The following is a 52,796-nucleotide window of genomic DNA, read 5'->3' on the forward strand; positions in this document are numbered from 1 at the left end:
GAAGGCGTTGAAATGGTAATGCCAGGTGATAACATTCAGATGACTGTTACCCTGATCAAAACCATCGCGATGGAAGATGGTCTGCGTTTCGCTATCCGTGAAGGCGGTCGTACCGTCGGCGCTGGCGTCGTAGCCAAAATCATCGAGTAAGACTTTTAAAGTCAGCTTGATGGATTGAAAAAGCCCCCGCTCAGCGGGGGCTTTTTTATTGGGTTGACACCTATCGGGGGCGTCTATAGAATTGCGCCTCCTTTTAACGGGCGTATTGCGCCCGGTGGGAATAGCAGCCGGAGTCTGAAATCCAATGCAAAATCAGCAAATCCGTATCAGGTTGAAGGCTTTTGACCATCGCCTGATCGACCAATCAACCCAGGAAATCGTGGAAACCGCGAAACGTACTGGTGCTCAAGTGCGTGGTCCAATTCCACTGCCTACCCGTAAAGAGCGGTTCACCGTTCTGGTTTCCCCGCACGTCAACAAAGACGCGCGTGACCAGTACGAGATCCGCACTCATAAGCGTGTTCTGGACATCGTCCAGCCAACGGATAAAACCGTTGACGCGCTGATGAAGCTTGATCTTGCGGCCGGTGTGGAAGTGCAGATCAGCCTCGGCTAAGACTCGGTCTTGGTCGTGTAACGCTCTGAAATGGGCGGCCATAGCGGGTGAAAGCCCCGTACACTCATGAGGTTTACAACATGACTATTGGTGTAGTCGGTCGTAAATGCGGTATGACCCGTATTTTCACCGAAGAAGGTGTCTCCATTCCGGTCACGGTCATTGAGATCGAGCCGAATCGCGTCACCCAGTTCAAAACTGAAGAGACCGATGGCTATCGTGCAGTGCAAGTCACTGTCGGCGAGCGTCGCGCTTCGCGTGTAACAGCAGCTCAGGCTGGCCACTTCGCTAAAGCGAACGTTGCCGCTGGTCGCACCACCATGGAATTCCGCCTTGAAGAAGGCGAGTACCAGGCTGGCGATCTGATCAACGCTGAAATCTTCGCCGCTGGTCAACTGGTTGATGTAACCGGTCAGTCCAAGGGTAAAGGCTTCCAGGGTACGATCAAGCGTTGGAATTTCCGCGGGCAAGATAACACCCACGGTAACTCCGTATCCCACCGCGTCCCAGGCTCTATCGGCCAGTGCCAGACTCCTGGTCGTGTATTCAAGGGCAAAAAAATGTCCGGTCATATGGGCGCTGAGCGCGTGACCGTGCAGTCCCTGGAAGTAGTGCGCGTGGACGCTGAACGCAATCTGTTGTTGGTCAAGGGTGCTGTTCCTGGCGCTACTGGCGGCAACCTGGTTGTACGTCCAGCAGCCAAGGCTCGCGGTTAAGGGGAAGCTGACATGCAATTAAATGTAAATGACGCTCAAGCGATCGAAGTTTCCGAACTGACATTTGGCGGCGAATTCAACGAGACGCTGGTTCACCAAGCAGTCGTGGCCTACATGGCCGGCGGCCGTCAAGGTAGCAAGCAGCAGAAGACCCGTTCCGACGTTCGTGGTGGCGGCAAGCGCCCATGGCGTCAGAAAGGTACTGGCCGTGCTCGTGCCGGTACTATCCGTAGCCCAATCTGGCGTGGCGGCGGTACCACTTTCGCAGCTCGTCCACAGGATCACTCCCAGAAGCTGAACAAGAAGATGTATCGCGCAGCAATGCGTTCCATCCTTGCTGAGCTGGTGCGTACTGATCGTCTGGTCGTGGTTCAGGATTTCGCTGTTGAAACTCCGAAAACCAAAGATCTGCTGGGCAAACTGAACAACATGAGCCTGACCGACGTTCTGATCGTGTCGGACGCTGTTGATCAGAACCTGTACCTGGCTGCTCGCAACCTGCCGCACGTAGATGTACGTGATGTGCAAGGTTCCGATCCAGTTAGTCTGATCGCATACGACAAGGTGTTGATCACCGTGTCGGCCGTGAAGAAATTCGAGGAGCTGCTGGGATGAACCAGGAACGCGTATTTAAAGTTCTGCTTGGCCCGCACGTTTCCGAGAAGGCTACGGTTCTGGCAGACAAGAAAGGCCAGTTCGTTTTCAAGGTTGCTACCGATGCAACCAAGCTGGAAATCAAGAAGGCCGTCGAAAGCCTGTTCAGCGTGAAAGTAGAGCGCGTCACTACCCTGAACGTTCTGGGTAAGAGCAAGCGCACTGCTCGCGGTCTGGGCAAGCGTAATGACTGGAAGAAGGCAGTTATCTCCCTTCAGCCAGGCCAAGATCTCGATTTCAGCAGCAGTGCTGAGTAAGGAAGGGGTGCATCATGGCAATCGTTAAATGCAAACCGACTTCCCCTGGCCGCCGTTTTGTGGTCAAGGTGGTCAACCAGGAGCTGCATAAAGGCGCTCCTCACGCACCGCTGCTCGAGAAAAAATCGAAGTCTGGTGGTCGTAACAACAATGGCCGTATTACCACTCGTCACATCGGTGGTGGTCATAAGCAGCATTACCGTATGGTCGATTTCCGTCGCAACGACAAAGATGGCATCGTCGCCACTGTCGAGCGTATCGAATACGATCCAAACCGTACTGCTCACATCGCACTGCTGTGCTACGCAGACGGCGAGCGCCGCTACATCATCGCCCCTAAAGGCGTGAGTGCTGGCGACCAGCTGATCGCAGGCGCTCTGGCTCCAATCAAGCCAGGCAACGCTCTGCAACTGCGCAACATTCCAGTCGGTTCTACCGTACACGGCATCGAATTGAAGCCAGGTAAAGGTGCACAGATCGCTCGTTCCGCTGGTGCTTCGGCTCAGCTGATCGCTCGTGAAGGTGTCTACGTGACCCTGCGTCTGCGTTCCGGTGAAATGCGTAAAGTCCTGGCTGAATGCCGTGCGACCCTGGGTGAAGTCTCGAACTCCGAGCACAGCCTGCGTTCGCTGGGTAAGGCTGGTGCCAAACGCTGGCGTGGCGTTCGCCCAACCGTTCGTGGTGTTGCCATGAACCCGGTTGACCACCCACATGGTGGTGGTGAAGGTCGTACCTCTGGTGGTCGTCATCCGGTATCGCCATGGGGCTTCCCGACTAAGGGCGCGAAGACTCGTGGTAATAAGCGTACCGACAAAATGATCGTCCGTCGTCGCAAGTAAATAGAGGGATACGACAGTGCCACGTTCTCTGAAAAAAGGTCCTTTTATTGATCTTCACCTACTGAAGAAGATCGAAGTGGCGGCGGAAAAGAACGATCGCAAACCAATTAAAACCTGGTCGCGTCGTTCGATGATCCTGCCACAAATGGTCGGTCTGACCATCGCAGTACACAACGGTCGTCAGCACGTCCCAGTTCTCGTTAACGAAGACATGGTCGGCCACAAACTGGGCGAGTTCGCCGGTACCCGCAACTATCGCGGGCACGTGGCTGACAAGAAAGCCAAGCGTTAAGGGGTAAGGAAATGGAAGTAGCCGCTAAGTTGTCGGGCGCTCGAATCTCCGCCCAGAAAGCCCGCTTGGTCGCCGACCAGATCCGCGGGAAGAAGGTGGGCGAAGCGCTCAACCTGTTGGCTTTCAGCAGTAAGAAAGCCGCCGAGATCATGAAGAAAGTGCTGGAGTCGGCCGTAGCCAACGCCGAGCATAACGAAGGCGCAGACGTTGATGACCTGAAGGTCAGCACCGTTTTCGTCAACGAAGGGCGTTCGCTGAAGCGCATCATGCCACGTGCCAAAGGCCGTGCTGATCGCATCGTCAAGCGGTCTTGCCATATCACTGTCAAGGTTGCTGACAAGTAACGGAGTCGAAGAGATGGGTCAGAAAGTACATCCCATTGGCATTCGCCTGGGAATCGTCAAGGAGCACACCTCCGTCTGGTACGCAGACGGTCGGACTTATGCGGACTACTTGTTCGCAGATCTGAAAGTGCGTGAGTATCTCCAAGACAAACTAAAAAGCGCGTCCGTAAGCCGTATCGATATCCATCGTCCGGCCCAAACTGCACGCATCACCATCCACACCGCTCGTCCAGGTATCGTTATCGGGAAGAAAGGTGAAGATGTTGAGAAACTGCGTCAGGACCTGACCAAGCAAATGGGTGTGCCTGTGCACATCAATATCGAAGAGATCCGCAAGCCGGAGCTCGACGGTATGCTGGTTGCGCAGAGCGTAGCTCAGCAGCTGGAGCGTCGTGTAATGTTCCGTCGCGCTATGAAGCGCGCTGTACAGAACGCCATGCGCATTGGTGCCAAAGGCATCAAAATCCAAGTGAGCGGTCGTCTCGGCGGTGCTGAAATCGCACGTACTGAATGGTATCGCGAAGGTCGTGTGCCACTGCACACCCTGCGTGCCGACATCGACTATGCCAACTACGAAGCTCACACCACTTACGGTGTGATCGGTGTAAAGGTTTGGATCTTCAAAGGCGAAGTTATTGGTGGTCGCCAAGAAGAACTGAAACCACAAGCACCAGCGCCTCGTAAAAAAGCTGCTAAGTAAGGGGTACGCCAAATGTTGCAACCAAAGCGTACGAAGTTCCGCAAGCAGATGACCGGCCACAACCGTGGTCTGGCACTGCGCGGTAGCAAAGTCAGCTTCGGCGAGTTCGCGCTGAAGTCTGTTGCTCGTGGTCGTCTCACCGCTCGTCAGATCGAGTCAGCGCGTCGTGCTCTGACCCGTCACGTAAAACGTGGCGGCAAGATCTGGATCCGTGTATTCCCGGACAAGCCGATCTCCAAGAAACCTCTCGAGGTTCGTATGGGTAAAGGTAAGGGTAACGTGGAGTACTGGGTTGCCCAGATTCAGCCAGGCAAAGTCCTGTATGAAATCGAGGGTGTTTCTGAAGAGCTGGCGCGTGAGGCTTTCGCCCTGGCTGCTGCAAAGCTGCCGCTCGCCACCTCCTTTGTTAAACGGACGGTGATGTGATGAAAGCGAATGAACTTCGTGAAAAATCCGCACAGCAGCTGAACGAGCAACTGCTCGGCTTGCTGCGCGACCAGTTCAATCTGCGCATGCAGAAAGCAACTGGCCAGTTGGGGCAGTCTCATCTGCTCTCGCAAGTTAAGCGTGACATCGCTCGCGTGAAGACTGTGCTCAACCAGCAGGCAGGTAAGTGATCATGGCTGAAGCCGAAAAAACTGTCCGTACGCTGACTGGCCGTGTTGTCAGCGACAAGATGGACAAAACCATCACCGTTCTGATCGAGCGTCGCGTAAAGCACCCGATCTACGGTAAATACGTTAAGCGTTCGACTAAGCTGCACGCGCACGACGAAACCAATCAGTGCCACATCGGCGACAAAGTCACTATTCGTGAAACTCGTCCGATGGCCAAGACCAAGTCTTGGGCGCTGGTTGATGTTCTCGAACGCGCTGTGGAAGTCTAAGGGCTAGGGGTCGGAGAAATTATATGATTCAGACTCAATCCATGCTCGATGTGGCCGATAACAGCGGCGCTCGCCGTGTTATGTGCATCAAGGTGCTGGGTGGCTCCCATCGTCGTTACGCTGGTATCGGTGACATCATCAAAGTTACCGTGAAGGAAGCAATTCCTCGCGGTAAGGTGAAAAAAGGCCAAGTGATGACTGCTGTTGTAGTCCGCACTCGTCACGGCGTACGTCGTGCTGATGGCTCCATTATCCGCTTTGATGGCAACGCTGCTGTTCTTCTGAACAACAAGCAAGAGCCGATCGGCACCCGTATCTTTGGGCCAGTGACCCGTGAACTTCGTACTGAGAAGTTCATGAAGATCGTCTCGCTCGCCCCAGAAGTGCTGTAAGGAGATCCGACATGCAAAAGATTCGTCGTGACGACGAGATCATCGTGATCGCCGGCAAAGACAAAGGTAAGCGCGGTAAGGTGCTGAAGGTTCTTGCTGACAACCGTCTGGTTGTTGGTGGTCTGAACCTGGTCAAGCGTCATACCAAGCCTAACCCGATGTCGGGCGTACAGGGCGGTATCGTCGAGAAAGAAGCGCCACTGCACGCTTCCAACGTCGCCATCTTCAACGGCGAAACCAACAAGGCTGACCGCGTTGGTTTCAAAGTAGAAGACGGTAAGAAAATTCGTGTCTTCAAGTCGACCCAAAAAGCGGTTGATGCTTGAACACTGCTAGGTAGAAGACCATGGCACGACTAAAAGAGATTTACCGGAAGGAAATCGCTCCGAAACTTAAGGAAGAACTTAAGCTTTCGAACGTGATGGAAGTTCCGCGCGTTACCAAAATCACCCTGAACATGGGTCTGGGCGAAGCGATCGGCGACAAAAAAGTCATCGAGCACGCTGTTGCTGACCTGGAAAAGATCACCGGCCAGAAAGTCGTTGTGACCTACGCTCGTAAATCCATCGCTGGCTTCAAAGTCCGCGAAGGATGGCCGATCGGCGTCAAAGTGACCCTGCGCCGTGAGCGTATGTACGAGTTCCTGGATCGTCTGCTGTCGATCTCCCTGCCTCGGGTTCGCGACTTCCGCGGCCTGAATGCCAAGTCCTTCGATGGTCGTGGCAACTACAGCATGGGCGTGAAAGAGCAGATCATCTTCCCGGAAATCGACTACGACAAGATCGATGCTCTCCGCGGTCTGGACATTACCCTGACCACCACTGCCAAGAACGATGATGAAGGCCGCGCTCTGCTGCGTGCTTTCAAATTCCCGTTCCGCAACTGATTGGAGTAGGAAAATGGCCAAGAAGAGCATGAAAAACCGTGAGCTGAAGCGTCAGCTCACCGTTGCCAAGTACGCCACCAAGCGTGCAGCGCTGAAAGCTATCATCGTCGATCTGAACGCAAGTCCAGAAGCGCGTTGGGAAGCTACCGTAGCTCTGCAGAAGCAACCACGTGACGCAAGCGCTTCGCGCATGCGTAACCGTTGCCGCCTGACTGGTCGTCCGCACGGCGTGTACCGCAAGTTCGGCCTCGGCCGTAACATGCTGCGTCAAGCTGCAATGCGTGGTGACGTACCAGGTCTGGTTAAAGCCAGCTGGTAACAGTAGTCAAAGTCTCGATGTTCGGGTTCGCAAGAACCTGACCATCGGTGGCCTTGAATCTGAATCAAGCCCCTTTTGGGGCTTGATTCATTTCTGGGGTGTGTCTAGAATGACCGGCTCGCCTGAGCCCGTGTTTTTCTGCCCGGAAGTTCTCGGCGACAAGTAGTAGCCGCAAGGCTAATTTTTTTGTATTAGGAGCGTCTAGCCCATGAGTATGCAGGACCCGTTAGCGGACATGCTAACTCGAATCCGTAATGCCCAGATGGCTGAAAAGTCTGTCGTAAGCATGCCGTCTTCCACGTTGAAGGCTGCTGTAGCAAAAGTCCTGAAGGACGAAGGTTACATCGCGGATTTTCAGATCACCACCGACGCCAAGCCGTCGCTGTCCATCTCGCTGAAGTACTTCGAAGGCCGTCCGGTTATCGAAGAAGTGAAGCGCGTTAGTCGTCCAGGCCTGCGTCAGTACAAGTCCGTTGAAGATCTGCCGAAAGTTCGTGGCGGTCTTGGCGTGTCTATCGTCTCCACCAACAAAGGTGTGATGACGGATCGTGCTGCGCGCGCTGCCGGTGTCGGCGGCGAAGTTCTTTGCACTGTGTTCTAAGGGGGGATAAGCATGTCTCGCGTCGCTAAGAACCCCGTTAAGCTGCCAGCTGGTGTCGAAGTCAAATTCGCAGGCCAACAGCTTTCGGTGAAGGGTGCCAAGGGTACTCTTGAACTGAACATCCATTCGTCCGTTGAGATCGTTGAAGAAGCTGGTGAGCTGCGTTTCGCTGCTCGCAATGGCGATCAACAAACTCGCGCAATGGCCGGTACCACGCGTGCGTTGGTAAACAACATGGTCCAGGGCGTAAGCCAAGGCTTCGAGCGCAAGCTCCAGCTGGTCGGTGTTGGTTACAAAGCGCAAGCAAAAGGTCAGGTTCTGAACCTGGCTCTTGGCTTCTCGCACCCAGTGGATTACGAACTGCCGGAAGGCATCACCGCTGAGACTCCTAGCCAGACCGATATCCTGATCAAGGGCATCGACAAGCAGCTGGTAGGTCAAGTGGCCGCCGAGATCCGCGACTTCCGTCCACCAGAGCCGTACAAAGGCAAAGGTGTGCGCTACGCGGACGAAGTCGTCCGTCGTAAAGAAGCCAAGAAGAAGTAGGGCATAGCAAATGACCGACAAAAAAGTTACTCGACTGCGTCGCGCTCGCAAAGCACGCCTGAAAATGCACGAACTCGAAGTCGTGCGTCTCTGCGTGTTCCGCTCGTCGCAGCACATCTACGCCCAGGTCATCTCGGCCGACGGCAACAAAGTCCTGGCAAGTGCCTCGACTTTGGATAAAGAACTGCGTGATGGTGCCACTGGCAACATCGACGCGGCCACAAAGGTTGGCCAGCTGGTCGCTACGCGTGCTAAGGCCGCTGGCGTATCGCAAGTGGCTTTCGACCGCTCTGGCTTCAAGTACCACGGCCGCGTTAAAGCGCTGGCTGATGCTGCTCGTGAAGCTGGGCTGGAGTTCTAAGTTATGTCAAATAACGACCAAAAGCGCGACGAAGGCTACATCGAGAAGCTGGTTCAAGTTAACCGCGTAGCCAAAACCGTTAAAGGCGGCCGTATCTTCACTTTCACCGCGTTGACCGTGGTTGGTGATGGTAAAGGGCGTGTTGGCTTCGGCCGTGGCAAGTCGCGTGAAGTGCCTGCTGCGATCCAGAAGGCAATGGAAGCTGCTCGCCGCAACATGATTCAAGTTGACCTGAACGGCACCACTCTGCAGTACGCAATGAAGTCCGCTCACGGCGCTTCGAAGGTGTACATGCAGCCTGCTTCTGAAGGTACCGGTATCATCGCTGGCGGCGCTATGCGTGCTGTCCTCGAAGTTGCTGGCGTTCAGAACGTTCTGGCCAAGTGCTACGGCTCGACTAACCCGGTAAACGTGGTTCACGCCACTTTCAAGGGTCTGAAGGCTATGCAGTCTCCTGAGTCCATCGCTGCCAAGCGTGGCCTGCGTGTTGAGGAGATCAAGTAATCATGGCTACCGTTAAAGTTACGCTGATCAAAAGCATGACCGGCCGCATCCCTAACCACAAACTGTGCGTTAAGGGTCTGGGTCTGCGTCGCATCGGTCACACTGTAGAAGTCCAGGATACTCCCGAGAATCGCGGGATGATCAACAAGGCTTACTACATGCTGCGTGTCGAGGGTTAATCGATGAAACTCAATGATCTGAGTCCAGCGCCGGGTTCCCGTCGCGAAAAGCATCGTCCGGGCCGTGGTATCGGTAGTGGTTTGGGCAAGACTGGTGGCCGTGGTCACAAAGGTCAGACCTCCCGCTCCGGTGGCACCATCGCTCCAGGCTTTGAAGGCGGTCAACAGCCGCTGCATCGTCGCCTGCCTAAGTTCGGTTTCGTTTCCCTGAAAGCCATGGATCGCGCAGAAGTGCGTTTGTCCGAGCTGGCCAAAGTGGAAGGCGACATCGTTACTGTGCAGTCCCTGAAAGATGCCAACGTGATCAACGTCAACGTACAGCGTGTGAAAATCATGCTGTCCGGTGAAGTGACTCGCGCTGTCACTATCGGCAAGGGAATCGGCGCCACCAAAGGTGCGCGTGCGGCTATCGAAGCAGCTGGCGGCAAGTTCGAGGAATAAATGGCTAAGCAAGGTGCTCTCTCTGCGCTCGGCAAAGGCGGTATGTCTGAACTCTGGGCTCGTCTGCGTTTTCTGTTCCTGGCGATTATCGTCTACCGAATAGGCGCACACATCCCGGTTCCAGGTATCAACCCGGACCGACTCGCAGACCTGTTTCGACAGAATGAGGGGACCATTCTTAGCTTGTTCAACATGTTCTCCGGCGGCGCGCTGGAACGGATGAGCATCTTTGCACTGGGGATCATGCCGTACATTTCGGCATCGATCATCATGCAACTGATGACCGCCGTCAGCCCGCAGCTGGAGCAGTTGAAGAAGGAAGGTGAAGCTGGCCGTCGCAAGATTAGCCAGTACACCCGCTACCTCACCGTCGCTCTCGCTCTGGTCCAGGCTATTGGCATGTCCATTGGTCTGGCGGGGCAGGGCGTCGCGTTCACTGGTGACTTTGGCTTCCATTTCGTCGCGGTAACCACATTTGTGGCTGGTGCGATGTTCATGATGTGGCTGGGTGAGCAGATTACTGAGCGTGGTGTTGGCAACGGTATCTCGATGTTGATTTTTTCGGGTATCGTCGCCGGTCTTCCGAGAGCAATCGGGCAGTCTTTCGAGTCTGCGCGTCAGGGTGATATCAACATCTTCGCCCTGGTTGCCATCGGTTTGCTGGCAGTAGCGATTATCGGTTTCGTGGTGTTCATTGAGCGTGGTCAGCGTCGTATTGCTGTTCACTACGCCAAGCGTCAGCAGGGCCGCAAGGTTTTTGCTGCGCAGACAAGCCACTTGCCGCTGAAGGTGAACATGGCCGGTGTTATTCCGGCTATTTTCGCGAGCAGCATCTTGCTGTTTCCGGCTTCGTTGGGTGCCTGGTTCGGTCAGTCTGAAGGTATGGGCTGGTTGCAGGACATCTCGCAGTCGATCGCTCCTGGTCAGCCGTTGAATATTCTGCTGTTTAGTGCAGGGATTATTTTCTTCTGCTTCTTCTATACGGCGTTGATGTTCAATCCGAAAGACGTAGCGGAAAACCTGAAGAAGTCCGGTGCCTTTATTCCGGGCATCCGTCCAGGTGAGCAGTCTGCGCGCTATATTGATGGCGTTCTGACCCGCTTGACCCTGTTCGGTGCTCTTTACATGACGGCCGTGTGCCTGTTGCCCCAATTCCTGGTGGTTGCAGCAAACGTTCCGTTCTACCTTGGCGGGACCTCGTTGCTGATCGTGGTCGTGGTTGTGATGGACTTCATGTCCCAAGTACAATCGCACCTCGTTTCGCACCAGTACGAATCCCTGATGAAGAAAGCCAACCTGAAGGGTTACGGCAGCGGCATGTTGCGCTGAGTACCCATAAGGTTCGAGGAGTTGGTGATGAAAGTTCGTGCATCGGTGAAAAAGCTGTGCCGTAACTGCAAGATTATTCGCCGCGAAGGTGTTGTTCGAGTAATTTGCAGCGCGGAACCGCGTCACAAACAGCGCCAAGGCTGAGTGTGATTGTGCTTCAAGCCCGGTAGCTAGTGCGCTACCGGGTTGATTATTTGTTATTACAGCGATATTATCTCGCGCCCTATTTCTTGGCTTCCGGGGCGTAGGTAGCTGTCAATTGGAGTCCCACTGAATGGCCCGTATTGCAGGCGTTAACATTCCAGATAACAAGCATACTGTTATCTCGCTGACCTACATCTATGGTGTTGGTCGCACTACTGCGCAGAAGATCTGTGCAGTGACTGGGGTAAACCCAGCAGCAAAGATCAAAGATCTGAGCGACGAGCAAATTGAACAGCTGCGTGGCGAAGTGGCGAAGTTCACCACTGAAGGTGACCTGCGTCGCGAAATCAACATGAAAATCAAGCGCTTGATGGACCTCGGTTGCTATCGCGGTCTGCGTCATCGTCGTGGTCTGCCAGTACGCGGTCAGCGTACCAAGACCAACGCGCGTACCCGTAAAGGTCCGCGTAAGCCGATCCGCAAGTAATCGCCCCAGCGAATCGACAGGAATTTAATCATGGCAAAACCTGCTGCTCGTCCTCGTAAAAAAGTTAAAAAGACAGTGGTTGATGGCATCGCCCACATCCATGCATCTTTTAACAACACCATCGTGACCATTACCGACCGTCAAGGTAACGCTCTTTCCTGGGCTACCTCCGGTGGTTCGGGTTTCCGCGGTTCCCGCAAGTCCACCCCGTTCGCTGCTCAAGTAGCTGCTGAGCGTGCTGGTCAAGCTGCGCTGGAATACGGCCTGAAAAACCTCGACGTAAACGTCAAGGGTCCAGGTCCAGGTCGTGAATCCGCAGTCCGCGCTTTGAACGGCTGTGGCTACAAGATCGCCAGCATCACCGACGTGACGCCAATCCCGCACAACGGGTGCCGTCCGCCGAAGAAGCGCCGCGTGTAATCCAGGAGATTGTAAAGAATGGCTCGTTACATTGGTCCAAAATGCAAACTCGCTCGTCGCGAAGGCACCGATCTCTTCCTGAAGAGCGGCGTGCGCGCGATCGAATCGAAGTGCAACATTGAAGCAGCACCTGGTATCCACGGCCAACGCCGCGGTCGCCAGTCCGACTACGGCACCCAACTGCGTGAAAAGCAGAAGGTCCGTCGTATCTACGGCGTTCTCGAGCGTCAGTTCAGCGGCTACTACAAAGAAGCTGCTGGCAAGAAAGGTGCAACCGGTGAAAACCTGCTGCAACTGCTCGAATGCCGTCTGGACAACGTTGTATACCGTATGGGCTTTGGTTCGACTCGTGCCGAATCCCGCCAGCTGGTATCGCACAAGTCGATCAGCGTAAACGGTCAGACCGTAAACGTTCCGTCGTATCAGGTTCGTGCTGGTGACGTGGTTGCAGTTCGCGAGAAAGCAAAAAACCAACTTCGCATTGTCCAAGCTCTCGATCTGTGTGCCCAACGTGGCCGCGTAGAATGGGTAGAAGTAGACACTGAGAAGAAGTCGGGCGTTTTCAAGAACGTTCCTGCTCGCAGTGATCTGTCCGCCGACATCAACGAAAGCCTGATTGTCGAGCTCTACTCCAAGTAAGGGCTAGAAAATAGGTGCATCCATGCAGATTTCGGTAAATGAGTTCCTGACACCCCGCCACATTGATGTGCAGGTTGTCAGTCCAACCCGCGCCAAGATCACTCTCGAGCCTCTCGAGCGTGGTTTTGGCCACACCCTGGGCAACGCGCTGCGCCGCATCCTGTTGTCCTCAATGCCCGGCTGCGCAGTAGTCGAGGCCGAGATTGACGGTGTGCTCCACGAGTACAGCGCCATCGAAGGTGTACAGGAAGACGTAATTGAAATCCTGTTGAACCTTAAAGGTCTGGCCATCAAGCTGCACGGTCGTGACGAAGTTACGCTGACCTTGTCGAAGAAGGGTTCGGGGGTGGTTACCGCTGCCGATATTCAGCTGGATCATGATGTCGAGATCGTTAATCCCGATCACGTAATCGCTAACCTGGCGTCTAACGGCGCCCTGAACATGAAGCTCACCGTAGCTCGTGGTCGTGGTTATGAACCAGCCGACTCGCGTCAGAGCGATGAAGACGAAAGCCGCAGCATCGGTCGCTTGCAGCTCGACTCTTCGTTCAGCCCGGTTCGCCGTATCGCTTACGTGGTGGAAAACGCCCGTGTCGAACAGCGTACCAACCTGGACAAGCTGGTTATTGATCTGGAAACCAACGGTACCCTGGATCCTGAAGAGGCTATCCGTCGCGCTGCAACCATCCTGCAACAGCAGCTGGCTGCGTTCGTCGACCTCAAAGGTGAAAGTGAGCCGCTGGTTGTCGAGCAGGAAGACGAGATCGATCCGATCCTGCTTCGCCCGGTTGACGATCTGGAACTGACTGTACGTTCGGCTAACTGCCTTAAGGCGGAAAACATCTACTACATCGGCGACCTGATTCAGCGTACCGAAGTAGAGCTGTTGAAGACTCCGAACCTGGGCAAGAAATCCTTGACTGAAATCAAGGACGTTCTGGCCTCCCGCGGTCTGTCCCTCGGCATGCGCCTCGACAACTGGCCGCCTGCAAGTCTTAAGAAGGACGACAAGGCGACTGCCTGATCGTCGTAATCACCGAACGTAGTGTTTGGTAAGGAATGAACCATGCGTCATCGTAAAAGTGGTCGTCACCTGAGCCGCACCAGCTCGCACCGCAAGGCCATGTTCCAAAACATGGCGGTGTCGCTGTTCGAGCACGAGCTGATCAAAACTACTCTGCCAAAAGCCAAAGAACTGCGCCGCGTTGCCGAGCCGCTGATCACTCTGGCCAAGACAGACAGCCTGGCTAACCGCCGTCTGGCTTTCGACCGTACTCGTTCGAAAGCTATCGTTGGTAAGCTCTTCAACGACCTGGGCAAGCGTTACGCTACCCGTGAGGGTGGCTACCTGCGCATCCTCAAGTGCGGTTTCCGCGCTGGCGACAACGCGCCTATGGCGTACGTCGAGTTGGTTGATCGTGCTACTGCTGGCGAAGCTGTATCCGCCGAGTAAGACGTCAGTCTGAAACAAAGAACCGGGCCTAGTGCCCGGTTTTTTGTGCCTGTAAGAAATGCGCCGTCCGTACAAGTTTCTGACATGGTTGAACTGCCACTATGTGCCGGGAAAACATAATTAGTAATTATCTATCGATGCCTGCAAGTTAATGAATTTGTAGCTGTAACGTCGATGATCAATACTTCCCGCCAAGCCCATTAGCCGGCAGTTCAAGACTGACAGAGGAAGAAGACCGCATGAGCCAGACCAAGACGCTTACAACCGCCAGTGGCGCGCCAGTCGCTGACAACCAGAATTCCCGTTCCGCCGGCCCACGCGGTCCGCTGCTTCTCGACGATTTCCATCTGATCGAAAAGCTCGCGCACTTCAACCGTGAAAACATTCCAGAACGCCGTGTCCACGCTAAGGGCTCGGGCGCTTACGGTACGTTCACCGTCACCCGTGACATCACCGAATACACCAGTGCAAAGTTGTTCGAATCGGTAGGCAAACAAACGCCAACCTTTCTGCGCTTTTCCACCGTAGGTGGCGAGCGTGGTTCGGCCGACACTGAGCGCGATCCGCGCGGCTTCGCCTTGAAGTTCTACACCGAGGAAGGCAACTGGGACATCGTTGGCAACAACACGCCAGTGTTCTTCATCCGCGATCCGCTGAAGTTTCCGGACTTTATCCATACGCAAAAACGTCTGCCGCAAAGCAACCTGAAAAGCGCGCAGATGATGTGGGATTTCTGGTCGCATTCGCCTGAAGCGCTGCACCAGGTCACCATCCTGTTTTCTGATCGTGGCATCCCTGACGGCTATCGCCACATGCACGGCTTCGGTAGCCACACCTACAGCCTGATCAACGCCAAAGGCGAGCGTCACTGGGTGAAGTGGCACTACAAGACCCAGCAGGGCATCAAGAACCTGGCGCCGGCCGACGCCGCCCGTTTGGCCGGTACCGACCCGGACTATGCGCAGCGTGACCTGTTCGAGGCCATCGAGCGCGGTGAATTCCCGAAATGGCGCGTGTGCATTCAGATCATGACCGAAGCGCAAGCGGCGGCTCATTACGAGAATCCGTTCGACGTGACCAAGACCTGGTCGCAGAAGGAGTTCCCGCTGATCGAAGTCGGTGAGCTGGAGTTGAATCGCAACCCGCTGAACTACTTCGCGGAAGTTGAACAGGCTGCGTTTGGCCCGAGCAACATGGTGCCAGGTGTCGGTCTGTCGCCAGACCGCATGCTGCAAGGCCGTGTATTCGCCTACGCTGACGCGCACCGTTACCGTGTGGGCACCAATCACCAGCAATTGCCGGTGAACGCTCCGCGCAGCCCGGTGAATACTTATCAGCGTGACGGCTCCATGGCTTTCGGCAGCAATGGCGGCGCGGCGCCGAACTATGAACCGAACAGCTACGTTGAGTCGCCGAAACAAGCGCCACATTACGCTGAGCCAGCGCTGGCCTTGAGCGGTGCCGCCGATCGTTATGATCACCGCGAAGACACCGACTACTACAGCCATGCCGGTGCCTTGTTCCGCTTGATGAGCGACGAGCAGAAAGCATTGCTGGTCAGCAACATTGCCGGCGCAATGGCGGGTGTTTCCAGCGACGTCGTGGATCGTCAGCTGCAGCATTTCTACAAAGCCGATCCGGCGTATGGAGAAGCAATCGCAAAGCTGCTCAACTGACAGCTTAACGTAGTCTAAACGAGAAGCAGAACCGCCCTCATTTGGGCGGTTTTTGCGTTATTTGGCCTGCTTTTCTCAGAATATCTTCGCTTTTATTGCGCGAAGCGAGTGACCTTCCGGTCAGGTTGGTTCAAACTACAGACTTTCAGGAAGGGAGATGTAGGGCGATGCAAGGCCACCCAGATGTAATCGATTACCTCAATACGTTGCTGACCGGCGAACTGGCCGCGCGTGACCAATATTTCGTTCATTCGCGGATGTATGAGGACTGGGGGTTCACCAAGCTCTACGAGCGCATCAACCACGAGATGGAAGAAGAAGCCGGCCACGCCGATGCATTGATGCGGCGGATTCTGATGCTCGAAGGCACGCCGCGCATGCGTCCGGATGATCTGGATGTCGGCACCACCGTGCCTACGATGCTCGAAGCTGATTTGCGCCTCGAATACAAAGTCCGCGCTGCGCTGTGCAAAGGCATCGAACTTTGCGAGCAACACAAAGACTACGTCAGCCGCGAAATACTGCGGGTTCAGCTTAACGACACCGAAGAAGATCACACCTACTGGCTGGAAAAGCAGCTGGGCCTGATCAAGCTGATCGGTCTCGAGAACTACCTGCAATCCCACGCGTCCTGATTGCAACAGCTACAAAAAAGCCCCTGGCACCTCAACGGTGACAGGGGCTTTTTCATGCCTGGCAGTTAAGCCCGATCGCGGATCAGCAGCGGCTTGAGGTAATGGCCGGTGTGAGACTGCTTCATCTCGGCAACTTCCTCCGGCGTACCGGTGGCAATGATCTGCCCGCCTTTGGAACCGCCTTCAGGACCGAGGTCCACCAGCCAGTCAGCGGTCTTGATCACATCGAGGTTATGCTCGATCACCACCACGGTGTTGCCGTGATCGCGCAGACGATGCAGAACATCGAGTAACTGCTGGATATCGGCGAAGTGCAGGCCGGTGGTTGGCTCGTCGAGGATGTACAGGGTCTTGCCGGTATCGCGCTTGGACAGTTCGCGCGACAACTTGACCCGCTGTGCTTCACCGCCGGACAGGGTCGTCGCCGACTGCCCCAGCTTGATGTAGGACAGGCCGACATCCATCAGCGTTTGCAGCTTGCGCGCCAATGCCGGCACCGCATTGAAGAACTCCCGTGCTTCCTCGATGGTCATTTCGAGGGTTTCATGGATGCTCTTGCCCTTGTATTTGATCTCAAGGGTTTCGCGGTTGTAGCGCTTGCTCTTGCACACATCGCAGGGCACATAGATGTCCGGCAGGAAGTGCATTTCCACCTTGATCAGGCCATCGCCCTGGCACGCTTCGCAGCGACCGCCCTTGACGTTGAACGAGAAACGCCCCGGGCCGTAACCCCGGGAGCGCGACTCGGGCACGCCGGCAAACAGTTCGCGGATCGGCGTGAACAGCCCGGTGTAGGTCGCGGGGTTGGAGCGCGGCGTACGGCCGATCGGGCTCTGGTCGATATCGACGACTTTGTCGAGATGTTCCAGACCTTTGATGCTGTCATGTGCAGCCGCTTCAAGCGTGGTCGCGCCATTCAGTGCCGTGGCGCTGAGCGGGAACAGCGTGTTGTTGATCAGTGTCGATTTACCCGAACCGGATACGCCAGTCACGCAAGTCAGCAGGCCGATCGGGATGTCCAGATCGACGTTGCGCAGGTTGTTGCCACGCGCACCTTTGAGCGACAGGTTGAGCTTCTTGTTGCGCGGCGTGCGTTTGGCCGGCACTTCGATCTTCACCCGGCCGGACAGGTATTTGCCGGTCAGCGAATCCGGGTGCGCCATGACTTCATCCGGCGTGCCCTCGGCAACGATCTGCCCGCCGTGCACACCGGCGCCCGGGCCGATATCGACGACATAGTCAGCCAAACGAATCGCGTCTTCATCATGCTCGACCACGATCACCGTGTTGCCGATATCGCGCAAATGCTTGAGCGTACCGAGCAGCCGGTCGTTGTCGCGCTGATGCAGGCCAATGGATGGTTCATCGAGGATATACAGAACGCCGACCAGACCGGCGCCAATCTGGCTGGCCAGACGAATCCGCTGCGCCTCGCCACCGGAGAGCGTGTCCGCGCTGCGATCCAGCGACAGATAGTCGAGGCCGACGTTGACCAGAAATTGCAGACGCTCGCGGATTTCCTTGAGGATCTTGTCGGCGATTTCGCCACGCCGACCGGTCATCTTCAGCGCACCGAAGTATTCGCAGGCATCGCCAATCGGCAGATTGGTCACTGCCGGCAAGGTTTTTTCGCCGACCCAGACGTGCCGTGCTTCACGGCGCAGACGCGTGCCACGGCAATCCGGGCAGGCCTGATGGCTGAGGAACTTGGCCAGCTCTTCGCGCACGCTCGCCGATTCGGTTTCGCGATAGCGACGCTCAAGATTCGGCACGATGCCTTCGAACGGGTGCGAGCGTTTGACGATATCGCCACGGTCGTTGAGGTATTTGAAGTCTACGTTCTGCGAGCCGCTGCCATGCAGGATGAACTTCTGCTGCTCGGCGCTGAGGTCGTTGAAGGGCTTGTCCAGGCTGAACTTGTAGTGCGAGGCGAGTGAGCCGAGCATCTGGAAGTAATAGACGTTGCGCCGGTCCCAGCCGCGTATTGCACCTTCGGCCAGGGTCAGCTCGCCATTGACCAGACGCTTGATGTCGAAGAACTGCTTCACGCCCAAGCCATCACAGGTCGGGCAGGCGCCGGCCGGGTTGTTGAAGGAAAACAGCTTTGGTTCCAGCTCGCTGATCGCATGGCCGCAGATCGGGCAGGCGAAGCGTGCGGAGAAGATCATTTCTTCGCCCGGCTCGTCGTCCATCGGCGCGACCAGGGCAATGCCGTCGGCGAGTTTCAGCGCGGTCTCGAAAGACTCGGCCAGACGCTGCTGCAGATCGGCGCGGACCTTGAAGCGGTCGACGATCACATCGATCGAATGCTTCTTCTGTTTATCCAGCTTCGGCAGCTCGTCGAGCTCGCAAATGCGTCCGTTGACCCGGGCGCGGACGAAACCCTGCGCACGCAATTCTTCGAAGACCGACAGGTGTTCGCCTTTGCGTTCGCGGATCACCGGAGCCAGCAACATCAGTTTGCTGCCTTCCGGCTGCGCCAGCACCAGATCGACCATCTGGCTGACGGTCTGCGCTTCCAGTGGAATGTCGTGATCCGGGCAACGCGGCGTACCCACGCGGGCATAGAGCAAGCGCAAGTAGTCGTAGATTTCGGTGATGGTGCCGACCGTGGAACGCGGGTTGTGCGAGGTCGACTTCTGTTCGATGGAGATCGCCGGCGACAGGCCTTCGATGGTGTCGACGTCGGGTTTTTCCATCATCGACAGGAACTGCCGGGCATAGGCCGACAGCGATTCGACATAGCGGCGCTGACCTTCGGCATACAGCGTGTCGAACGCCAGGGACGACTTGCCGGATCCGGACAGGCCGGTGATGACGATCAGTTTGTCCCGTGGCAGGGTCAGGTCGATGTTCTTCAGGTTGTGGGTACGGGCCCCACGTATCAGGATCTTGTCCAAAGTGGCCTCGCTTGGCGGGCGTCGAAAACGTAGGAGTATACGGGCAAATACTGGATGGATGCACACTATCAAACGAAGGGCGTTTTGCCGTTCATGAAGAGAGTTTCATCTATACGCGTCATAGCGTCGCGATATACCCCGTCTTCCGATGGGACTGGTAGAATCGCCGCCGGTTCACACGAGGTTTTTCCATGCACGATCCCCACAGCGAACGCATGAGTGGCAGCGAGACCCGCGCGGCGAGCGGTCTGGCCCTGGTGTTCGCTTTCCGTATGCTTGGCATGTTCATGGTGTTGCCGGTGCTGGCGACCTATGGCATGGATCTGGCGGGAGCGACCCCGGCCCTGATCGGGCTGGCGATTGGCGCTTACGGTCTGACCCAGGCAATTTTCCAGATTCCGTTCGGGATCATTTCCGACCGCATCGGTCGCCGGCCGGTGATCTACCTCGGCCTGATCGTCTTCGCTCTCGGCAGTGTTCTGGCTTCCCAGGCCGATTCGATCTGGGGCGTGATCGCCGGGCGAATCCTGCAGGGCGCCGGGGCGATTTCTGCAGCGGTGATGGCGCTGCTTTCCGACCTGACCCGCGAGCAGCATCGGACCAAAGCCATGGCGATGATCGGCATGACCATCGGCCTGTCGTTTGCGGTGGCCATGGTGGTGGGGCCGTTACTGACCAGTGCGTTCGGGCTGTCCGGGCTGTTCCTCGCCACTGGCGCCATGGCGCTGGTCGGCATCCTGATCATCATGTTCATGGTGCCGCAATCCACCGGGCCGTTGCAGCACCGGGAATCCGGAGTGGCCCGGCAGGCGCTGATGCCGACGCTCAAGCACCCGGACTTGCTGCGCCTGGATCTGGGCATCTTTGTGTTACATGCCATGTTGATGTCGAGCTTCGTTGCCTTGCCCTTGGCACTGGTGACAAAAGCCGGTCTGCCCAAGGAACAGCACTGGTGGGTTTACCTCACCGCGCTGCTGATTTCGTTCTTCGCCATGATCCCGTTCATTATCTACGGCGAGAAGAAACGCAAAATGAAACGAGTTTTGCTCGGCGCCGTCCTGACATTGATGCTGACTGAACTATTCTTCTGGCAGTTCGGCGACAGCCTGCGTGCTCTGGTGATCGGTACGGTGGTGTTTTTCACCGCGTTCAATCTGCTCGAGGCATCGTTGCCGTCGCTGATCAGCAAGGTTTCACCGGCAGGCGGCAAGGGCACGGCCATGGGCGTGTACTCCACCAGCCAGTTCCTCGGTTCGGCACTCGGCGGGATACTCGGCGGCTGGTTGTTCCAGCATGGCGGTCTGTCGGTTGTGTTCCTCGGATGCGCCGCGCTGGCTGCACTTTGGCTGGCCTTTGCTGTTACCATGCGCGAACCTCCCTACGTGACGAGCCTGCGCTTGCCGTTGTCGCCCGAAGCGATCCGCGAAGCGGGTCTGGTCGAGCGCCTCAAGGCCCTGGTAGGGGTAACAGATGCAGTGATAGTCGCCGAAGAGGCGGCTGTTTACATCAAACTGGACAAAGAATTAGTGGATCGCAGCACCCTCGAACGCCTGGTCAACAACCCGGCCGGGGCTGCGTGCGACGCTTAGGAGAACGTTATGGCCCGTGGGGTTAACAAAGTCATATTGGTCGGCACTTGCGGCCAGGATCCCGAAGTTCGCTACCTGCCTAACGGTAATGCCGTGACCAACCTGAGTCTGGCCACCAGCGAACAATGGACCGACAAGCAGACCGGTCAGAAGGTCGAGAAGACCGAGTGGCACCGTGTGTCGATGTTCGGCAAGGTGGCCGAGATCGCCGGTGAATACCTGCGCAAGGGTTCGCAGGTGTACATCGAAGGCAAACTGCAGACCCGCGAGTGGGAAAAGGACGGTATCAAGCGTTACACCACTGAAATCGTGGTCGACATGCAAGGCACCATGCAACTGCTCGGCGGCCGCCCACAACAGGGCGATCAGCAAGGCGGCGGCAACAACTACCAGCAGCAGGCGCCACGTCAGCAGGCTCCACGCCCGCAGCAGTCGGCTCCACAGCAGCGTTCGGCTCCGGCACCTCAGCAGGCCGCACCGCAACCGGCTCCGGACTTCGACAGCTTCGATGACGATATTCCGTTCTGATTTGCCGCTGTAACCGCTTTGAATGACAAAGGCCCGTCGCTTAAACGACGGGCCTTTTTTGTTCAGGAAATTCCTGGCTACTCACAATCTCCTGTGGGAGCGAGCCTGCCCGCGAAGGCGTCAGATCAGTCGATGCACCTGTAACTGACAGGACGCTTTCGCGAGCAGGCTCGCTCCCACAAGGTAACTTCGTCTTAATCCAGGATCAGGTGCGGCAAAAATCGACTGGAATCCTTGGTGATCAGACTATTGTCCTCGCGCACACCAATCCCCGCCGCCTCATCACCAATCACCCACGAGCCAATCAGCGTGTAGCTGTCGCCAAACTTCGGCAGCGGCGCGAACTGCTGCAGGATGAACGGCGCATCGGTGTAAGGCCCGTCCTCTTTGACGATCAGACCTTCTGCCGTTTGCAGTTCGATGTTGGCACCTTCGCGGGAAAAGTACGGCTTGCGCACCCAGCCCTTCGGCACGGCACTCTGCGGATTCGGATCAAGGTGCGCAGCGAGCAGATTCGGATGTCCCTTGTGCAATTCCCACAGCAGCGGCAGCGCACCTTTGTTCGACAGAATCGCCTTCCACGCCGGTTCGAAAAACTGCGTGTCACACTCGGCGATCGCCGCGCCGAACGGTTCATGGAAGATGAATTCCCAGGCGTGCAGCTTGAACAGGTGCGGAATCCAGCGATCCTGCAGATCGACGAAACGGCCCTCAGCCGTCAGGCCGATGTCTTCGATGTCGATGTGGCGTGATTCGATGCCGACCTTTTCCGCGATCAGCCGCAGATAGTCGGTGGTGCCTTTGTCCTCGACCGAGTCCTTCATCGAGGCAAAGTAGAACGGCCGCTTCAACTGCAATGCGGCGAAGGCCTGATGCAGCTTGGTGTCGATGCTGTTGAACTGGTCGGCATGCCCGGGCAGCGTGCCGCGCTCAATGCATTGTTCCAGCCAGCCCCACTGAAACGCCGCCGCTTCATAGAGGCTGGTCGGTGTGTCGTAGTTGAGCTCCAGCAGTTTCGCCGGCCCGTTGCCGCTGTAGGAAAAGTCCATACGACCGTACAGATGCGGATGACCTTCACGCCAGGAGGTGCGGATCATGTCGTAATACGCCGCCGGGATGCTGAGGCGATCGAGCAACTCCTCGCTGTCGACCACGCGATCAACCAGATCCATGCACATCTCGTGCAGTTCGGTGGTCGGATCTTCGAGATCGTTTTCGATCTGCGCGAGGCTGAACTGGTAGTAGGCGCTTTCGTCCCAGTACGGTTCGTCGTCGATGGTGTGGAACAGGAAACCGAGGCTTTCGGCGGTGTGTTTCCAGTCGGGGCGCTCGGCGCAGTGGATCTTTTTCATGTCAGCTGCTCGAGCGTCCGGAACTGCTGCCCCAGCCACCCCAACCGCTGCGGGCGCTGGACTGGCTGCCGAAACCGCCGCGCGAAGTCGACGACGCAACGTTCACCGGTTTGCTCTTGCTGCTCTCGTAATCCGACTGGCTGCGCGAGGTTGTGTCAGCTCGGCGGTACTGCGTTGAGGTGTTGTACGGCTGGCGCGTTTCGCGATCACGGTAAACGGTGCGTTCGGCGTTGTTGCTCATTGCGTTGCCGATCAGCCAGCCGGTCAGCCAGCCATTGCCGCCGCCACCTGAGCCACCGGAATAGTGCGAGCCGCCGTGGCTGGCACTGCTGCTGGTGGTGGTGCCGCCCGCCGGCATTTGCGAATTGGCGATGGCATCGAGATCTTGCGGCGTCTCGGCATTGCCCGGCACTTTGAAGCCGCCGAGTTTCGGCACGAAACGGCCATCGGAAATTTTCTGACACCAGCCAGCGGCAAAGTCTGCGTCGCACTTGGCCTTGTCGGTGTAGGCCGGGGCGATGCGCCGGTGCTCGTTCAGGGCGGCGACGTAGGCGCTGGAGCAGAGATCGGCGGCCAATTCGGCGTCGACACACTGTTCAACGCTTTGGAAGTTGCGCGGCTGATCCAGCGCCGCTGCTTCACCGGAAATCGCCATCGCCACCGACGCGGCGAGGGACAATTGCACGTATTTGCTGCGTTTCATCAAGAGGCTTCCTGCCGGTCAGTGGGACGGGGTCATGCACGCGGCATTGAGCATGCCGACGCTGATCGCCACGGCAGCCACATAGATGCCGGCCGCGACTTCGCCGTTGGCGATGCGCTGGGAAGTGCCCTTGAGCACCAGCCCGGTCGCAACGAACGCCAACAGCTGCACGACGGCGGCGATGACCGCCCAGAGGACGAAGTCGAGCACGTTGACCGAGTAGGCGATCACGTTGCTCGCCGGAATCGCGAAACCGATAATTGCCCCGGATAGGGCAATGGCGGCGGCAGTGTTGCCGGCACGGATCAGTTCGAATTCCTTGTGCGCGGTAATGCGCGTGTAGACGAATTGAAACAGCATGAACAGCAACACGGCGCCGATCAGGTAGACGACAAAACCGACCAGCGCGGTTTTGTTCAGGGAAACGGCCAAGACTTCCAGCATGAAAAACTTCCTTTTTTAAATGGCGCTCAAATCAGTCGTGTACAGCGAGATGCCCAGCGAGGTGCTCAGGCTGACGGTGCCTTCTTCGTCCTGTTCGACGGAGAACAGCAGCAGTTCGCGGCGATCGGTCAGACCGGTGTCGCGGGCATACAGCATGGCGTGGTGCTTGATGGTGTAGGACTCGTCCGGGTTGACCACGTGTTCGGTCATTGGCACCAGTTCGGTCTGATGCAGTTCAGTGCCCCATTCGCGGGTGTATTCAACACCGTCGTGGTGGTAGGTCGGCAGACCGATCAGGCTGTTCGGGCCGGCCAGACGCTGAAGTTCGGCGTCACTGTTGACCGTTACATAGCTGAGGTAATTGAACAGGGTGACCGACTCGACCTGATCATCGCCGGTGACGTGGATCTGCACCCAGAAATCCTCGTCGTTCATGTAGTAGCGGTGCAGCTTGTTGGACTGGCCGAGATCGACCCAACCGGCGCTCCACACCGCTTGATCGAATGGCACCCGCACCGAAGTCGAGCCTTCCAGCAGCAATGCCAGGGTCGTGTCGAAGCGCACGCCTTTGCCTTGTGCCATGCCCAGTGGACCGCTGGCGCCGGTGCTCGTTGGCGCAGCGGTCTGCCAATTGCTGGTGCCGAGCAAGTCTTTAAACCATCCCATGGGTACGTTCCTTGAAGCGGGTGGAGGTGTTCGAGGGTGAAAAAGTGGCGGTAGTGTAACGGGCGAAGCGGTGAACGAGCAGGGGCAATTACGCCGCAAAACCATGTGGGAGCGAGCCTGCTCGCGAATGGGGTGTGTCAGTCACTCGATTCTTTGACTGTCACGACGCTTTCGCGAGCAGGCTCGCTCCCACAGGTTACCGATCAGTCATTACTGCGCGGACTTCTGCTTCAGCCGCTCAAGGATCGCATTGGCGCTGCCTTCGTTCGGCGTGATGCCGGCGTCGCGCAGTTTGCGTTCCAGATCGTTGCCGGTGGAGGCGTCGGCCAGTTCGTCCGCTGCGCTCAGTTCGGCAGCGCGTTGCTGCTGCTTGGCTTGCAGGCGGTTCAGGGTGCCGACTGCGGTTTCCAGTTTGCCGTTGGCGCCGCCGCTGGCAATCGAGGCGCTGACCTGGGCTTTCTGCACGCTGTCGCGGGCCTTGGCCATGTCCACCTGCTGGCGCAGGCTCTTGATCCGCGATTCGGCTTTGCTGATGTCTTTGCGCATGTTGTCGGCGTAGGCGCCGAATTCATCGCTGAGTTTCTTCTCGGCAGCGAGGTCGTTGGTCAGGGTCGAAATCGCTTCGGCCACTTCCAGCGCCAGGTCTTCGCGGCCGGCATTCAGTGCGGCAACAGCCTTGGCTTCGAGGTCCTTGATCTTGGCGTCGTATTCGCTGACGCGGTCGGCGGCCAGTTTGTGCTTGGCCATGATCGTCACCAGTTCGCGGCGAGCATTGGACAGCGCGGTGTCGGCGTCGCGGATTTCCTGATCGAGGATGCGCAGGGCCTGCTGGTCGGCGATGGCTTCGCCGACTTCATTGGCGCCGCCGCGCAGCGCGGTGAACAACTTGCTCCAGATGGACTGAGTCATTGGATATTCCCTGTTGATTACTTGAAGAAGTGTTCGAAGGCTTCGCTGGCGCGCTGCACGTTGTCGACCAGGGTTTTCACCTCGGTGACCACGTTGGTCAGGCTCGAATCAGCACTGAGGGCGCCGAACATGTTGTAGACGGTCTGGCCGTTCGGCATCGACTCGATCCCGATCGACGACAGCGGGAACATCTCGCGGCTGCGCAGCACGGCATCGTTGAACGCCTGGACATTGCTGATCGAATCGATGTCCACCAGCACGGTGTCGACGATGATCTGCTGGCCGGCCAGGGCAATGTGAATCGGCAGGCCGCCGAATTCGTTCATTTCCAGCTTGATGCTCGGCTCGGAGCTCTGGATCAGGGACAGCGAAATCTCTTGGGAAGCCACCTCGTCCAGCGCCTTGAGGGCATTGAAGAGGCTGTCGATGGTCCAGTTGTTGCCTGCGCTCATGTATTTCTCCGACATGAAAGAGCCAGCCAGAATCGGTTGGCGTAGCTGTTGCTCCATTTGCTTGAGCAAGCTTCGGTTTTCCGGAAGCACCCAAGTTTCGTGTTTCACATAACCGGCGGCGGCCAGGCCTGAGCGCATCTGCTTCATGTAGAAGCTCGACGGTTTTTTCGCTGACGTCTTGCCACGCTCGCCCTTGGGGCTGGCTGCGGCAGGCGTCGGAGTGCGGCTTGTCATGGCTGGAATCCGGTTATGAGCGTCTCACGCGTGGGCCACACTACAACCAATGCAAAGTGCCATCAATGACTCACGCGTGAGATTTTCATGACAAACGCAAAAAGGCCCGCAACATGGCGGGCCTGTAGGTTGAGCAGTTGTTGCTAGGCGTTGCTGTGCAGGAACTGCTCAGTGGATACCACGCTGGCATAGGCGAAACCCAGCGCCGCCATGAAGGCTGCGTGCACATGGGCGGCCGGCACCGTCAGGCCATTGAATTCCAGATCACGGCTGGCGCAGGCATCGTGAATCACGATCACGCTGTAACCCATGTCTGCCGCCGCGCGGGTGATGCCATCGACGCACATATGGCTCATGCTGCCGACCACCACCAGGTCGGTGATGCCGTGTTCGTCTAGTACTGCTTTCAGTTCGGTTTCACGGAACGAGTTGACGAAGTGCTTGAGCACCACCGGCTCGTCGGCGCGGTTGAGCACTTTCGGATGCAGTTTCGCCCCTTCGGAGCCGGGAGTGAAAAACTGCGCGTCTTCGGAGGTGAATTCATGCCGAATGTGCACCACCGGATCGCCCGCTGCGCGAAAGGCTGCGATCAGCTGTGCGGCGTTGTCTGCAGCGGCGTCGGCGCCGACCAGCGGCCACTTGCCTTGGGGGAAGTAGTCGTTCTGGATATCGACTACGATGAGCGCTTGCTTGGCCATGGGATTGTCCTCGAGGCAGTGATTGGGTGTGGTCTCAGTATTGGCGCTTGCCGAGGATTCGAGGATTGGCCGCACCGACAATAGACGGGGGAAAACTGACAATGGCTGCACAAAGAGCCGCCACCGCTGAACTGGGCGTGCTGATTTACCCCGGCGCGCAACTGGCGGCGGTGCACGGTCTGACCGACCTGTTCGCCGTGGCCAACCGCATCGCCGCCGAGTATCAGGCTGTGCAATTGCCCTTGCTGCGGGTCAGTCACTGGCAGGTCGAGGGCGAGCAGTTGCCGACGCGGGTTTATGACAGTCATCCGGGTGCCGAAGACGCTTTGCTCGCCGTGCTGATTCCGCCGTCCCTCGGCGGGTTCGATGCGGCGCAGATGACCGCGAGTCTTGCGCAATGGCTGCGCGATCAGCATGCGCGCGGCGCAACCCTTGGTGGTGTTTGTGTGGGCTCGTTGATGCTCGCTGAAAGCGGCTTGCTCGACGGTCGCAGCGCCACCACCCACTGGACCTCGGCCCAGGCGTTTGCCGAGCGTTACCCGAAGATCAAACTCAAGGCCGACACGCCGATTGTCGACGACGGTGACCTGATCACCACGGCGGGGCTGATGGCCTGGTCGGAACTGGGACTGCGCCTGGTCGATCGCTTGCTCGGCCCCAGCATCGCCACCGCGACCGCGCGTTTTCTGGTGATGGAACACAGCGACAGCGCCAGTGAATGCGGGAGCAATTTCGCGCCGATCCTTAGCCATGGCGACGCGGCGATTCTCAAGGTTCAGCACTGGCTGCAAAGCACCGGGGCGACGGATGTTTCGCTGAACGCGATGGCCGAGCGCGCGGGCCTTGAAGAACGCACTTTCCTGCGCCGATTCCGCGCCGCGACAGGCTTGAAACCGACCGAATATTGCCAGCACCTGCGGGTTGGCAAAGCGCGAGAAATGCTCGAGTTCACCAATGGCACGATCGACCACATTGCCTGGACTGTCGGCTATCAGGATCCGGGCGCGTTTCGCGCGATTTTCAAGAAGATTACCGGGTTAGGGCCGAGTGAGTACCGGGGGCGGTTTGGTGTGAACCCCGCTCCCAGAACGACCATGAACTAATGTGGGAGCGAGCCTGCTCGCGAAGGCGCTGGATCCACAGAATTGTAGTCGGCTGACACTACGCTTTCGCGAGCAGGCTCGCTCCCACAATGATCGCGGAGATGATGAGAGATCGTGCAATTTGCCGGAGTTTTGCGCGCTGTCGTGCAGTTTGAAACAGGCGTGATGCCAGCACAGTCACGGCAAGCTCCCGATTATCGGGCGGTTCGGGGGGATCGTTGATTGGCCTGATCTCTGCAATTTCCTTTGAGAACCCATCGACTGATAAAAGGGGAACGCATGACCCCGACACCCAGCAACAAAATCGTCGTTGCCCATTCGGTGCGTGCCGAGGCGCCGCAACATGAAGTCGAGACCAACAAGGCTCTGGCGCGCTGGTTGGCGCAGATTCTCGGTTGCAAGTTCGGCGGCAGTTACGACCCGGCCAAACATTCGGGCCGCGACCTGTATCTGCTGCCGACACAAACCATCGTCGGCGCGGCCCACGCGCAAGCACTCGGCATCAAAGGCCCCGATGACTTGTGGGGCGGTTACGTCGAATACGATTTCATCTGCACCAAAGCCATCAGCCACGGCTTGCGCAGCCATCTGGCGCACGCGCCGCAGGGCTGGTCGCCGCTGTTTTCGGAACGGGTGCGCAACGTTGTGCTCGACGGTCTCAGCGTATTTGCCCTGGAAGATGCACGGCCCGCCGCCGAACATTTGCTGTACGCCGGGCCGATTCGCTTGAAGCCGGTTCACGCTTGCGCCGGGCGCGGTCAGGAAGTAATCAAAAGCCTCGACGCGTTCGATGAGATCCTCGCGCGGCCCGAGGCGCAAAATCTGTTCAAGGACGGCGTAGTGCTGGAGCAGGACTTGAGCAACGTCGTCACCCACAGCGTCGGCCAGTCGTTCATTGGCGGCAAAGTGTTGAGCTATTGCGGTGATCAATACTTGACCGAGGACGGCCAGGGCGAAGAGGTCTACGGCGGTTCGAATCTGCTGGTGGTGCAGGGCGGCTATGACCAATTGCTCGCGCTGGATCTGCCTGACGATGTGCGTCTGGCCATCGAGCAGGCGCAGGTCTTCGACAGTGCCGCCAACGAAGCCTACCCACGCTTCTTCGCCTCGCGGCGCAATTACGATATCGCCCAAGGCCTCGACGCCAGCGGCAACCCGCGCAGCGGCGTGCTCGAACAATCCTGGCGCATGGGCGGTGCCAGCAGCGCTGAAGTGGCCGCGTTGCAGAGCTTCGTCAACGATCCACAGATGCGCGCGATTCGCGTGTCGTCGGTGGAAACCTATACCGATCAGGCGCTGCCGGCGGACGCCATCGAGGTCTATCGCGGCCCGGCGGAAAACAGCGCGTTTCTTCTCAAATATGTGACGGTCCAATCCTATGACGGCTAGAAGCGAAAGCATTCAAATCGACATTGATGACGAACAGATGAGCGGGACCTTTCTCAGTCCCAAATCGAAAGTCCCGGGGGTGTTGTTTGTGCACGGTTGGGGCGGCAGTCAGGAGCGTGATCTGGAGCGGGCCAAAGGCATCGCCGGCCTGGGTTGCGTATGCCTGACCTTCGACCTGCGCGGGCATACCGGCGGCACCGGAATCCCGCTGACCCGCGTGACCCGTGAAGACAATCTGCGAGATTTGCTGGCGGCCTACGATCGCCTGCTGGCGCACCCGGCCCTCGACACTTCGGCGATCGCCGTGGTCGGCACCAGTTATGGCGGCTATCTGGCCTCGATTCTGACCTCATTGCGCCCGGTGCGCTGGCTGGCGCTGCGCGTACCGGCGCTGTACCGCGACGAGCAATGGCACACGCCCAAACGCGATCTGGACAAGGCCGACCTGCGCGATTATCGCAATACGCTGGTGCGCGCCGACAGCAATCGCGCCCTGCATGCCTGTTCGCAATTCACGGGCGACGTGCTGTTGGTGGAATCGGAAACCGACGACTTCGTGCCCCACGCGACGATCATGAGTTACCGCGCCGCCTGTCAGCAGACTCACTCGTTGACCCATCGGATTATTGATGGCGCCGATCACGCGTTGAGTGATCCGGTTTCGCAGCAGGCCTACACCTCGATCTTGGTGGACTGGATTACCGAGATGGTGGTGGGGGAGCGGTTGAGCATTATCCAATCCAGATGATCTGTCGCGAGTACCGGCCCTTTCGCGAGCAGGCTCGCTCCCACGAACTGTGGGAGCGAGCCTGCTCGCGAAAGGGCCATCCGCTGCAATGCATGGTCAGGAAGGTTTCTTCTCGATCCGCAACGCCTTGGCCTTGGCCTCCACCACCAGATACATCACCACCGTAATCAACAGCGGCAGCAGAAAATAAATCGCCCGATACGCCAGCAATCCCGCGACCAGACTGCCGCGCGATGCCTCATGCTGCAGCAACGCCACAAACACAGCTTCCAGCACCCCCAGCCCCGCCGGAATGTGCGTGATGACCCCGGCAATCGCGCTGATCAACAGCACGCCGAGCACCAGCGGATAATCCAGTTTGCTTGGCAGCAGAGTGAAGATCACCGCCGCCATCAGCGACCAGTTCAACGCGCCCAAAAGCAACTGCAGCACCGCCATGCGCAGCGACGGCAGGTTGATTTCCACGCCGCGAATCGACCACTCGCGGCGCTTGGAAAACTGACACGCCGCCAGATAGCCGGCGCTGACCAGCAGCAATAACACGCCGACCAGTTGCAAGGCCGAACTGCTGAGCTTCCAGCCCGGCGGCATAGTCACCAGACCGCTGCTGAACACTACGCCGGCGATGGTCATGTAGCCGAACCAATTGGTCGCCAGGCTCAGGCCGAGAATCTTGGCGATGTTGCCTTTGCTTACGCCCAGCCGCGAATACAGGCGATAGCGCATGGCGATGCCGCCGACCCAGGCGCTGAGATTGAGGTTGAAGGCGTAACTGATGATGCCCACCGGCAGGATCTGCTTCCAGGTCAGGTCCTGACGAATGTAGGTGCGGCCGATCAGGTCGAAACTGGCGTACACCAGAAAGCTCAGCAGGGTCAGGCTGGCGGCGATGATCAGCGTGCGCACCTTGAAATCGGCAAGGGTCTCCAACACCTCGGCCCATTCGATGCGGGTGGCGAACATCGTCAGCAGGACGATCAGCGCGAGGAAAAACAGGATGGTCAGCGGACGTTTCCAGCGGCTCCATTTCGACGGCGCCGCTTGTGCCGAATGGCTATCGGAGTGCACTTCGGAATGACTCATGGACGCGCACCTCGGAAAGGCTTCAGACGCGGTTTATGCGCCGGCAGCCAACCGGCCATGGCCGGGAAGTGCCGCAGGAAGTGGAACACCAGAAAACCCACGGTCATGTGCCAGATGCGCCCGCGCGGCAACAGCTTGGCGTCCATGGCTTTGCAGTGGTTCTGGCTGAGGTCTTCGAGGCGTTCGTACAGGTGCTGATTGAATGCGCGGTCGCGGATCAGCACGTTGGCTTCCAGATTCAGCGACAGGCTCAGCGGGTCGAGATTGCTCGAGCCGACGGTGCTCCAGTCTTCGTCGACCAGCGCGACCTTGCCGTGCAGCGGGCGCTGGCAGTATTCGTGAATCTGCACACCGGCGCGCAGCAGATAATCGTAGGTCATGCGCGCTGCCAGTTTGGCTACGAGCATGTCCGGCTGGCCCTGCAGGATCAGCCGCACCTCGACGCCACGGCGGGCGGCGTTGCGGATTTCGCGCAGCAAACGATAGCCGGGAAAGAAGTAGGCGTTGGCGATGATCACCCGGCGCTTGGCCTTGCGCAGCACCTGCAAATACACGTCTTCGATATCGGTGTTGTGTTGATCGTTATCGCGGAACACCAGGCGCACCTGGCCGTCGTGGTCGGTGAAGGCCATTTCCTCCAGACGCTGGCGCCGGCGCTGCCACCAGAACCGCGCGCGTCCGGGACGACCGCTTTGCAACAGGGCGAAGTGATGGATATCGGCGACCACCGGGCCCTGGATCTCCACCGAATAATCCTGCTTGGCTTCAGGGCCGAAGTCGGCCAGGTGATCGCCGGAAAAGTTGATCCCGCCGATGAACGCGATCAAGCCGTCGACCACCACGATCTTGCGGTGCAAGCGGCGGAACCAGTTGGTGCGGATGCCCAGGTGCTTGGGCGCCGGATCGAAGATCTGCAAATGCACGCCAGCATCGCTCAAGGCCGACAGATAGCCAGTGCTCAGCTCGCCACAGCCGAAGCCGTCGAGGCTGACCGTGGTGCGCACGCCGCGCTGGGCGGCTTCGATGAGGATCTGCTGCAACTCGGCGCCGACCTTGTCTTCGAAAACGATGAAGGTCTCCAGCAGAATCTCGCTCTTGGCTGCGCGCATCGCTTCGAACACGCGGGGGAAATATTCCTCGCCGTTCTCCAGCAGCTCTACGCGGTTGTTGCTGTGCCATTGATACTCGACGTCAACGTGGCCGGGCTCGCGCACCGGCGGATTCAGCGGGACCGGGTCGACGGCAGATTTTTCCAGTGGCGCACTGTTCATAGTTCAATCTCCACCGATAACGGTGCGTGGTCGGAAAGGTGGGACCAGGGCCGGTTGGTCAATACTTTTGGCCGGCTGGCCTTGAGGTTGCGTACGTAGATGCGGTCGAGTCGTAGCGCTGGCAGCCGCGCGGGAAAACTGCGCGCCGGTTTGCCGTACTGCTCGGCGAACACTTCGCGCAGGCCACAGGGCTTGAGCTGCGCATCGGCGCGCTGGCGCCAGTCGTTGAAATCGCCAGCGACGATCACCGGGGCATCGGCGGGCAATTCGGCGAGACGTTGCATCAGCAGATCCAGTTGCGCGTTGCGGTGGCTCTCGCGCAGGCCCAGATGCACGCAGATCGCGTGCACTTCGGTGCCGTCGCCAGGCAGGCGCAGCACGCAATGCAACAGGCCGCGGTTTTCATGGCCGCTGATCGACACGTCGAGGTTGTCGTGGCGGATGATCTGGAATTTCGACAGCAGCGCATTGCCGTGATCGCCCGCCGGGTACACCGCGTTGCGCCCGTAGGCGAACTGCGGCCAGAGGCTGTCGGCGAGAAATTCGTATTGCGGCATCGTCGGCCAGTTGTCGTAGCGTTTCGGATGCTGCTCGTGCGTGCCGTGGACTTCCTGCAGAAACACCACGTCGGCGGCGACGCTGCGCACCGCTTCGCGCAGTTCCGGCAGAATGAAACGCCGGTTCAGCGCAGTGAAACCCTTGTGGGTGTTGACCGTCAGTACGGTAAATGTGCGCACCGAGGGCGCAACCACGGAGCCTTCGTCGGTAAAACCGACCGGTTCGGGAATGCTCATGACAGAACTCCTTCTGCGGCGACTTGCCCGGGAGTTGTGGCGAGGTCTTTGTCGAGGTCGAAGCGCTGCAACAGGTTGCGTGCGTCGTAGGGCGCGCGGACTTTGATGTCGTTGTCGAAGTAGCAGAATACTTCGCGGGATTTGCGCGCGCGGGGTTTCAGGCGTGGCGCTATCAGGTGGGCGTCCTCTGGCTGTTTACCGTGATGCCAGGCGTCGATGCGCTCGGCCCAGCGCTTGAGCGCTTGTTCGGAATAACCGCTGGCGTATAGCTCTTCAGCGCCGTGCAGGCGTAGATAGACAAAGTCGCTGGTGAGGTCTTCGCGGTACGGCCATTTGCCGGCGGTGTCGGCGACCACCAGCGCGGTGTTATGGCGCTTGAGCAGGCGTACGAACTCCGGGTCGATGAAACTTTCATGGCGGATTTCCACGGCATGGCGCAGTGGCTTCTTGCGCCAGGCTTTGATGCTGGCGTGGCCGGGCAGATGGGAATCGTGCTGGCGGGCGAGGGCGGCTGCGGCTTGGGTGTCGTGGGGCAGTTGCGCGAGAAACTGGTCGAAGCGCTCGGCGTCGAATTTGAAGTTTGGCGGAAACTGCCAGAGGATCGGCCCGAGTTTTTCCTTCAGCTCCAACACGCCCGAGGCAAAGAAATTCGCCAGCGGTTTTTCGATTTCGCGCAAGCGGCGCACGTGGGTGATGAAGCGCGGCGCCTTGACGCTGAAGACGAAGTCATCAGGGGTTTCGGCGTACCACTGGGCGTAACGTTCGGGGCGTTGCAGGGCGTAGAACGATCCATTGATTTCAATGCTGTTGACCGCGCGGGAGGCGAACTGCAATTCGCGCTTCTGCGCCAGTCCCTTCGGGTAGAAATCCCCGCGCCACGGGGCGTAGCGCCAGCCTGAAATACCGATGTGAATCGTCGCCATCCCATCCTCCCGTAGAAAGTCCTCGTGTTGCCGATGTTCTGTGATGACTGCGGCGGGGGCGGGAAAGTTTCGGTGGTGTTACGGACGGTCGCGGGTGAAGCGAAGATCAAGAGCTTACCCCCTCACCCCAACCCTCTCCCCCAAGGGGGCGAGGGGGAAGGGAGCAGATCTTCATGCCTCCTGAAATCGCGTACGACTGTGAAGGGAGCAGATCTGCATGGTCTTCAGGACTTGAGTTCGACTCAAGACGTGCAGTTGGTGATTTTGGTCATGCAACTCGGTCGGCTCCCTCTCCTGGGGGAGAGGGCTGGGGTGAGGGGGCTCTTGAACTTGCCGCGCAATTACCGATCAGTTCCTTACCAGGGTCAGCCACGGGAGATCGGAGCTTTGCGCAATTTCAGGATCGCCATTCTGCTGGGAGCGCTGCTGTGCTTGGGCGTCAACACATCGCAAGCCGTCGCGCTGCCGGGCGTTCCGGCTGCCGCCGATACGGCGGAAAAACCTGCCGAACCGGAACCGCTGGTGCAGGGTGGTCTGCTCGGGGCGATCAGTACGAGCATCGACGATGTGCAGGAAAAACTCGATCTCAACGAACACCTGGTCGATGCCTGGCGGCTGCGCGCCGACCGCGCGGCGGATGAGGTCGACAGGCTGGTCAAGCAACCGTCGAACCGCTCCGGCTGGAGCGTGGCCGGGGATTTCCTCACGTTGTCGGGCGTCTGGCTGGGCAGTTTCGCTCTGCTCACCGTGCTCGGCAGTTTGCTGGCCAAGCGTCTGCGTGAAGGCCGTTGGTTGCGCACCCGCCAGCGCAGTCAGGATCTGCTCGGCTATGTGCTGCCGTACACCGTGCCGGCGCTGATCTGCCTGCCGCTGACGCTGTATTTCAGCCATTTTCTGCAAGCTTCGGTGGGCCGTGCGCTGGCGTTGTGTCTGGCCTATGCCACCAGCAGCGGTATCTTTTCCACGTCGATGTTGTTGTGCGTGGTGGTGATGTTCAACGTCGGCCACAAGCGCGCCGCCGCGCGAATCATCCGTGAATACTGCCCGCGCCCACTGTTCCTGATCGGCTTTCTCGCCGCCCTCAGTGATGCCCTGACCAGCCCGCAGATCGCCCGGCAACTGGGCGGCAATATCACCAGCAGCATCGCCGTGTTCACCGGGCTGATCGCCTCGGTGATCTTCGGTTTGCTGGTGATTCGCCTGCGCCGGCCGGTGGCGCATCTGATCCGCAATCGCCCGCTCAGTCAGCGTTTGAAACAACCGTCGCTGCAGGAGTCACTGCGGATATTTTCCGGGTTGTGGTACTGGCCGATCGTGCTGATGGTGCTGGTCTCGGCAGTCAGCCTGATCGGCATTGGCGAGGACAATCAAAAAGCCCTGCGCTGTGCCTTGTTCACCACCGTGCTGCTGATCGCCACGGTGTTTCTCAGCACGGTGTTGCAGCACCTGTTCAAGTCGCGCAAAGCCGAGGCGATCCAGCGCAGCAGTGCCTACAAGGAGCGTTTTCTCAGCCTGTTGCATGCGTTGCTGCGGATCGTCATGGCGATTGTGTTCATCGATATTCTCGGGCGGATCTGGGGCGTGTCGTTGCTCGATTTCGCCCAGAGCAGCACGGTCGGCCGGGCGATCAGCAATGCCTTGAGCAGCATCGGCCTGATCTTCCTGGTGACGTGGCTGCTGTGGGTGGTGCTCGACACGGCGATTCAGGAAGCGCTGAAACCTCCGCTGAGCAAACGCGCGGCACGCCAGCCGAGCACACGGGTGAAAACCATCCTGCCGCTGTTGCGCAATGCGATCAAAATCATCCTCGTGGTGATCTGCGCGATTACCACCATGGCCAACCTCGGCATCAATGTCGCGCCGCTACTGGCCGGTGCGGGCGTGGTCGGTCTGGCGATCGGTTTCGGTTCGCAGCAACTGGTGCAGGACGTCATCACCGGGTTGTTCATCATCATCGAAGACACCCTGTCGATCGGCGACTGGGTGGTGCTTGATTCCGGCCACGCCGGCACCGTGGAAGGCCTGACCATTCGCACCTTGCGCCTGCGTGACGGCAAAGGCTTTGTGCACTCGGTGCCGTTCGGCCAGATCAAGGCTGTGACCAACCAATCCCGCCAGTTCGCCTTCGCATTTTTCTCGGTGCAGTTCACCTACGACACCGACGTCGACAAGGCCATCGAGCTGATCCGCGAGGCCGGCGATTCTATCCGTGAAGACCCGTTCCTCAAGTACAACCTGCAAGGGCCGCTGGATGTGTTTGGCGTGGACAAGATGGACTTGAACGGCGTGGTGTTGACGGCGCAATTCCGCACAGTGTCCGGTGGCCAATATGCGGTGAGCCGCGCGTTCAACCAGCGCTTGAAGAAGCTTGTGGATAACACACCGAATGTGCATTTTGCGCAGACTTATCCACAACAGGTTCTGTTGCCTAAGCGGCAGGAGGAAGGGGCGGTGGTTGCGGGTGAGGTGCCGCAGGAGTCGCGGACCTGAAGCATGATTTTGGGGTGCAGGGCCGGCCATTCGCGAGCAGGCTCGCTCCCACAGGGGAAACGGGATTGAACTGTGGGAGCGAGCCTGCTCGCGAAGACGCCGGTGCGAACACTCTCAATGCCGGATCAGCTTGGCATGCAGTTGTCCCATGGCTATCGGATCCAGCTCTACCCAAACCTGCTGCTTGCCGGCAATCACCGCCGCCACCGGCACGCCATCGCGATACACCAGCCGATTGCTCACCAGCGCCGGCACTTTCACCCCGGGCAACAACGTTCCGGCCAGATTCAATGGATCAACCCCACACACCGCCACCAGGCTGCCGTCCTGCGGGCGTCGGCGTACTTCGCGCAGCAAGGGAATGGCTTCGGGCAAAGCAAACTGCTCGCCAGCCAGACCACTGACAAACCGCCCGCCACGAATCTCGCCCCGCGCTTCCAGACGATGAAAGGTGCGCAGCAATTCCCGCCAGCTCGGCAACCAGTCCGCTTCGCGTTCCAGCAGACGCCAGAACACCACGCCATAGCGGCGCAGCAGGGTCATGGCGACATGTTCGAGCGTCTCGGCGGCATCGGCTGACGAACCCCGGCGCAGCAATGCCCAGCGTCCAGCATCGTCCATGCCGCCGATAAACGCCCCGCGTCCGCGTCGACTGCTGCGCTGCTGGCGCTTGCTTGCGGGAGTGATCAGCGCGCGCAGACCGGCGAAGCTGTCGGCGTTCACCAAACCTGCGGCGACCAGTTCCTGCAAGGCGATTTCCAGTTCGCTGCGCAGCAGGCGCGCTTCATGAATCAACTCATCGAAAAACAGCGCGCCATGCTGACTCAGCGCCTCGAAGACTTTCTGTGTTTTCGGCGATAACTCACTCACTGGTGTCTGTTCTGCCAATGCACTCCACAGACCCACTTGGCTGCGCGGCAGCAGCACAATCGGCGTACTGCGCAATGCCGAGCCGCTGACCTTCTGCCGCGCATTGATGCGCGTCCACACCAGTTTGCCGTTGCGGCACAGTTCATCCAGCCAGCTCGGCGAATAGTCCTTGAGGCGGGCCGGCAGGATGTCGCTGTCCCACGCCGAAGCTGCCGCCGGATAACCTTCGAACTGGCCGACAATCGCCGGCAACACCGCGCTGCCCTGACCTTGGGTGGCCGGCGTCAGATGCTGCCAGTCGAACAGAAAACGCATGAAGTCCTGCAATGCCACCGGTTCGATTTCCCGGCGCAGGCGCTTGACCGTGTAGCGATGGATGCGCGCCAGCAGATGGCGTTCGCACCATTCTTCAATCGCGCTGTTCGGTGTGAACTGGCCGCGCAACACATAACCTTCACGCTCCAGTTGCGCGAGGGCCTGATTGACTTGCGCGGCTGGCAGCGCGAGCGGCTCGGCGATGGCGGGCAACGGGATCGGCCCAAAGGCGCCGAGGCGGGCGCGGATCACTTCGACCAGCGCTTCATCGAATGTCCACGCCTCGTTGAATCCGGGTAGCGCCACTGCTGCGCTCGCCAACGTGGCTTGTGGATAAAGTGCCTGCAGGCAACTCAGGCGTTCGCGAGCCAGCCACAACTGATGCTCGGCGTCGATCTGCAACCGGCAGGCGCGGCCGCTGGCCATCAGCGTTTGCAGCCAGTCCGGCCAACCCGCGTTGGCGCGCGCTTCGGCGTCACTGATGCAGGCGAGGCTCATCAGCGCTTCGTGCATTTCATCCATGGAATTGGGCGACGGCCAGGCTTCTTCGCGCACAGCGGTGATCGCGTCGGCGTCCAGCGCGCCGAGGTCATCGGTCGACTGCGGATCGCTCCAGCGCCGGTTGATCACCGCTTGGGTGCGGCGTTCCTCAAGCGGCGCGTCGTCGAGAAACGTGTACGGCCGGGCGCTGAGGATTTCTGCCGCCAGTGGCGACGGTGCCGGCAAATCACGGGCGATCAGGCGCACCTCGCCACGCTCCATGCGCCGCAGCAGGGTCAGCCAGCCTTCGTTGTCCATCGCTTCGTGCAGGCAATCGTCGAGGGTCTGTTCCACCAACGGATGTTCGGGGACTTCGCGCTCGCCGGCGAGGTTTTCCAGGCAGGCGATCTGGTCGGGGAAGACGCTGGCGATGAGGTCTTCGCTCTTCATCCGTTGCAGCTGCGGAGCGACTTTGCGCCCGCCGGTGAAGCGCGGCAACGCCAGCGCCACCCCGGCATTCCAGCGCCAGCGCACGCCGAACAATGGCGCATCAAGCACCGCTTGAATGAGCGTGTGTTCGGCGCTGTTGCTGTGCAGGTAACGCCAGACCTCGTCGAGCTCGAAGCTGTGACTGGTGGACAGCGACAGCACGATCGCGTCTTCGCTGGCGGCGGCCTGCAACTCGAAGTTGAAGGTGCGGCAGAAACGCTTGCGCAGGGCCAGGCCCCAGGCGCGGTTGATGCGGCTGCCGAATGGCGTGTGGATGATCAGTTGGGTGCCACCGGACTCGTCGAAAAACCGCTCCATCAACAGCGTGTCCTGCGAGGGCAGGGCGCCGAGGGTTTGCCGCGCGCGCGCCAGATATTCGACCAGTTGCTCGGCGCTGGCGAGGTTGAGGCCGAGTATGGTGGTCAGCCAGTCGAGCGCCGGTTGCAGATTACCGGGGCTGGCGCTGAGCAATTCGTCCAACTGCGCTTGCAGGCGCGCGACGGCCGCCGACAGTTCATCACTGCGCCCCGGCGCTTCGCCGAGCCAGAACGGAATGGTCGGCGGCATGCCCTGCGCATCCTCGACGCGCACTTTGCCGCTTTCCACCCGCAGGATGCGGTACGAGGTATTGCCGAGCTGGAACACGTCGCCGGCGATACTTTCCACGGCGAAATCTTCGTTGACGCTGCCGATGTTCAAACCCTGCGGTTCGAGCAGCACGCTGTAGTCGGCGTTGTCCGGAATCGTGCCGCCACTGGTCACGGCGGTCAGTTGCGCGCCCCGCCGGCCACGCAAGGTGCGACTGACGGCATCGCGGTGCAGGTAGGCGCTGCGGATGCCCTGGCGGCCGTTGTAACCCTCGGCGAGCATGCTCAGCAGGGCCTGATAGTGTTTTTCGTCGAGATCGCGATACGGCCACGCTCGGCGGAACATCGCCAGCAACGCGCCCTCCGACCATTCCTGGCAACTGACCTCGGCAATGATCTGCTGCGCCAGCACGTCCAGCGGTTTTTCCGGAATGTGCAGCGTATCGAGCTCGCCCCGGCGCACGCAGTCGAGCAGGGCGGCGCACTCGATCAGATCGTCGCGGGTGGTGGCGAACAAACGCCCCTTGGGCGTGCCGCCGACCTGATGTCCGGAACGGCCAACCCTTTGCAGAAACGCAGCAATCGAGCGCGGTGAACTGATCTGGCAGACCAGGTCGACTTCACCGATATCGATGCCCAACTCCAATGATGCAGTGGCGATCAGCACCTGCAACTCGCCGCGCTTGAGCCGTTGTTCGGCGTCGAGGCGAAACTCCTTGGCCAGGCTGCCGTGGTGCGCCGCCACGGCCTGCTTGCCGAGGCGCTCGCTCAGATGCCGGCTGAGGCGCTCGGCAAGGCGTCGGGTGTTGACGAAAATCAGTGTGGTGCGATGCTCGCGAGCGAGTTCGGCGAGGCGCTCGTACACCAGTTCCCAGACATCATTGGCCATCACCGCCGACAGCGGCACCGGCGGCACTTCGATGCCCAGATCCCGAGGGCGGGCGTGGCCAATGTCGACGATTTCGCAGGGGCGATCCTGACCGACCAGGAACTGCGCCACGGCTTCTACCGGTTTCTGCGTGGCGGACAGGCCGATGCGGGTCAGCGGTTCGGCGCACAACGCTTGCAGCCGTTCAAGGCTCAAGGACAGATGACTGCCACGCTTGCCGGCTGCCATCGCGTGGATTTCGTCGATGATCACCGTGCGCGTGGTGCCGAGCATCCTGCGCCCGGATTCCGAGCCAAGCAGCACGTACAGCGATTCCGGCGTGGTGACCAGAATGTGCGGCGCGGTCTTGCGCATGGCGGCGCGGTCTTTCTGCGGCGTGTCGCCGGTTCGTACGGCGGTAGTGATGGTCAGCTCCGGCAGGCCCATCTCGCGCAATTGCGCGGTAATGCCGGCGAGTGGATTCTGCAGGTTGATCTGAATGTCGTTGGACAGTGCCTTCAGCGGCGAGACATAGACCACCAGGGTTTCGGCGGGCAGACCATCGGGCTGTTCCAGACCTCGATGGACAAGCTCATCAAGCACGGCGAGGAACGCGGTCAGGGTTTTGCCCGAGCCAGTGGGCGCGGCGATCAGCGTCGACCGGCGCTGGCGGATCAACGGCCACGCACGGGCCTGAGCGGCGGTGACCGCCGGGAAAGTCTTGTTGAACCAGGCGCTGACAGCGGGGTGAAAACCGGCCAGCGCACTGTTGGCGGGGAGGGGCAGATTCATGACTGAAGTTATGCGGGCGGGGGCGGGAAGATGCAAGTACCGTTCGGACGCCTTCGCGAGCAGGCTCGCTCCCACCTTGGAATGCGCTCCCCTGTGGGAGCGAGCCTGCTCGCGAAGGGGCCGGTCAGGACGCCGCAAATTCGCGGATCTACACTTTACGGATGACGGTTGCGCACTAAACCCGCAAAATGCAACGATTCCGGCAATTATCGACGACGGTTCCACGAGAACCGTCGCCAAAGCCATCGTTCCAATCAGACTGGGCCTGCTGACTCTATGCGAATGCGCCTTATGTTACTGGGCGGCGGAAATGCCCTTGGGCAGGCGCTGATTCGCCTCGGTGCGGAAGAAGACATCGGTTTCCTCGCCCCCCGCCCGCCCGAAAACGGCTGGGATGCCGCGAGCCTTACCCAACTGCTCGACGACACCCGTCCCGATGCGTTGATCAACCTCGCCTACTATTTCGACTGGTTCCAGGCCGAGAGCGTCAGCGAAAGCCGCATGAGCGGTCAGGAACGCGCCATCGAGCGTCTGGCCGAACTGTGCCAGCACCACAACATTGTCCTCGTGCAGCCGTCGAGCTATCGCGTGTTCGACGGCTCGCGGGCCACGGCCTACAGCGAAAAAGACGAACCGGTGCCGTTGGGCCTGCGCGGTCAGGCCTTGTGGCGCATCGAGCAAAGCGTGCGCGCGACCTGCCCGCAACATGTGCTGCTGCGTTTCGGCTGGCTGCTCGACGACAGCCCGGACGGCACCCTCGGACGCTTCCTCGCCCGGGCGGAACAACCCGAAGAGTTGCTGCTGGCCGATGATCGTCGCGGCAATCCGACTCCGGTCGATGACGCCGCGCGAGTGATCATCTCCGTGCTCAAGCAACTCGACTGCGCCGCGCCGCTGTGGGGCACTTACCATTACGCCGGCCACGAAGCGACCACCCCGCTGGCGCTGGGCCAGGCGATTCTCACCGAAGCACGCAGCCTGCATCCGCTGGCGATCGAAGCACCGACCGCGCAGGCCCACGCCGCGCGCCCGGACGCCGCCGAAGAGCCGCAACATGCAGTGCTGGCCTGCAAGAAAATTCTCCACACTTTCGGGATCAAGCCGCGCGCCTGGCGTGCCGCGCTCCCGGGTCTACTGGACAGGTTCTACCGACATGGCTGAAGCAACGGTTTTAATCACTGGCGGAGCCGGATTCATCGGCTCGCACCTGACCGATGCCTTGCTCGCCAAGGGCTATGCGGTACGCGTGCTCGACGACCTGTCGACCGGCAAGCGCAGCAACCTGCCGCTGGACAATCCCAAGGTTGAACTGGTGGTCGGCGATGTCGCCGATGCCGCTTTGGTCGCCCGCGCCATGCAAGGTTGCAACGCTGCCGCGCATCTCGCGGCCGTGGCTTCGGTGCAGGCCTCGGTGGACGATCCGGTGAAAACCCACCAGAGCAATTTCATCGGCACCCTGAATGTCTGCGAAGCCATGCGCCTGGCCGGGGTCAAGCGCGTGGTGTACGCCTCCAGCGCGGCGGTGTACGGCAACAATGGCGAGGGCGAGTCGATTGATGAAGACACGCCAAAAGCGCCGCTGACACCCTATGCCTCGGACAAACTGGCCGGTGAGCAATACTTCGATTTCTACCGTCGCCAGCATGGCCTGGAACCGGCAATTTTTCGCTTCTTCAACATCTTCGGCCCACGCCAGGATCCGTCCTCGCCGTATTCCGGGGTGATCAGCATCTTCAGCGAACGCGCCTCGAAGGGTTTGCCGATCACCGTGTTTGGCGATGGCGAGCAGACTCGCGATTTCCTCTATGTCGGTGATCTGGTCGATTTGCTGGTGCAGGCGCTGGAAAAGCCTGATGTACAGGAAGGCGCGGTCAATGTTGGCTGGAATCAGGCGATGAGCCTGAAGCAGATGCTCGAAGCGTTGAAATCGGTAATCGGTGAGTTGCCGCCCGTGAGTTACGGGCCTGCGCGTTCGGGTGATATTCGCCATTCGCGAGCGGATAACCGACGCTTGCTGCAGCGCTTCGAAATGCCGCCGCAGACGCCGATGAGTGTGGGCCTGGCGCGCTTGCTCGGGCGCTCCTGAGAAGCCCCTCACCCTAGCCCTCTCCCAGGGGGAGAGGGAACTGACTGAGGTGTTTGTGAGAAGTACGCCGACTTGCGATACCCAGTCGAACTCAGGTTTTGAACAACACACAAATCGGCTCCCTCTCCCCCGGGAGAGGGCTGGGGTGAGGGGCCCGGGCCTCCAACGCCCCACATGACTCAGCACCAAATGAAAAAGGCGCCTTTCAACAGGCGCCTTTTTCACGGCCGGAATATCGCTATCCCTGTGGCGAGGGAATGTTATCCCCCGATCGACTGCGTACGGTCGTCGTCAGGTCTGTGCCTGCCCGCCACCAAGCCTCATTCACCACCACGTGAACGTTCGGTAAAAATCAGCTTAGAACTTATAGCCCAGACCGACCATGTAGATGAACGGATCGACGTCCACATTTACCCGCGCGCGGGTGCCGGGGGCGACGGCGTTGTTCTCGACGGTCGCGCGGGTATCGATATCGATGTAGCGCACCTGGGCGTTGAGCATGATGTTGTCGGTGATCATGTAGTCGGCGCCGACCTGCCAGGCCAGGCCCCAGGAGTTTTTCGCCTTGAAGTTGCTGAAGCCGTTGGCGCTGGCTTCGCTGCCGACGTGTTCGTCGTAGATCCAGGTGTAGTTGATGCCACCACCCACATACGGCTGGAAGGCCGATTTCGAATCCAGTGGGTAGTAGACGACGCTGAGGGTCGGCGGAAGGTGCTTCAGCGTGCCGAGCTTGCCGTTGGCGGCGGGCAGGGCGGTGCCCTTGAGCTTGACGTCATGCTCGAACGGCGTGGCTGCCAGCAGCTCGATACCGATGTTGTTGGTGAGCATGTAAGCGAAGTTCAGACCCAGTTGGGTGTCGCTGCTCATGGTCGCCTTGCCGCCCAGATCAGTGCCGCTCAGCGGACCCTGATCGACCTTGACGCTGGAGCTGTCGGCCTTCGGGTTGACGGTGATCGCGCCAGCGCGCACGAGAATGTCACCGGCTTCGTGGGCGTGGGCGAGCGGGGCTGCGAGCGCGAGGGCAAACAGCGAGGCGCTGAGCAAGGACTTGTTCATGGGGGCTCCGAAAGGACATAAAAATTCGATGTCCTAGGGTACGAAGCCGTCTGATACGGTGTTTTGACTCAGCTCAATGAAACAGTGAAGGGGCTGGGTTTCTGTGAAACCTTTGAAGGCCTATTCGCGAGCAGGCTCGCTCCCACACTGATCGAGGCGACCACAAAATTCATGGTCACCACCGAAACCTGTGGGAGCGAGCTTGCTCGCGAAGGGGTCATTGCAACAGCACAAAACTACCGGGACTCACTCCGGCAGCTCATACGCATAAATCTTCTCCGCCTCCATTTGATACCCGGCATCGGCCAGCTCACTGCTCGAGGCTTTCACCTGCAACGGTCCTTCAACCCAGTACGGCTGATACAGCTCATCGAGCTTCACGCCCAGTTCGCTTTTCACATGGACGATCTGGTTCGACGGCGGTGGGGGTACGTGGATGCAGGCGCCGAAATACGGCACCAGCAAAAAGTCCGTGGTGCGCCCCTCTTCACTGACTTCCAGCGGCACGATGTAACCGGGCAGGCGAATGTTCTGTCCGTCGAGGCTCTTCACTACCGGGGCATTCGGCATGTCCTGCTTGGCCGCCGGCGCGGACTCGGCGGAAAGTGCGTCGCCCATCTTCGACAGGTCGTGCAGCGGGGTCATGTTGGGGACTTCCGGCGCGGCGTCCGGCGGGATCATTTCCGACCAGGTCAGGTCTTTCGGCGCCGCCGCCCACACGGGCAGGGCGACCAGCATCAGCAGCGCAAGCAGGGCGCGGGGCATGGTGAACATCCTCATAAACGGATCGACAGGCCATCGGCCAATGATTGGCGATACGCGCGCCAGGCCGGCACGCTGCCCATCAGCAGCGCGGCCGCCAGAATGCCACCGAGGAGCGTCCATTCATACTCGCTCGGCCATGCCAGCGGCAGGTACAAACCGTAATTGGCTTGCACGTAACCTTGCGCAGCGGCGATGCCGATGTACAGCAACGCCAGCCCGGCAATCACCCCGGTCAGCGCCAGGGCGAAAGCTTCCAGCACCAGCAGACTTGCGATGTGCCACGGCCGCGCGCCCACCGAACGCAGAATCGCCATCTCGCGGCGGCGCTCGTTGAGGCTGGTGAGAATCGCTGTGAGCATGCCGATCAACCCCGTCAGCACGACGAACAGCGAGACCACGAACAAGGCTTTCTCGGCCGTACTCATCAGGCTCCACAATTCCTGCAAGGCCACGCCCGGCAGGATCGCCAGCATCGGTTCGCCACGGTACTCGTTGATCTCGCGCTGCAAGGCAAAGGTGGAAATCTTGCTGTTGAGGCCGAGCATGAACGCGGTGATCGCTTGCGGGGTCAGGTCCATGTTGCGCGCCTGATCAGCGCTGATCCTGCCGTTGCCGCGCGCCGGCACACCGTTGTGCCAGTCGATGTGAATCGCCTCCATGCCGCCGAGGCTGATGTGCAACGTGCGGTCCACCGGGGTGCCGGTACGCTGGAGGATGCCGACCACGGTGAAGGGTTTGTCGTCGTGCTTGACCAGGCTGATCGCCGCCACGCCGTGGGCCAGTACCAGTTTGTCGCCGAGCTTGTAGTGCAGCGCTTCGGCGACTTCGGCACCGAGCACCACTTCGAAAGGATCGGTGGCAAACGCGCGACCGTCGGCCAGCGCCAGGTGTTGCTGGCGCCCGTATTGATAGTGCTCGAAATAGGCTTCGGTGGTGCCCATCACGCGATAGCCGCGATGGGAGTCGCCGAGGGACATGGGGATTGCCCACTTCACTTTCGGGTTGTTGGCGAAGTGTTCAAAGCTGTCCCAACGGATGTTGTTGGTAGCGTTGCCGATGCGGAACACCGAATACAGCAGCAGGTTCACCGACCCCGAACGAGCGCCGACGATCAGGTCAGTACCGCTGATGGTGCTGGCGAAACTGGCCTTGGCTTCGGTGCGCACACGCTCGACGGCGAGCAGCAGGCACACCGAAAGAGCAATGGCGAAGGCGGTGAGCAATGCGGTGAAACGGCGGTTGGCCAGGCTGGCCATGGCCAGACGAAACAGATACATCTCAGACCTCGGCAGAAGTGGCGGCGCGATTGAGTTCGGCCAGGGACAGATGACGGTCGAACAGCGGCGCCAGGCTCTGGTCGTGGCTGACGAACAACAGACTCGATCCGGCCTCGCGACACTCGGCAAACAGCAGGCGAATGAAGTTCTCGCGGGCGTCGTAATCCAGTGCCGACGTCGGTTCGTCGGCGATCACCAGTTCCGGTTGGCCGATCAACGCGCGGGCGGCAGCGACCCGTTGTTGCTGGCCGATGGACAAGGAGTCGGCGCGACGACCGAGCAGACTTTCGTCCCTCAAACCCAAGTGCGCGAGCAGGGTGGCGGCGGCCTGATCGACGCTGCCGTGGCGCTGTTTCGCCCGTTGCGCACGCAGTTTCGAGAAGTGACACGGCAACTCAACGTTCTCGCGCACCGAGAGAAACGGCAGCAGGTTGAATTGCTGGAAAATGTAGCCGGTGTGATCGACGCGAAATGTATCGCGCTTGCCGGCAGAGAGCTCGGTCAGCTCCTGGCCGAGCAGGCGAATGCTGCCGCGACCGGGCTTTTGCACTCCGCCGAGCAGGCCGAGCAGGGTGGTCTTGCCGCTGCCGCTGGGGCCTTTGAGGAACAGGGTTTCGCCGGCTTCCAGACGAAACGCCGGGATGTCCAGCAGCGGCGGGTGACCGGGCCAGTTGAAGCCAAGGTCGGAAAGTTCGATGAGTGCTTGGGTCATGGCACCGATTTTCATGAAGTGAACACATAACCCTGTGGGAGCGAGCCTGCTCGCGAAAGCGCTGGGTCAGACACCCACATGTCAGCTGACACGCCGCCTTCGCGAGCAGGCTCGCTCCCACAGGGGATTTCGGTGGATCCTAGAATTGCAGCGCAGCCGACTTGACCGTGACTTCCGTACCTTGCTGGCCGCTGGCGCTGATCAGTTGTAACTGAATCTTCTGCGTCGCCGGGAAGGTCTTGAAGACGTTCGTCAGGTTCAGCGTGGTCAGTGCCCCCGGTGTGGAGCAGCTGAATTGGTAATGCGCATGGATTTCGCTGTGGTCGTGGTGATGCTCGTGACCGTCCTTGTCCGCTTCATCTTCGTCGTGATTGTCGGCGTCCGGTTTGTCGCCGAACAGCGGGCTTTCCAGTTCCTGGCTGACCACCTTGCAGCCGGCCGCAGCGGGCAGGCTGAACAGAGCCAATGGTTTTTCCAGCTGCGCCCGAGCGGCAGCGACTTTGGCCTTGTCGGCATCCGACGTGGCGGCGTGTTCAAAACCCACCAGATTCATCGCCGGGCTTTCCAGCTCCAGCTCCAGGGTCTGACCATCCAGCGCGGCGTTCAGCCGACCCACACCATGTTCGTGGGCGCCGAGGCTGCCGTGCTCATGATCATGATCGTGCTCATCAACCGCATGGGCAGCGGCCAGCGGCAACAGGGCAAACGGCAAAGCGAGCAACAAACGACGCATGACGAACTCCGAGAAAAATGAAAAGTTTGTTATGTAATCTTATAACGAAAGTGCGCAGAGTGTGCCCGTGCGCTTGAGATTGCGCAAGACATGGCTAAGCACCGCCCGGGATGAGTTCGCGGGCGGTGCTGGGGTTGGATGTCATGCTTGCAGAATCAGAAGCCTGCGCCGGGATAGTCGAACCAATAGTGTCCCGAAAGAACATCGTTGATCAGATTTGCGTCGAGCACGCTCGGGGCATCGCGACTGAAACGCTGTCGCCAAGCCGGAAGCCACCAGTAGTTGATGGCTGTTCCGCGCGGAAATACCACCAGAGTCAGCACCTCCTTATCCATTTTGCCCTGCGTGTAGAGTTGATGACTGCGATCCATCAGGGCCATGTACTGGTCGATTGGCAGTCTGAACATAAGTGCCATGGTGAAGATTTTTTCACTCTGACTGAACGCCGGACTCTGCAGTACCCGCAATGCTTCGCAAGTGTGTGAATTCGGTTGACTCGCTATGCTCTGGCCTTCGGGGGTTGAAAGTATGTCGAAACGATCATCCATGTCTCGCCAATCGGTCCGGCTATTGCGCTCAAAGTAATCACGAATAACTAGGGTCAGTGGACCTGCAGTTTCCCCGTCAGCGGGACAAGCCGAAAGATCGGCAGGCAACCAGATGCGCCATGCCACGATGAGCAAGAGTGGGGTCATCAATAGGGCGTAGTAACTTCGTTTCATTACAGGGTGCTGTGAGAAAAAGGACACTGTAGATGAAGGCTCGATAACCGCCACACTGGACAACGTCGCTTGGCGTTGCACAAGTCCCATGGGAGCATGCAGGTCAGAAAAGTGCAGGAGCGAACTTGATGTTGCGGATACGCGGAACGGTCGGCGAGGTGCCGGTGGATTTGACGGTGGAGCTGGATGACAGCGATTGGGCCAGGCTGGGTTCGGCGCTGAGCGGGCAGGCGCCGATTGCGCAGTCTGAGGCGGTTGCGCCCGCTCCGGCGGCGAAGCCGATGAATCAGGATGATGCGCTGTGGCAGGTGGCCAAAGACGTGTTGCGCAACGCCGGGCAACTTAGCGGGCCGGATCTGCTCGATCAGTTGGAGGCGCTGACCGGCAGTGCGGCAGCGGGCAAGCGTTTGCTCGTGCGTTTGCGCCACAGTGCCGATGTGAAAGTGGCGAGCGGCGGGGATACGCCGCTCTATAGCTGGATCGGTTGAGGCCTTAATACAGCGCCGCAAACACTTTGCGACGGTAAGCCGTCACCAACGGATGATCATTGCCCAGCAGTTCGAACACCTGCAGCAAGGTCTTGTGCGGCAAGCCTTCGCCGTAGCTGCGGTTGCGGATGAACAGTTTGAGCAAGGCGTCCAGCGCCGCTTCGTATTGCTGGCGCGCCAGTTGCTGGATCGCCAGTTGGTACACCGCTTCATCGTCCTGTGGATTTTGCGCCAGGCGGCTTTTCAGGTCGGCGGCGTCCGGCAGGTCGCGGGCGAGGCCGAGGAACTGGATCTGCGCCTTGGCCCCGGCGAGTGCGGCTTTGTGCTCATCGCTCTTGACCGCGTCGAGCACGGTTTGCGCTTCGCCCAGCTCACCGCGCTCGGTCAGGCAGCGTGCGTAAAGGATCAGCGCTTTGGCGTTGGTATTGTCTTCATTGAGCAGGGTCACCAGCACCGCTTCCGCCTCGGCGAAGTGGCCTTCGTCGAACATCGCCTGAGCCTGTTCGAACGGGTCGGCAGCGGCCGGTGGCGGCATCTGCACATGCGGTTCCAGCAGCGCGCGCACGGCGGATTCCGGTTGTGCCCCGGCAAAGCCATCGACCGGCTGACCGTCCTTGAACAGCACCACGGTCGGCAGGCTGCGAATGCCGAAGCGGGCGACGATGTCCTGCTCGATGTCGCAGTTGACCTTGGCCAGCAGCAACTCGCCCTGATAGCTCTCGGCAATGCCTTGCAACATCGGCATCAACGCCTTGCACGGCGCACACCATTCGGCCCAGAAATCCACCAGCACCGGTTTGTTGAAGGAGGCTTCGATCACCGACTGGTCGAAATCGGCAGTCGTGGCGTCGAAGATGTACGGCGTTTGCTCACTCATGGGGGATCTCGTCAAAGCGTGGATGGGGCAACTATAAGGCTTGGTGGGGGGTGGCCGGAAGCGGGGCGGGTCGAGAGGTGTGTTGCATGGGCGGACGCCTTCGCGAGCAGGCTCGCTCCCACAGGGGATTTATGAACGACACAGATCCAGTGTGGGAGCGAGCCTGCTCGCGAAGCTTTTAGCTAGCGCCGTGCATGGTAGAGGCTGACATGTCTGAATTCTTCGGGCTCGGCCAGATCGGGGAGGGTCATCGCCTCCAGCATCTCGATCCGTTCATACAACGGATGCCGAAAATCCCGCACCCGTGAATCCGCCACCAGCGCCTCGCGTCCGCGACTGAGAAACGCGTCGAGCAACGGCAGATTGGCGCGGTCGTACAGCACGTCGGCAACCAGAATCAGATCGAAGCGATCCGCCTCGGCAAAGAAATCCGTCGAATAACTCATCTGCACATCATTGAGCTCGGCGTTCGCCTTGCACGCGGCGATCGCCAACGGATCGAGATCGCAGGCCACCACTTCCAGCGCCCCGGCCTTCACCGCCGCGATGCCGGCGATCCCGGAACCGGCGCCGAAATCCAGCACGCGCTTGCCGCGCACCCACTCTGGAAACTGTGCCAGATAACGCGCCACGGCCAAGCCGCTGGCCCAGCAAAAGCTCCAATAGGGCGGTTCATGCAGGATGCGCTGGGTTTCTTCCTGGCTGAATTCGCGGGCCATGTTGTCGCCGTCGATCAGCCACAGCTGCAAATCAGTGCCCGGCAACGCACAGGCTTTCAGTCTGGCGTCGCCGAGCAATTCCCCCAAGGCCTGTTGCAGGTCGAGCGGTGCTGTCATGGCGCTTTGACGAATTGCAGCTGGCCCAAAGCCTGAGTGGTCGGTTGAGTGATGGTCTGCGACGGCAGGTGCAGAATCAGTTGTCCGGACTGGCTGGCGCGACCGCGCAGCTCGACCCGTGCGCCGGCCGGAAACGCCTCGGGGTTGAAGCGCAGGTGAAACGGCAGGATCTGGTTGTTGCCGATCAGGCTGGAACTGGCGAGCAACTGTTGCGGGCGATCCTTTTCATCGATGACCAGCAGCGCCAGTTCGACCTCGGCGCCGGCCGGCACGCCTTGCAGGGTGCCGCTCAGTTCGCGCTGATGCGCTGGCAGCGGGCCAAGTTCGGCGGCCTCTTTGGCTTTTTTCTGCGCCTGTTGCGGCGCGGGGCCCGGCGTCGGCGGTTGCGGCTTGGGTGCGTCGCTGCCACAGGCCACCAGCAGGCTGAAAAGACTGAGCAGAACGAGCGGACGTAACGGCATTGGAGGCTCCGGCAGAATGAATTCCATGGATCAGACGATCATGCCGTTCTGTATACCGCAAAGCCTATGGCTTGTCTTGCCACGGGGATGCGCTACCATGGCCCTCCCATTTTTTGTTGCCAGCCACCATGCACTGTCCCTTCTGCGGTGCCAACGACACCAAGGTCATCGACTCGCGTCTGGTCGCCGAGGGCGAACAGGTGCGCCGCCGGCGTGAATGCCTGGCCTGCGGCGAACGTTTCACGACGTTCGAGACGGCCGAACTGGTGTTGCCGCGCCTGATCAAAACCGACGGCAGCCGCCAACCGTTCGACGAAGAAAAACTCCGCGCCGGCATGCAACGCGCGCTGGAGAAACGTCCGGTCAGCGTCGAGCGCCTCGAATCCTCTCTGGTCCATATCAAGCACAAGCTGCGCGCCACCGGCGAACGCGAGGTCAAATCCCTCGTGGTCGGCGAGCTGGTGATGGCCGAGCTGCAAAAGCTTGATGAAGTCGCCTACATCCGCTTCGCTTCGGTGTACAAGCGCTTCCAGGACCTCAATGAATTCCGCGAAGAGATCGACCGCCTCGCCCGCGAACCGGTGAAAGAATGACCACCGCCGCCGAGCAGGCGATCCTCGACGCGCATTTCATGGCCCGCGCGCTGGAACTGGCGCGCAAAGGCCACTACACCACCCATCCCAATCCGCGAGTCGGTTGCGTGGTGGTGCGTGACGGCCAGATTGTCGGCGAAGGCTGGCATGAGCGCGCCGGCGAACCCCATGCCGAAGTCCACGCCCTGCGCGCCGCTGGCGAGCAGGCCCGGGGCGCGACGGCGTACGTGACCCTCGAGCCTTGCAGCCACCACGGGCGCACGCCGCCGTGTGCCGATGCCTTGGTGACCGCTGGCGTTGCCCGGGTCGTCGCGGCAATGCGTGATCCCAATCCGCAAGTCGCCGGGCGCGGTTTGCAGCGCTTGGCTGATGCCGGTATCGCCACTGAAAGCGGGGTGCTGGAAGCAGAAGCACGCAAGCTCAATCAAGGTTTTCTGAAACGCATGGAGCATGGCTTGCCATTCGTGCGGGTCAAGCTGGCCATGAGCCTCGACGGTCGCACAGCGATGGAAAGCGGCGAGAGCCAGTGGATCACCGGCCCGGCGGCGCGTTCTGCGGTACAGCGTTTGCGCGCTGAGGCGGCGGTGGTGCTGACCGGCGCCGATACGGTGCTGGCTGACGGCGCACGCTTGACCGTGCGCGCGGACGAACTCGGTCTGGACAGTGAGCAAACCGCGCTGGCCATGAGTCGCCCACCATTGCGCGTGTTGATCGATGGCCGCCTGCGGGTGCCGCTGGATGCACCGTTCTTCAAGGCCGGGCCGGCGCTGGTGGCCACCTGTGTAGCGGTCGAGGAGCAATACGCCAACGGCCCGGAATGCCTGATCGTGCCGGGTGACGACGGCCAGGTCGATCTGCATCAATTGCTCATCGAACTGGCTCATCGTGGCACCAATGAGGTGCTGGTCGAGGCCGGGCCGCGTCTGGCCGGCGCCTTTGCGCAACTGGGGCTGGTCGACGAATTCGTGATCTTCATTGCCGGCAAGTTCCTTGGCTCCACGGCGCGTCCGCTGCTCGACTGGCCGCTGGCGCAGATGAAAGATGCGCCGGAACTGAAAATCACTGAAATCCGCGCGGTGGGCGATGACTGGCGAGTCACTGCGATCCCTGTGCCTTCAGCCCGCGTATAATTCCCGGCCATTGCGTTAGCGCTGGCCTCGTTCTCAAGGAGAACCCCATGTTCACCGGCATCATCGA

Annotated in this window: 65 protein-coding genes (1 of these 65 running past the window's edge); 43 read left to right on the forward strand and 22 right to left on the reverse strand. The window is 59.6% G+C overall.

The annotated features are described in order from the left end of the window. The 31 genes from AAEZ10_RS16265 to bfr all read left to right on the forward strand — a co-directional run. Positions 1–150 (forward strand): EF-Tu C-terminal domain-related protein (locus AAEZ10_RS16265; RefSeq protein WP_445677786.1); only part of this gene is annotated, 150 nt, incomplete at its 5' end. A 154-nt stretch (positions 151–304) separates the two neighbouring features. Next, the gene (rpsJ, locus tag AAEZ10_RS16270; protein ID WP_003186070.1) at positions 305–616 is read left to right on the forward strand and encodes a 30S ribosomal protein S10; all 312 of its coding nucleotides are present in this window, start codon (positions 305–307) and stop codon (positions 614–616) included. An 80-nt stretch (positions 617–696) separates the two neighbouring features. After that, on the forward strand, positions 697–1,332 hold the full coding sequence (gene rplC / locus AAEZ10_RS16275; RefSeq protein WP_003228738.1) for a 50S ribosomal protein L3: 636 nt from the start codon (positions 697–699) through the stop codon (positions 1,330–1,332). Between the two features lie 12 nt (positions 1,333–1,344). Then, complete coding sequence (gene rplD, locus AAEZ10_RS16280; RefSeq protein WP_003228735.1) at positions 1,345–1,947, forward strand: 50S ribosomal protein L4; 603 nt, start codon at positions 1,345–1,347, stop codon at positions 1,945–1,947. Then, on the forward strand, positions 1,944–2,243 hold the full coding sequence (gene rplW, locus AAEZ10_RS16285) for a 50S ribosomal protein L23 (protein WP_002555488.1): 300 nt from the start codon (positions 1,944–1,946) through the stop codon (positions 2,241–2,243). Before rplD ends, rplW begins: the two co-directional genes overlap by 4 nt. Before the next feature lie 14 nt (positions 2,244–2,257). After that, complete coding sequence (rplB, locus tag AAEZ10_RS16290) at positions 2,258–3,082, forward strand: 50S ribosomal protein L2 (protein WP_016772943.1); 825 nt, start codon at positions 2,258–2,260, stop codon at positions 3,080–3,082. Positions 3,083–3,098: 16 nt separating this feature from the next. Then, positions 3,099–3,374 (forward strand): 30S ribosomal protein S19, encoded by a 276-nt coding sequence (gene rpsS, locus AAEZ10_RS16295; protein WP_011336172.1) that lies wholly within the window; start codon positions 3,099–3,101, stop codon positions 3,372–3,374. A gap of 11 nt (positions 3,375–3,385) precedes the next feature. Continuing rightward, positions 3,386–3,718 carry a 50S ribosomal protein L22 gene (gene rplV, locus AAEZ10_RS16300; RefSeq protein ID WP_003103908.1) on the forward strand — a complete coding sequence of 111 codons (333 nt, stop codon included), beginning with the start codon at positions 3,386–3,388 and terminating at the stop codon, positions 3,716–3,718. Positions 3,719–3,731: 13 nt separating this feature from the next. Beyond that, positions 3,732–4,418 (forward strand): 30S ribosomal protein S3, encoded by a 687-nt coding sequence (rpsC, locus tag AAEZ10_RS16305; RefSeq protein WP_003176422.1) that lies wholly within the window; start codon positions 3,732–3,734, stop codon positions 4,416–4,418. A 12-nt stretch (positions 4,419–4,430) separates the two neighbouring features. Next, complete coding sequence (rplP, locus tag AAEZ10_RS16310; RefSeq protein ID WP_003228729.1) at positions 4,431–4,844, forward strand: 50S ribosomal protein L16; 414 nt, start codon at positions 4,431–4,433, stop codon at positions 4,842–4,844. Further along, entirely contained in the window at positions 4,844–5,035 is a 192-nt protein-coding gene (rpmC, locus tag AAEZ10_RS16315) for a 50S ribosomal protein L29 (RefSeq protein WP_002555481.1), read from the forward strand. Before rplP ends, rpmC begins: the two co-directional genes overlap by 1 nt. A 2-nt stretch (positions 5,036–5,037) precedes the next feature. After that, positions 5,038–5,304: a 30S ribosomal protein S17 gene (rpsQ, locus tag AAEZ10_RS16320; protein WP_003194644.1), complete on the forward strand. Its 267-nt coding sequence runs from the start codon at positions 5,038–5,040 to the stop codon at positions 5,302–5,304. A gap of 23 nt (positions 5,305–5,327) precedes the next feature. Next, positions 5,328–5,696, forward strand: a complete 369-nt coding sequence (gene rplN / locus AAEZ10_RS16325; RefSeq protein ID WP_002555479.1) for a 50S ribosomal protein L14 — start codon at positions 5,328–5,330, stop codon at positions 5,694–5,696. A gap of 11 nt (positions 5,697–5,707) precedes the next feature. Beyond that, positions 5,708–6,022 carry a 50S ribosomal protein L24 gene (gene rplX / locus AAEZ10_RS16330; RefSeq protein ID WP_003186046.1) on the forward strand — a complete coding sequence of 105 codons (315 nt, stop codon included), beginning with the start codon at positions 5,708–5,710 and terminating at the stop codon, positions 6,020–6,022. A gap of 20 nt (positions 6,023–6,042) precedes the next feature. Then, complete coding sequence (rplE, locus tag AAEZ10_RS16335) at positions 6,043–6,582, forward strand: 50S ribosomal protein L5 (RefSeq protein WP_003210069.1); 540 nt, start codon at positions 6,043–6,045, stop codon at positions 6,580–6,582. A gap of 13 nt (positions 6,583–6,595) precedes the next feature. Then, entirely contained in the window at positions 6,596–6,901 is a 306-nt protein-coding gene (rpsN, locus tag AAEZ10_RS16340; RefSeq protein ID WP_003186042.1) for a 30S ribosomal protein S14, read from the forward strand. Between the two features lie 208 nt (positions 6,902–7,109). Continuing rightward, on the forward strand, positions 7,110–7,502 hold the full coding sequence (gene rpsH, locus AAEZ10_RS16345; protein WP_016772944.1) for a 30S ribosomal protein S8: 393 nt from the start codon (positions 7,110–7,112) through the stop codon (positions 7,500–7,502). A gap of 12 nt (positions 7,503–7,514) precedes the next feature. Then, on the forward strand, positions 7,515–8,048 hold the full coding sequence (rplF, locus tag AAEZ10_RS16350) for a 50S ribosomal protein L6 (RefSeq protein WP_003228722.1): 534 nt from the start codon (positions 7,515–7,517) through the stop codon (positions 8,046–8,048). A gap of 10 nt (positions 8,049–8,058) precedes the next feature. Next, positions 8,059–8,409, forward strand: a complete 351-nt coding sequence (gene rplR, locus AAEZ10_RS16355; RefSeq protein WP_003186037.1) for a 50S ribosomal protein L18 — start codon at positions 8,059–8,061, stop codon at positions 8,407–8,409. A gap of 3 nt (positions 8,410–8,412) precedes the next feature. Beyond that, positions 8,413–8,913, forward strand: coding sequence for a 30S ribosomal protein S5 (gene rpsE, locus AAEZ10_RS16360; protein WP_007955637.1), 501 nt, complete (start codon positions 8,413–8,415; stop codon positions 8,911–8,913). Between the two features lie 2 nt (positions 8,914–8,915). Further along, positions 8,916–9,092: a 50S ribosomal protein L30 gene (gene rpmD / locus AAEZ10_RS16365; protein WP_003176408.1), complete on the forward strand. Its 177-nt coding sequence runs from the start codon at positions 8,916–8,918 to the stop codon at positions 9,090–9,092. Between the two features lie 3 nt (positions 9,093–9,095). Beyond that, complete coding sequence (rplO, locus tag AAEZ10_RS16370) at positions 9,096–9,533, forward strand: 50S ribosomal protein L15 (protein WP_003228720.1); 438 nt, start codon at positions 9,096–9,098, stop codon at positions 9,531–9,533. Further along, positions 9,534–10,862 carry a preprotein translocase subunit SecY gene (gene secY, locus AAEZ10_RS16375; RefSeq protein ID WP_016772945.1) on the forward strand — a complete coding sequence of 443 codons (1,329 nt, stop codon included), beginning with the start codon at positions 9,534–9,536 and terminating at the stop codon, positions 10,860–10,862. A 27-nt stretch (positions 10,863–10,889) separates the two neighbouring features. Beyond that, entirely contained in the window at positions 10,890–11,006 is a 117-nt protein-coding gene (gene rpmJ / locus AAEZ10_RS16380) for a 50S ribosomal protein L36 (protein WP_002555468.1), read from the forward strand. Positions 11,007–11,136: 130 nt separating this feature from the next. Then, complete coding sequence (gene rpsM, locus AAEZ10_RS16385) at positions 11,137–11,493, forward strand: 30S ribosomal protein S13 (RefSeq protein ID WP_003186020.1); 357 nt, start codon at positions 11,137–11,139, stop codon at positions 11,491–11,493. A 30-nt stretch (positions 11,494–11,523) separates the two neighbouring features. Beyond that, positions 11,524–11,913: a 30S ribosomal protein S11 gene (rpsK, locus tag AAEZ10_RS16390; RefSeq protein WP_002555466.1), complete on the forward strand. Its 390-nt coding sequence runs from the start codon at positions 11,524–11,526 to the stop codon at positions 11,911–11,913. A gap of 18 nt (positions 11,914–11,931) precedes the next feature. Further along, positions 11,932–12,552 carry a 30S ribosomal protein S4 gene (rpsD, locus tag AAEZ10_RS16395; RefSeq protein ID WP_003176404.1) on the forward strand — a complete coding sequence of 207 codons (621 nt, stop codon included), beginning with the start codon at positions 11,932–11,934 and terminating at the stop codon, positions 12,550–12,552. A 22-nt stretch (positions 12,553–12,574) separates the two neighbouring features. After that, positions 12,575–13,576: a DNA-directed RNA polymerase subunit alpha gene (locus tag AAEZ10_RS16400; RefSeq protein ID WP_016772946.1), complete on the forward strand. Its 1,002-nt coding sequence runs from the start codon at positions 12,575–12,577 to the stop codon at positions 13,574–13,576. 42 nt (positions 13,577–13,618) lie between these two features. Beyond that, on the forward strand, positions 13,619–14,005 hold the full coding sequence (gene rplQ / locus AAEZ10_RS16405; RefSeq protein WP_003176402.1) for a 50S ribosomal protein L17: 387 nt from the start codon (positions 13,619–13,621) through the stop codon (positions 14,003–14,005). Between the two features lie 239 nt (positions 14,006–14,244). Next, the gene (locus AAEZ10_RS16410; RefSeq protein ID WP_122506582.1) at positions 14,245–15,681 is read left to right on the forward strand and encodes a catalase; all 1,437 of its coding nucleotides are present in this window, start codon (positions 14,245–14,247) and stop codon (positions 15,679–15,681) included. 167 nt (positions 15,682–15,848) lie between these two features. Next, entirely contained in the window at positions 15,849–16,316 is a 468-nt protein-coding gene (gene bfr / locus AAEZ10_RS16415) for a bacterioferritin (RefSeq protein ID WP_016772947.1), read from the forward strand. 65 nt (positions 16,317–16,381) lie between these two features. Here bfr and uvrA read toward each other — a convergent pair whose 3' ends face one another. Continuing rightward, a complete protein-coding gene (gene uvrA, locus AAEZ10_RS16420; protein ID WP_110646971.1) occupies positions 16,382–19,216 on the reverse strand; it encodes an excinuclease ABC subunit UvrA in 2,835 nt (944 codons plus the stop codon). A 191-nt stretch (positions 19,217–19,407) separates the two neighbouring features. Between uvrA and AAEZ10_RS16425 the strand changes: the two genes are divergently transcribed. Then, the gene (locus AAEZ10_RS16425; RefSeq protein ID WP_073475767.1) at positions 19,408–20,805 is read left to right on the forward strand and encodes an MFS transporter; all 1,398 of its coding nucleotides are present in this window, start codon (positions 19,408–19,410) and stop codon (positions 20,803–20,805) included. Between the two features lie 9 nt (positions 20,806–20,814). Next, entirely contained in the window at positions 20,815–21,333 is a 519-nt protein-coding gene (locus AAEZ10_RS16430) for a single-stranded DNA-binding protein (RefSeq protein WP_003228709.1), read from the forward strand. A 194-nt stretch (positions 21,334–21,527) separates the two neighbouring features. Here AAEZ10_RS16430 and AAEZ10_RS16435 read toward each other — a convergent pair whose 3' ends face one another. The 7 genes from AAEZ10_RS16435 to AAEZ10_RS16465 form a co-directional block, all read right to left on the reverse strand. Continuing rightward, positions 21,528–22,685 (reverse strand): glutathionylspermidine synthase family protein, encoded by a 1,158-nt coding sequence (locus AAEZ10_RS16435; protein ID WP_350570099.1) that lies wholly within the window; start codon positions 22,683–22,685, stop codon positions 21,528–21,530. 1 nt (position 22,686) lies between these two features. Then, the gene (locus AAEZ10_RS16440) at positions 22,687–23,388 is read right to left on the reverse strand and encodes a DUF1190 domain-containing protein (protein ID WP_350570101.1); all 702 of its coding nucleotides are present in this window, start codon (positions 23,386–23,388) and stop codon (positions 22,687–22,689) included. Positions 23,389–23,406: 18 nt separating this feature from the next. Continuing rightward, the gene (locus AAEZ10_RS16445; protein WP_016772952.1) at positions 23,407–23,832 is read right to left on the reverse strand and encodes a DUF350 domain-containing protein; all 426 of its coding nucleotides are present in this window, start codon (positions 23,830–23,832) and stop codon (positions 23,407–23,409) included. 15 nt (positions 23,833–23,847) lie between these two features. Continuing rightward, complete coding sequence (locus AAEZ10_RS16450) at positions 23,848–24,498, reverse strand: DUF2491 family protein (protein WP_024014515.1); 651 nt, start codon at positions 24,496–24,498, stop codon at positions 23,848–23,850. 210 nt (positions 24,499–24,708) lie between these two features. Continuing rightward, positions 24,709–25,407: a PspA/IM30 family protein gene (locus tag AAEZ10_RS16455; protein WP_041477670.1), complete on the reverse strand. Its 699-nt coding sequence runs from the start codon at positions 25,405–25,407 to the stop codon at positions 24,709–24,711. A 17-nt stretch (positions 25,408–25,424) separates the two neighbouring features. Continuing rightward, positions 25,425–26,006 (reverse strand): YjfI family protein, encoded by a 582-nt coding sequence (locus AAEZ10_RS16460; RefSeq protein ID WP_397428503.1) that lies wholly within the window; start codon positions 26,004–26,006, stop codon positions 25,425–25,427. A 230-nt stretch (positions 26,007–26,236) separates the two neighbouring features. Beyond that, complete coding sequence (locus tag AAEZ10_RS16465; RefSeq protein WP_350570105.1) at positions 26,237–26,791, reverse strand: cysteine hydrolase family protein; 555 nt, start codon at positions 26,789–26,791, stop codon at positions 26,237–26,239. A gap of 101 nt (positions 26,792–26,892) precedes the next feature. Here AAEZ10_RS16465 and AAEZ10_RS16470 point away from each other — a divergent pair, with 101 nt between their 5' ends. From AAEZ10_RS16470 to AAEZ10_RS16480, 3 genes are all read left to right on the forward strand, one after another. After that, positions 26,893–27,894, forward strand: coding sequence for a GlxA family transcriptional regulator (locus AAEZ10_RS16470; RefSeq protein WP_110646978.1), 1,002 nt, complete (start codon positions 26,893–26,895; stop codon positions 27,892–27,894). Between the two features lie 279 nt (positions 27,895–28,173). Continuing rightward, positions 28,174–29,283 carry a DUF3182 family protein gene (locus AAEZ10_RS16475; RefSeq protein WP_350570107.1) on the forward strand — a complete coding sequence of 370 codons (1,110 nt, stop codon included), beginning with the start codon at positions 28,174–28,176 and terminating at the stop codon, positions 29,281–29,283. Further along, on the forward strand, positions 29,273–30,031 hold the full coding sequence (locus AAEZ10_RS16480; RefSeq protein ID WP_042610641.1) for an alpha/beta hydrolase family protein: 759 nt from the start codon (positions 29,273–29,275) through the stop codon (positions 30,029–30,031). Before AAEZ10_RS16475 ends, AAEZ10_RS16480 begins: the two co-directional genes overlap by 11 nt. A gap of 96 nt (positions 30,032–30,127) precedes the next feature. On the opposite strand, the gene AAEZ10_RS16485 is transcribed toward AAEZ10_RS16480, so the two are convergent. Genes AAEZ10_RS16485 through AAEZ10_RS16500 form a run of 4 tightly spaced genes read right to left on the reverse strand, consistent with a single transcriptional unit; the run spans position 30,128 to position 34,102 of the window. Next, positions 30,128–31,114, reverse strand: a complete 987-nt coding sequence (locus AAEZ10_RS16485; RefSeq protein ID WP_024014510.1) for a lysylphosphatidylglycerol synthase domain-containing protein — start codon at positions 31,112–31,114, stop codon at positions 30,128–30,130. Further along, positions 31,111–32,385, reverse strand: a complete 1,275-nt coding sequence (clsB, locus tag AAEZ10_RS16490; protein ID WP_073475752.1) for a cardiolipin synthase ClsB — start codon at positions 32,383–32,385, stop codon at positions 31,111–31,113. The genes AAEZ10_RS16485 and clsB overlap by 4 nt, the downstream gene beginning before the upstream one ends. Then, complete coding sequence (locus AAEZ10_RS16495; protein ID WP_056790768.1) at positions 32,382–33,179, reverse strand: endonuclease/exonuclease/phosphatase family protein; 798 nt, start codon at positions 33,177–33,179, stop codon at positions 32,382–32,384. The genes clsB and AAEZ10_RS16495 overlap by 4 nt, the downstream gene beginning before the upstream one ends. After that, a complete protein-coding gene (locus tag AAEZ10_RS16500) occupies positions 33,176–34,102 on the reverse strand; it encodes a DUF72 domain-containing protein (RefSeq protein WP_076564311.1) in 927 nt (308 codons plus the stop codon). Before AAEZ10_RS16500 ends, AAEZ10_RS16495 begins: the two co-directional genes overlap by 4 nt. A 387-nt stretch (positions 34,103–34,489) precedes the next feature. On the opposite strand from AAEZ10_RS16500, the gene AAEZ10_RS16505 reads away from it, so the two are divergent. After that, positions 34,490–36,592 (forward strand): mechanosensitive ion channel domain-containing protein, encoded by a 2,103-nt coding sequence (locus AAEZ10_RS16505; protein ID WP_350570111.1) that lies wholly within the window; start codon positions 34,490–34,492, stop codon positions 36,590–36,592. A gap of 114 nt (positions 36,593–36,706) precedes the next feature. On the opposite strand, the gene AAEZ10_RS16510 is transcribed toward AAEZ10_RS16505, so the two are convergent. Then, a complete protein-coding gene (locus tag AAEZ10_RS16510; protein ID WP_350570113.1) occupies positions 36,707–40,993 on the reverse strand; it encodes a DEAD/DEAH box helicase in 4,287 nt (1,428 codons plus the stop codon). Positions 40,994–41,269: 276 nt separating this feature from the next. On the opposite strand from AAEZ10_RS16510, the gene AAEZ10_RS16515 reads away from it, so the two are divergent. Next, a complete protein-coding gene (locus AAEZ10_RS16515; RefSeq protein WP_038860943.1) occupies positions 41,270–42,154 on the forward strand; it encodes a sugar nucleotide-binding protein in 885 nt (294 codons plus the stop codon). Beyond that, positions 42,147–43,079 (forward strand): UDP-N-acetylglucosamine epimerase PgnE, encoded by a 933-nt coding sequence (gene pgnE / locus AAEZ10_RS16520; protein WP_350570115.1) that lies wholly within the window; start codon positions 42,147–42,149, stop codon positions 43,077–43,079. The genes AAEZ10_RS16515 and pgnE overlap by 8 nt, the downstream gene beginning before the upstream one ends. Before the next feature lie 357 nt (positions 43,080–43,436). Here pgnE and AAEZ10_RS16525 read toward each other — a convergent pair whose 3' ends face one another. From AAEZ10_RS16525 to AAEZ10_RS16550, 6 genes are all read right to left on the reverse strand, one after another. Then, complete coding sequence (locus tag AAEZ10_RS16525; protein ID WP_150638354.1) at positions 43,437–44,135, reverse strand: OmpW/AlkL family protein; 699 nt, start codon at positions 44,133–44,135, stop codon at positions 43,437–43,439. 246 nt (positions 44,136–44,381) lie between these two features. Continuing rightward, entirely contained in the window at positions 44,382–44,900 is a 519-nt protein-coding gene (locus tag AAEZ10_RS16530) for a DUF3299 domain-containing protein (RefSeq protein WP_024014502.1), read from the reverse strand. 11 nt (positions 44,901–44,911) lie between these two features. Then, entirely contained in the window at positions 44,912–46,177 is a 1,266-nt protein-coding gene (locus tag AAEZ10_RS16535) for an ABC transporter permease (RefSeq protein ID WP_071173729.1), read from the reverse strand. A gap of 1 nt (position 46,178) precedes the next feature. Further along, positions 46,179–46,889 (reverse strand): ABC transporter ATP-binding protein, encoded by a 711-nt coding sequence (locus AAEZ10_RS16540; protein ID WP_024014500.1) that lies wholly within the window; start codon positions 46,887–46,889, stop codon positions 46,179–46,181. Positions 46,890–47,028: 139 nt separating this feature from the next. Then, entirely contained in the window at positions 47,029–47,622 is a 594-nt protein-coding gene (locus tag AAEZ10_RS16545; protein WP_350570119.1) for a DUF2796 domain-containing protein, read from the reverse strand. Positions 47,623–47,777: 155 nt separating this feature from the next. Continuing rightward, positions 47,778–48,344 (reverse strand): hypothetical protein, encoded by a 567-nt coding sequence (locus AAEZ10_RS16550; protein WP_071173727.1) that lies wholly within the window; start codon positions 48,342–48,344, stop codon positions 47,778–47,780. Positions 48,345–48,472: 128 nt separating this feature from the next. Between AAEZ10_RS16550 and AAEZ10_RS16555 the strand changes: the two genes are divergently transcribed. Beyond that, on the forward strand, positions 48,473–48,832 hold the full coding sequence (locus AAEZ10_RS16555; protein WP_110646075.1) for a hypothetical protein: 360 nt from the start codon (positions 48,473–48,475) through the stop codon (positions 48,830–48,832). A 4-nt stretch (positions 48,833–48,836) separates the two neighbouring features. On the opposite strand, the gene trxA is transcribed toward AAEZ10_RS16555, so the two are convergent. From trxA to AAEZ10_RS16570, 3 genes are all read right to left on the reverse strand, one after another. Beyond that, on the reverse strand, positions 48,837–49,709 hold the full coding sequence (trxA, locus tag AAEZ10_RS16560; protein ID WP_122506597.1) for a thioredoxin: 873 nt from the start codon (positions 49,707–49,709) through the stop codon (positions 48,837–48,839). Between the two features lie 182 nt (positions 49,710–49,891). Further along, positions 49,892–50,545 (reverse strand): class I SAM-dependent methyltransferase, encoded by a 654-nt coding sequence (locus AAEZ10_RS16565; RefSeq protein WP_350570122.1) that lies wholly within the window; start codon positions 50,543–50,545, stop codon positions 49,892–49,894. Then, positions 50,542–51,006 (reverse strand): YbaY family lipoprotein, encoded by a 465-nt coding sequence (locus AAEZ10_RS16570; RefSeq protein WP_042610623.1) that lies wholly within the window; start codon positions 51,004–51,006, stop codon positions 50,542–50,544. Before AAEZ10_RS16570 ends, AAEZ10_RS16565 begins: the two co-directional genes overlap by 4 nt. Before the next feature lie 128 nt (positions 51,007–51,134). On the opposite strand from AAEZ10_RS16570, the gene nrdR reads away from it, so the two are divergent. The 3 genes in view from nrdR to AAEZ10_RS16585 are tightly spaced (at most 47 nt apart) and all read left to right on the forward strand, a layout consistent with a single transcriptional unit that may run on beyond the window. Then, positions 51,135–51,599: a transcriptional regulator NrdR gene (gene nrdR / locus AAEZ10_RS16575; protein WP_007910946.1), complete on the forward strand. Its 465-nt coding sequence runs from the start codon at positions 51,135–51,137 to the stop codon at positions 51,597–51,599. After that, positions 51,596–52,729: a bifunctional diaminohydroxyphosphoribosylaminopyrimidine deaminase/5-amino-6-(5-phosphoribosylamino)uracil reductase RibD gene (ribD, locus tag AAEZ10_RS16580; RefSeq protein WP_348970210.1), complete on the forward strand. Its 1,134-nt coding sequence runs from the start codon at positions 51,596–51,598 to the stop codon at positions 52,727–52,729. The genes nrdR and ribD overlap by 4 nt, the downstream gene beginning before the upstream one ends. A gap of 47 nt (positions 52,730–52,776) precedes the next feature. Next, a protein-coding gene (locus AAEZ10_RS16585; protein WP_016772981.1) for a riboflavin synthase crosses the window boundary here: on the forward strand, positions 52,777–52,796 show its 5' end (the start). Its footprint extends 643 nt past the window's final position; 20 of the gene's 663 nt are visible here — the first part of the coding sequence; it begins with the start codon at positions 52,777–52,779; its stop codon lies beyond the right edge, outside the window.

It is taken from the genome of Pseudomonas sp. H26/SER47-MNA-CIBAN-0231 (assembly GCF_040310465.1).
GTDB classification, from domain to species: domain Bacteria; phylum Pseudomonadota; class Gammaproteobacteria; order Pseudomonadales; family Pseudomonadaceae; genus Aquipseudomonas; species Aquipseudomonas atacamensis.

What these genes read in the sequence shown, in the direction of transcription:
- rpsJ (WP_003186070.1), top strand. Translation starts at nt 305, where the DNA reads ATGCAAAATCAGCAAATCCGTATCAGGTTGAAGGCTTTTGACCATCGC.
- rplC (WP_003228738.1), top strand. Translation starts at nt 697, where the DNA reads ATGACTATTGGTGTAGTCGGTCGTAAATGCGGTATGACCCGTATTTTC.
- rplD (WP_003228735.1), top strand. Translation starts at nt 1,345, where the DNA reads ATGCAATTAAATGTAAATGACGCTCAAGCGATCGAAGTTTCCGAACTG.
- rplW (WP_002555488.1), top strand. Translation starts at nt 1,944, where the DNA reads ATGAACCAGGAACGCGTATTTAAAGTTCTGCTTGGCCCGCACGTTTCC.
- rplB (WP_016772943.1), top strand. Translation starts at nt 2,258, where the DNA reads ATGGCAATCGTTAAATGCAAACCGACTTCCCCTGGCCGCCGTTTTGTG.
- rplV (WP_003103908.1), top strand. Translation starts at nt 3,386, where the DNA reads ATGGAAGTAGCCGCTAAGTTGTCGGGCGCTCGAATCTCCGCCCAGAAA.
- rpsC (WP_003176422.1), top strand. Translation starts at nt 3,732, where the DNA reads ATGGGTCAGAAAGTACATCCCATTGGCATTCGCCTGGGAATCGTCAAG.
- rplP (WP_003228729.1), top strand. Translation starts at nt 4,431, where the DNA reads ATGTTGCAACCAAAGCGTACGAAGTTCCGCAAGCAGATGACCGGCCAC.
- rpmC (WP_002555481.1), top strand. Translation starts at nt 4,844, where the DNA reads ATGAAAGCGAATGAACTTCGTGAAAAATCCGCACAGCAGCTGAACGAG.
- rpsQ (WP_003194644.1), top strand. Translation starts at nt 5,038, where the DNA reads ATGGCTGAAGCCGAAAAAACTGTCCGTACGCTGACTGGCCGTGTTGTC.
- rplN (WP_002555479.1), top strand. Translation starts at nt 5,328, where the DNA reads ATGATTCAGACTCAATCCATGCTCGATGTGGCCGATAACAGCGGCGCT.
- rplX (WP_003186046.1), top strand. Translation starts at nt 5,708, where the DNA reads ATGCAAAAGATTCGTCGTGACGACGAGATCATCGTGATCGCCGGCAAA.
- rplE (WP_003210069.1), top strand. Translation starts at nt 6,043, where the DNA reads ATGGCACGACTAAAAGAGATTTACCGGAAGGAAATCGCTCCGAAACTT.
- rpsN (WP_003186042.1), top strand. Translation starts at nt 6,596, where the DNA reads ATGGCCAAGAAGAGCATGAAAAACCGTGAGCTGAAGCGTCAGCTCACC.
- rpsH (WP_016772944.1), top strand. Translation starts at nt 7,110, where the DNA reads ATGAGTATGCAGGACCCGTTAGCGGACATGCTAACTCGAATCCGTAAT.
- rplF (WP_003228722.1), top strand. Translation starts at nt 7,515, where the DNA reads ATGTCTCGCGTCGCTAAGAACCCCGTTAAGCTGCCAGCTGGTGTCGAA.
- rplR (WP_003186037.1), top strand. Translation starts at nt 8,059, where the DNA reads ATGACCGACAAAAAAGTTACTCGACTGCGTCGCGCTCGCAAAGCACGC.
- rpsE (WP_007955637.1), top strand. Translation starts at nt 8,413, where the DNA reads ATGTCAAATAACGACCAAAAGCGCGACGAAGGCTACATCGAGAAGCTG.
- rpmD (WP_003176408.1), top strand. Translation starts at nt 8,916, where the DNA reads ATGGCTACCGTTAAAGTTACGCTGATCAAAAGCATGACCGGCCGCATC.
- rplO (WP_003228720.1), top strand. Translation starts at nt 9,096, where the DNA reads ATGAAACTCAATGATCTGAGTCCAGCGCCGGGTTCCCGTCGCGAAAAG.
- secY (WP_016772945.1), top strand. Translation starts at nt 9,534, where the DNA reads ATGGCTAAGCAAGGTGCTCTCTCTGCGCTCGGCAAAGGCGGTATGTCT.
- rpmJ (WP_002555468.1), top strand. Translation starts at nt 10,890, where the DNA reads ATGAAAGTTCGTGCATCGGTGAAAAAGCTGTGCCGTAACTGCAAGATT.
- rpsM (WP_003186020.1), top strand. Translation starts at nt 11,137, where the DNA reads ATGGCCCGTATTGCAGGCGTTAACATTCCAGATAACAAGCATACTGTT.
- rpsK (WP_002555466.1), top strand. Translation starts at nt 11,524, where the DNA reads ATGGCAAAACCTGCTGCTCGTCCTCGTAAAAAAGTTAAAAAGACAGTG.
- rpsD (WP_003176404.1), top strand. Translation starts at nt 11,932, where the DNA reads ATGGCTCGTTACATTGGTCCAAAATGCAAACTCGCTCGTCGCGAAGGC.
- AAEZ10_RS16400 (WP_016772946.1), top strand. Translation starts at nt 12,575, where the DNA reads ATGCAGATTTCGGTAAATGAGTTCCTGACACCCCGCCACATTGATGTG.
- rplQ (WP_003176402.1), top strand. Translation starts at nt 13,619, where the DNA reads ATGCGTCATCGTAAAAGTGGTCGTCACCTGAGCCGCACCAGCTCGCAC.
- AAEZ10_RS16410 (WP_122506582.1), top strand. Translation starts at nt 14,245, where the DNA reads ATGAGCCAGACCAAGACGCTTACAACCGCCAGTGGCGCGCCAGTCGCT.
- bfr (WP_016772947.1), top strand. Translation starts at nt 15,849, where the DNA reads ATGCAAGGCCACCCAGATGTAATCGATTACCTCAATACGTTGCTGACC.
- AAEZ10_RS16425 (WP_073475767.1), top strand. Translation starts at nt 19,408, where the DNA reads ATGCACGATCCCCACAGCGAACGCATGAGTGGCAGCGAGACCCGCGCG.
- AAEZ10_RS16430 (WP_003228709.1), top strand. Translation starts at nt 20,815, where the DNA reads ATGGCCCGTGGGGTTAACAAAGTCATATTGGTCGGCACTTGCGGCCAG.
- AAEZ10_RS16435 (WP_350570099.1), bottom strand. Translation starts at nt 22,685, where the DNA reads ATGAAAAAGATCCACTGCGCCGAGCGCCCCGACTGGAAACACACCGCC.
- AAEZ10_RS16440 (WP_350570101.1), bottom strand. Translation starts at nt 23,388, where the DNA reads ATGAAACGCAGCAAATACGTGCAATTGTCCCTCGCCGCGTCGGTGGCG.
- AAEZ10_RS16445 (WP_016772952.1), bottom strand. Translation starts at nt 23,832, where the DNA reads ATGCTGGAAGTCTTGGCCGTTTCCCTGAACAAAACCGCGCTGGTCGGT.
- AAEZ10_RS16450 (WP_024014515.1), bottom strand. Translation starts at nt 24,498, where the DNA reads ATGGGATGGTTTAAAGACTTGCTCGGCACCAGCAATTGGCAGACCGCT.
- AAEZ10_RS16455 (WP_041477670.1), bottom strand. Translation starts at nt 25,407, where the DNA reads ATGACTCAGTCCATCTGGAGCAAGTTGTTCACCGCGCTGCGCGGCGGC.
- AAEZ10_RS16460 (WP_397428503.1), bottom strand. Translation starts at nt 26,006, where the DNA reads ATGAAGCAGATGCGCTCAGGCCTGGCCGCCGCCGGTTATGTGAAACAC.
- AAEZ10_RS16465 (WP_350570105.1), bottom strand. Translation starts at nt 26,791, where the DNA reads ATGGCCAAGCAAGCGCTCATCGTAGTCGATATCCAGAACGACTACTTC.
- AAEZ10_RS16470 (WP_110646978.1), top strand. Translation starts at nt 26,893, where the DNA reads ATGGCTGCACAAAGAGCCGCCACCGCTGAACTGGGCGTGCTGATTTAC.
- AAEZ10_RS16475 (WP_350570107.1), top strand. Translation starts at nt 28,174, where the DNA reads ATGACCCCGACACCCAGCAACAAAATCGTCGTTGCCCATTCGGTGCGT.
- AAEZ10_RS16480 (WP_042610641.1), top strand. Translation starts at nt 29,273, where the DNA reads ATGACGGCTAGAAGCGAAAGCATTCAAATCGACATTGATGACGAACAG.
- AAEZ10_RS16485 (WP_024014510.1), bottom strand. Translation starts at nt 31,114, where the DNA reads ATGAGTCATTCCGAAGTGCACTCCGATAGCCATTCGGCACAAGCGGCG.
- clsB (WP_073475752.1), bottom strand. Translation starts at nt 32,385, where the DNA reads ATGAACAGTGCGCCACTGGAAAAATCTGCCGTCGACCCGGTCCCGCTG.
- AAEZ10_RS16495 (WP_056790768.1), bottom strand. Translation starts at nt 33,179, where the DNA reads ATGAGCATTCCCGAACCGGTCGGTTTTACCGACGAAGGCTCCGTGGTT.
- AAEZ10_RS16500 (WP_076564311.1), bottom strand. Translation starts at nt 34,102, where the DNA reads ATGGCGACGATTCACATCGGTATTTCAGGCTGGCGCTACGCCCCGTGG.
- AAEZ10_RS16510 (WP_350570113.1), bottom strand. Translation starts at nt 40,993, where the DNA reads ATGAATCTGCCCCTCCCCGCCAACAGTGCGCTGGCCGGTTTTCACCCC.
- AAEZ10_RS16515 (WP_038860943.1), top strand. Translation starts at nt 41,270, where the DNA reads ATGCGAATGCGCCTTATGTTACTGGGCGGCGGAAATGCCCTTGGGCAG.
- pgnE (WP_350570115.1), top strand. Translation starts at nt 42,147, where the DNA reads ATGGCTGAAGCAACGGTTTTAATCACTGGCGGAGCCGGATTCATCGGC.
- AAEZ10_RS16525 (WP_150638354.1), bottom strand. Translation starts at nt 44,135, where the DNA reads ATGAACAAGTCCTTGCTCAGCGCCTCGCTGTTTGCCCTCGCGCTCGCA.
- AAEZ10_RS16530 (WP_024014502.1), bottom strand. Translation starts at nt 44,900, where the DNA reads ATGCCCCGCGCCCTGCTTGCGCTGCTGATGCTGGTCGCCCTGCCCGTG.
- AAEZ10_RS16535 (WP_071173729.1), bottom strand. Translation starts at nt 46,177, where the DNA reads ATGTATCTGTTTCGTCTGGCCATGGCCAGCCTGGCCAACCGCCGTTTC.
- AAEZ10_RS16540 (WP_024014500.1), bottom strand. Translation starts at nt 46,889, where the DNA reads ATGACCCAAGCACTCATCGAACTTTCCGACCTTGGCTTCAACTGGCCC.
- AAEZ10_RS16545 (WP_350570119.1), bottom strand. Translation starts at nt 47,622, where the DNA reads ATGCGTCGTTTGTTGCTCGCTTTGCCGTTTGCCCTGTTGCCGCTGGCC.
- AAEZ10_RS16550 (WP_071173727.1), bottom strand. Translation starts at nt 48,344, where the DNA reads ATGAAACGAAGTTACTACGCCCTATTGATGACCCCACTCTTGCTCATC.
- AAEZ10_RS16555 (WP_110646075.1), top strand. Translation starts at nt 48,473, where the DNA reads ATGTTGCGGATACGCGGAACGGTCGGCGAGGTGCCGGTGGATTTGACG.
- trxA (WP_122506597.1), bottom strand. Translation starts at nt 49,709, where the DNA reads ATGAGTGAGCAAACGCCGTACATCTTCGACGCCACGACTGCCGATTTC.
- AAEZ10_RS16565 (WP_350570122.1), bottom strand. Translation starts at nt 50,545, where the DNA reads ATGACAGCACCGCTCGACCTGCAACAGGCCTTGGGGGAATTGCTCGGC.
- AAEZ10_RS16570 (WP_042610623.1), bottom strand. Translation starts at nt 51,006, where the DNA reads ATGCCGTTACGTCCGCTCGTTCTGCTCAGTCTTTTCAGCCTGCTGGTG.
- nrdR (WP_007910946.1), top strand. Translation starts at nt 51,135, where the DNA reads ATGCACTGTCCCTTCTGCGGTGCCAACGACACCAAGGTCATCGACTCG.
- ribD (WP_348970210.1), top strand. Translation starts at nt 51,596, where the DNA reads ATGACCACCGCCGCCGAGCAGGCGATCCTCGACGCGCATTTCATGGCC.